Source organism: Streptomyces sp. MspMP-M5 (assembly GCF_000373585.1).
In the GTDB taxonomy this organism is placed as follows: domain Bacteria; phylum Actinomycetota; class Actinomycetes; order Streptomycetales; family Streptomycetaceae; genus Streptomyces.
The window spans coordinates 113,011-168,712 of record NZ_KB891929.1 but is presented as its reverse complement, the minus strand read 5'-3'; the positions used below and the strand labels follow the sequence as shown (position 1 = coordinate 168,712).

Annotated in this window: 57 protein-coding genes, 2 tRNA genes and 1 pseudogene (2 of these 60 running past the window's edge); 40 read left to right on the top strand and 20 right to left on the bottom strand. The window is 71.8% G+C overall.

Annotation, left to right across the window (positions count from 1 at the left end; genetic code table 11):
• The 12 genes and pseudogenes from B073_RS0132810 to B073_RS0132755 all read left to right on the top strand — a co-directional run.
• Positions 1–19 carry the final stretch of a hypothetical protein gene (locus B073_RS0132810; RefSeq protein ID WP_026247944.1) on the top strand. The gene continues 272 nt to the left of window position 1, outside the view, so 19 of the gene's 291 nt are visible here — the last part of the coding sequence; its start codon lies beyond the left edge, outside the window; its stop codon occupies positions 17–19.
• Positions 16–309, top strand: a complete 294-nt coding sequence (locus B073_RS0132805) for a DUF6303 family protein (protein ID WP_037813450.1) — start codon at positions 16–18, stop codon at positions 307–309. Before B073_RS0132810 ends, B073_RS0132805 begins: the two co-directional genes overlap by 4 nt.
• The gene (locus tag B073_RS0132800; RefSeq protein ID WP_018542311.1) at positions 306–1,169 is read left to right on the top strand and encodes a hypothetical protein; all 864 of its coding nucleotides are present in this window, start codon (positions 306–308) and stop codon (positions 1,167–1,169) included. Before B073_RS0132805 ends, B073_RS0132800 begins: the two co-directional genes overlap by 4 nt.
• On the top strand, positions 1,169–1,516 hold the full coding sequence (locus B073_RS0132795; RefSeq protein WP_018542310.1) for an RRQRL motif-containing zinc-binding protein: 348 nt from the start codon (positions 1,169–1,171) through the stop codon (positions 1,514–1,516). The genes B073_RS0132800 and B073_RS0132795 overlap by 1 nt, the downstream gene beginning before the upstream one ends.
• Positions 1,516–1,833, top strand: a complete 318-nt coding sequence (locus B073_RS0132790) for a hypothetical protein (protein ID WP_018542309.1) — start codon at positions 1,516–1,518, stop codon at positions 1,831–1,833. The genes B073_RS0132795 and B073_RS0132790 overlap by 1 nt, the downstream gene beginning before the upstream one ends.
• A 109-nt stretch (positions 1,834–1,942) precedes the next feature.
• Positions 1,943–4,065, top strand: a pseudogene (locus tag B073_RS41930) (FtsK/SpoIIIE domain-containing protein).
• A 206-nt stretch (positions 4,066–4,271) separates the two neighbouring features.
• Positions 4,272–4,736, top strand: coding sequence for a hypothetical protein (locus B073_RS0132780; RefSeq protein WP_018542307.1), 465 nt, complete (start codon positions 4,272–4,274; stop codon positions 4,734–4,736).
• Between the two features lie 19 nt (positions 4,737–4,755).
• Entirely contained in the window at positions 4,756–5,025 is a 270-nt protein-coding gene (locus B073_RS0132775) for a hypothetical protein (RefSeq protein ID WP_018542306.1), read from the top strand.
• Positions 5,026–5,115: 90 nt separating this feature from the next.
• Positions 5,116–6,003, top strand: a complete 888-nt coding sequence (locus B073_RS0132770; protein WP_018542305.1) for a bifunctional DNA primase/polymerase — start codon at positions 5,116–5,118, stop codon at positions 6,001–6,003.
• A gap of 3 nt (positions 6,004–6,006) precedes the next feature.
• Positions 6,007–7,479, top strand: coding sequence for a hypothetical protein (locus B073_RS0132765; protein ID WP_018542304.1), 1,473 nt, complete (start codon positions 6,007–6,009; stop codon positions 7,477–7,479).
• Positions 7,480–7,904: 425 nt separating this feature from the next.
• Entirely contained in the window at positions 7,905–8,123 is a 219-nt protein-coding gene (locus tag B073_RS0132760; protein WP_018542303.1) for a helix-turn-helix domain-containing protein, read from the top strand.
• Positions 8,124–8,207: 84 nt separating this feature from the next.
• On the top strand, positions 8,208–9,485 hold the full coding sequence (locus B073_RS0132755) for a tyrosine-type recombinase/integrase (protein ID WP_018542302.1): 1,278 nt from the start codon (positions 8,208–8,210) through the stop codon (positions 9,483–9,485).
• A gap of 82 nt (positions 9,486–9,567) precedes the next feature.
• On the opposite strand, the gene B073_RS0132750 is transcribed toward B073_RS0132755, so the two are convergent.
• Together B073_RS0132750 and B073_RS0132745 are read right to left on the bottom strand one after the other, a co-directional pair.
• A tRNA-Cys gene (locus tag B073_RS0132750) sits at positions 9,568–9,639 on the bottom strand.
• A gap of 123 nt (positions 9,640–9,762) precedes the next feature.
• Positions 9,763–10,626, bottom strand: a complete 864-nt coding sequence (locus B073_RS0132745; RefSeq protein WP_018542301.1) for an alpha/beta fold hydrolase — start codon at positions 10,624–10,626, stop codon at positions 9,763–9,765.
• Between the two features lie 173 nt (positions 10,627–10,799).
• Here B073_RS0132745 and B073_RS0132740 point away from each other — a divergent pair, with 173 nt between their 5' ends.
• The 4 genes from B073_RS0132740 to B073_RS0132725 all read left to right on the top strand — a co-directional run bounded on the left by B073_RS0132740 (position 10,800) and on the right by B073_RS0132725 (position 16,214).
• On the top strand, positions 10,800–12,383 hold the full coding sequence (locus tag B073_RS0132740; protein WP_037813445.1) for an MFS transporter: 1,584 nt from the start codon (positions 10,800–10,802) through the stop codon (positions 12,381–12,383).
• Positions 12,384–12,510: 127 nt separating this feature from the next.
• Positions 12,511–14,304 carry a DEAD/DEAH box helicase gene (locus B073_RS0132735; protein ID WP_018542299.1) on the top strand — a complete coding sequence of 598 codons (1,794 nt, stop codon included), beginning with the start codon at positions 12,511–12,513 and terminating at the stop codon, positions 14,302–14,304.
• Between the two features lie 361 nt (positions 14,305–14,665).
• Positions 14,666–15,307: an IclR family transcriptional regulator gene (locus tag B073_RS0132730; protein WP_018542298.1), complete on the top strand. Its 642-nt coding sequence runs from the start codon at positions 14,666–14,668 to the stop codon at positions 15,305–15,307.
• 121 nt (positions 15,308–15,428) lie between these two features.
• Positions 15,429–16,214, top strand: a complete 786-nt coding sequence (locus B073_RS0132725; RefSeq protein ID WP_018542297.1) for a PDZ domain-containing protein — start codon at positions 15,429–15,431, stop codon at positions 16,212–16,214.
• A 31-nt stretch (positions 16,215–16,245) separates the two neighbouring features.
• On the opposite strand, the gene B073_RS0132720 is transcribed toward B073_RS0132725, so the two are convergent.
• From B073_RS0132720 to B073_RS0132695, 6 genes are all read right to left on the bottom strand, one after another.
• Positions 16,246–16,668: a hypothetical protein gene (locus tag B073_RS0132720; protein WP_018542296.1), complete on the bottom strand. Its 423-nt coding sequence runs from the start codon at positions 16,666–16,668 to the stop codon at positions 16,246–16,248.
• 140 nt (positions 16,669–16,808) lie between these two features.
• The gene (locus tag B073_RS0132715) at positions 16,809–17,813 is read right to left on the bottom strand and encodes a glycine betaine ABC transporter substrate-binding protein (RefSeq protein ID WP_018542295.1); all 1,005 of its coding nucleotides are present in this window, start codon (positions 17,811–17,813) and stop codon (positions 16,809–16,811) included.
• Complete coding sequence (locus B073_RS0132710) at positions 17,810–18,658, bottom strand: ABC transporter permease (RefSeq protein WP_018542294.1); 849 nt, start codon at positions 18,656–18,658, stop codon at positions 17,810–17,812. Before B073_RS0132710 ends, B073_RS0132715 begins: the two co-directional genes overlap by 4 nt.
• Positions 18,655–19,887, bottom strand: coding sequence for a betaine/proline/choline family ABC transporter ATP-binding protein (locus tag B073_RS0132705; protein WP_026247942.1), 1,233 nt, complete (start codon positions 19,885–19,887; stop codon positions 18,655–18,657). Before B073_RS0132705 ends, B073_RS0132710 begins: the two co-directional genes overlap by 4 nt.
• A 94-nt stretch (positions 19,888–19,981) precedes the next feature.
• On the bottom strand, positions 19,982–20,629 hold the full coding sequence (locus B073_RS0132700; RefSeq protein ID WP_018542292.1) for an ABC transporter permease: 648 nt from the start codon (positions 20,627–20,629) through the stop codon (positions 19,982–19,984).
• A 62-nt stretch (positions 20,630–20,691) separates the two neighbouring features.
• Positions 20,692–21,159 carry an Lrp/AsnC family transcriptional regulator gene (locus B073_RS0132695; RefSeq protein WP_026247941.1) on the bottom strand — a complete coding sequence of 156 codons (468 nt, stop codon included), beginning with the start codon at positions 21,157–21,159 and terminating at the stop codon, positions 20,692–20,694.
• Between the two features lie 129 nt (positions 21,160–21,288).
• Between B073_RS0132695 and hppD the strand changes: the two genes are divergently transcribed.
• The 3 genes from hppD (at position 21,289) to B073_RS0132680 (ending at position 24,520) form a co-directional block, all read left to right on the top strand.
• Positions 21,289–22,446, top strand: a complete 1,158-nt coding sequence (gene hppD, locus B073_RS0132690) for a 4-hydroxyphenylpyruvate dioxygenase (RefSeq protein WP_018542290.1) — start codon at positions 21,289–21,291, stop codon at positions 22,444–22,446.
• 124 nt (positions 22,447–22,570) lie between these two features.
• On the top strand, positions 22,571–23,935 hold the full coding sequence (locus B073_RS0132685) for an FAD-binding oxidoreductase (protein WP_018542289.1): 1,365 nt from the start codon (positions 22,571–22,573) through the stop codon (positions 23,933–23,935).
• Positions 23,936–24,040: 105 nt separating this feature from the next.
• On the top strand, positions 24,041–24,520 hold the full coding sequence (locus B073_RS0132680; RefSeq protein ID WP_026247940.1) for a VOC family protein: 480 nt from the start codon (positions 24,041–24,043) through the stop codon (positions 24,518–24,520).
• Positions 24,521–24,616: 96 nt separating this feature from the next.
• Here the strand turns inward: B073_RS0132680 and B073_RS43080 are convergent, their stop codons facing one another.
• Positions 24,617–26,332, bottom strand: coding sequence for a hypothetical protein (locus tag B073_RS43080; protein WP_018542287.1), 1,716 nt, complete (start codon positions 26,330–26,332; stop codon positions 24,617–24,619).
• A gap of 171 nt (positions 26,333–26,503) precedes the next feature.
• Between B073_RS43080 and B073_RS0132665 the strand changes: the two genes are divergently transcribed.
• Together B073_RS0132665 and B073_RS0132660 are read left to right on the top strand one after the other, a co-directional pair.
• On the top strand, positions 26,504–26,791 hold the full coding sequence (locus tag B073_RS0132665) for a ribosomal protein L7/L12 (RefSeq protein WP_018542286.1): 288 nt from the start codon (positions 26,504–26,506) through the stop codon (positions 26,789–26,791).
• A 77-nt stretch (positions 26,792–26,868) separates the two neighbouring features.
• On the top strand, positions 26,869–28,377 hold the full coding sequence (locus B073_RS0132660; protein ID WP_018542285.1) for a dihydrolipoyl dehydrogenase family protein: 1,509 nt from the start codon (positions 26,869–26,871) through the stop codon (positions 28,375–28,377).
• Positions 28,378–28,457: 80 nt separating this feature from the next.
• On the opposite strand, the gene B073_RS0132655 is transcribed toward B073_RS0132660, so the two are convergent.
• The gene (locus tag B073_RS0132655; protein ID WP_018542284.1) at positions 28,458–28,931 is read right to left on the bottom strand and encodes an SsgA family sporulation/cell division regulator; all 474 of its coding nucleotides are present in this window, start codon (positions 28,929–28,931) and stop codon (positions 28,458–28,460) included.
• A 242-nt stretch (positions 28,932–29,173) separates the two neighbouring features.
• On the opposite strand from B073_RS0132655, the gene B073_RS0132650 reads away from it, so the two are divergent.
• A complete protein-coding gene (locus tag B073_RS0132650) occupies positions 29,174–30,718 on the top strand; it encodes an RDD family protein (protein ID WP_026247939.1) in 1,545 nt (514 codons plus the stop codon).
• A gap of 105 nt (positions 30,719–30,823) precedes the next feature.
• Positions 30,824–31,585 carry an RDD family protein gene (locus tag B073_RS0132645; protein WP_018542282.1) on the top strand — a complete coding sequence of 254 codons (762 nt, stop codon included), beginning with the start codon at positions 30,824–30,826 and terminating at the stop codon, positions 31,583–31,585.
• A 55-nt stretch (positions 31,586–31,640) separates the two neighbouring features.
• On the opposite strand, the gene B073_RS41920 is transcribed toward B073_RS0132645, so the two are convergent.
• Positions 31,641–31,949 (bottom strand): hypothetical protein, encoded by a 309-nt coding sequence (locus tag B073_RS41920; protein ID WP_018542281.1) that lies wholly within the window; start codon positions 31,947–31,949, stop codon positions 31,641–31,643.
• A gap of 412 nt (positions 31,950–32,361) precedes the next feature.
• Here B073_RS41920 and B073_RS0132635 point away from each other — a divergent pair, with 412 nt between their 5' ends.
• Both B073_RS0132635 and B073_RS0132630 read left to right on the top strand, forming a co-directional pair.
• Positions 32,362–34,761 carry an immune inhibitor A domain-containing protein gene (locus tag B073_RS0132635; RefSeq protein ID WP_018542280.1) on the top strand — a complete coding sequence of 800 codons (2,400 nt, stop codon included), beginning with the start codon at positions 32,362–32,364 and terminating at the stop codon, positions 34,759–34,761.
• A gap of 117 nt (positions 34,762–34,878) precedes the next feature.
• A complete protein-coding gene (locus B073_RS0132630; RefSeq protein ID WP_037813440.1) occupies positions 34,879–35,268 on the top strand; it encodes a hypothetical protein in 390 nt (129 codons plus the stop codon).
• Positions 35,269–35,304: 36 nt separating this feature from the next.
• Here the strand turns inward: B073_RS0132630 and B073_RS0132625 are convergent, their stop codons facing one another.
• Positions 35,305–35,901 carry an isochorismatase family protein gene (locus B073_RS0132625; RefSeq protein ID WP_018542278.1) on the bottom strand — a complete coding sequence of 199 codons (597 nt, stop codon included), beginning with the start codon at positions 35,899–35,901 and terminating at the stop codon, positions 35,305–35,307.
• A 162-nt stretch (positions 35,902–36,063) separates the two neighbouring features.
• Complete coding sequence (locus B073_RS0132620) at positions 36,064–37,392, bottom strand: nicotinate phosphoribosyltransferase (protein ID WP_018542277.1); 1,329 nt, start codon at positions 37,390–37,392, stop codon at positions 36,064–36,066.
• Positions 37,393–37,635: 243 nt separating this feature from the next.
• Between B073_RS0132620 and clpS the strand changes: the two genes are divergently transcribed.
• The 8 genes from clpS to B073_RS0132580 all read left to right on the top strand — a co-directional run bounded on the left by clpS (position 37,636) and on the right by B073_RS0132580 (position 43,805).
• A complete protein-coding gene (gene clpS / locus B073_RS0132615) occupies positions 37,636–37,968 on the top strand; it encodes an ATP-dependent Clp protease adapter ClpS (protein WP_018542276.1) in 333 nt (110 codons plus the stop codon).
• A complete protein-coding gene (locus tag B073_RS0132610; RefSeq protein ID WP_018542275.1) occupies positions 37,965–38,552 on the top strand; it encodes a DUF2017 domain-containing protein in 588 nt (195 codons plus the stop codon). The genes clpS and B073_RS0132610 overlap by 4 nt, the downstream gene beginning before the upstream one ends.
• 349 nt (positions 38,553–38,901) lie before the next feature.
• Positions 38,902–40,350: an amino acid permease gene (locus B073_RS0132605; protein ID WP_018542274.1), complete on the top strand. Its 1,449-nt coding sequence runs from the start codon at positions 38,902–38,904 to the stop codon at positions 40,348–40,350.
• A gap of 154 nt (positions 40,351–40,504) precedes the next feature.
• Positions 40,505–40,930: a Mov34/MPN/PAD-1 family protein gene (locus B073_RS0132600; RefSeq protein WP_018542273.1), complete on the top strand. Its 426-nt coding sequence runs from the start codon at positions 40,505–40,507 to the stop codon at positions 40,928–40,930.
• Positions 40,931–41,104: 174 nt separating this feature from the next.
• Positions 41,105–41,287, top strand: coding sequence for a putative leader peptide (locus B073_RS41915; RefSeq protein ID WP_037813437.1), 183 nt, complete (start codon positions 41,105–41,107; stop codon positions 41,285–41,287).
• Positions 41,288–41,440: 153 nt separating this feature from the next.
• A complete protein-coding gene (locus B073_RS0132590) occupies positions 41,441–41,722 on the top strand; it encodes a MoaD/ThiS family protein (protein ID WP_018542271.1) in 282 nt (93 codons plus the stop codon).
• 6 nt (positions 41,723–41,728) lie between these two features.
• The gene (locus B073_RS0132585) at positions 41,729–42,679 is read left to right on the top strand and encodes a PLP-dependent cysteine synthase family protein (protein WP_018542270.1); all 951 of its coding nucleotides are present in this window, start codon (positions 41,729–41,731) and stop codon (positions 42,677–42,679) included.
• A 373-nt stretch (positions 42,680–43,052) separates the two neighbouring features.
• On the top strand, positions 43,053–43,805 hold the full coding sequence (locus B073_RS0132580; RefSeq protein ID WP_018542269.1) for an MBL fold metallo-hydrolase: 753 nt from the start codon (positions 43,053–43,055) through the stop codon (positions 43,803–43,805).
• A gap of 141 nt (positions 43,806–43,946) precedes the next feature.
• On the opposite strand, the gene B073_RS0132575 is transcribed toward B073_RS0132580, so the two are convergent.
• Positions 43,947–45,215, bottom strand: coding sequence for a PTS transporter subunit EIIC (locus tag B073_RS0132575; RefSeq protein WP_018542268.1), 1,269 nt, complete (start codon positions 45,213–45,215; stop codon positions 43,947–43,949).
• A gap of 209 nt (positions 45,216–45,424) precedes the next feature.
• On the bottom strand, positions 45,425–46,759 hold the full coding sequence (locus B073_RS0132570; protein ID WP_018542267.1) for a PTS transporter subunit EIIC: 1,335 nt from the start codon (positions 46,757–46,759) through the stop codon (positions 45,425–45,427).
• 132 nt (positions 46,760–46,891) lie between these two features.
• Here B073_RS0132570 and B073_RS0132565 point away from each other — a divergent pair, with 132 nt between their 5' ends.
• From B073_RS0132565 to rdgB, 3 genes are all read left to right on the top strand, one after another.
• Positions 46,892–47,224 carry a PTS glucose/sucrose transporter subunit IIB gene (locus B073_RS0132565; protein ID WP_272921589.1) on the top strand — a complete coding sequence of 111 codons (333 nt, stop codon included), beginning with the start codon at positions 46,892–46,894 and terminating at the stop codon, positions 47,222–47,224.
• Positions 47,225–47,320: 96 nt separating this feature from the next.
• Positions 47,321–48,052, top strand: a complete 732-nt coding sequence (gene rph, locus B073_RS0132560; protein WP_018542265.1) for a ribonuclease PH — start codon at positions 47,321–47,323, stop codon at positions 48,050–48,052.
• Between the two features lie 94 nt (positions 48,053–48,146).
• Complete coding sequence (rdgB, locus tag B073_RS0132555) at positions 48,147–48,779, top strand: RdgB/HAM1 family non-canonical purine NTP pyrophosphatase (RefSeq protein WP_018542264.1); 633 nt, start codon at positions 48,147–48,149, stop codon at positions 48,777–48,779.
• A gap of 56 nt (positions 48,780–48,835) precedes the next feature.
• Here the strand turns inward: rdgB and B073_RS0132550 are convergent.
• The 4 genes from B073_RS0132550 to B073_RS0132535 form a co-directional block, all read right to left on the bottom strand.
• Positions 48,836–48,910, bottom strand: a tRNA-Leu gene (locus B073_RS0132550).
• 15 nt (positions 48,911–48,925) lie between these two features.
• Positions 48,926–49,591 (bottom strand): HNH endonuclease signature motif containing protein, encoded by a 666-nt coding sequence (locus B073_RS0132545; protein ID WP_018542263.1) that lies wholly within the window; start codon positions 49,589–49,591, stop codon positions 48,926–48,928.
• Between the two features lie 8 nt (positions 49,592–49,599).
• Entirely contained in the window at positions 49,600–50,265 is a 666-nt protein-coding gene (locus B073_RS0132540; RefSeq protein WP_037813488.1) for an HNH endonuclease signature motif containing protein, read from the bottom strand.
• Positions 50,266–50,381: 116 nt separating this feature from the next.
• The gene (locus B073_RS0132535) at positions 50,382–51,917 is read right to left on the bottom strand and encodes an MFS transporter (RefSeq protein ID WP_026247935.1); all 1,536 of its coding nucleotides are present in this window, start codon (positions 51,915–51,917) and stop codon (positions 50,382–50,384) included.
• 453 nt (positions 51,918–52,370) lie between these two features.
• On the opposite strand from B073_RS0132535, the gene B073_RS0132530 reads away from it, so the two are divergent.
• Together B073_RS0132530 and B073_RS0132525 are read left to right on the top strand one after the other, a co-directional pair.
• Entirely contained in the window at positions 52,371–52,895 is a 525-nt protein-coding gene (locus tag B073_RS0132530; protein WP_018542260.1) for a hypothetical protein, read from the top strand.
• Positions 52,895–54,175, top strand: coding sequence for a sensor histidine kinase (locus B073_RS0132525; protein ID WP_026247934.1), 1,281 nt, complete (start codon positions 52,895–52,897; stop codon positions 54,173–54,175). The genes B073_RS0132530 and B073_RS0132525 overlap by 1 nt, the downstream gene beginning before the upstream one ends.
• A 74-nt stretch (positions 54,176–54,249) precedes the next feature.
• On the opposite strand, the gene bcp is transcribed toward B073_RS0132525, so the two are convergent.
• The gene (bcp, locus tag B073_RS0132520) at positions 54,250–54,717 is read right to left on the bottom strand and encodes a thioredoxin-dependent thiol peroxidase (protein ID WP_018542258.1); all 468 of its coding nucleotides are present in this window, start codon (positions 54,715–54,717) and stop codon (positions 54,250–54,252) included.
• 254 nt (positions 54,718–54,971) lie between these two features.
• Here bcp and B073_RS0132515 point away from each other — a divergent pair, with 254 nt between their 5' ends.
• Both B073_RS0132515 and B073_RS0132510 read left to right on the top strand, forming a co-directional pair.
• The gene (locus tag B073_RS0132515) at positions 54,972–55,292 is read left to right on the top strand and encodes a DUF3618 domain-containing protein (protein WP_018542257.1); all 321 of its coding nucleotides are present in this window, start codon (positions 54,972–54,974) and stop codon (positions 55,290–55,292) included.
• 128 nt (positions 55,293–55,420) lie between these two features.
• On the top strand, positions 55,421–55,702 hold the 5' portion of the coding sequence (locus B073_RS0132510) for a GroES family chaperonin (protein WP_044363777.1). 21 nt of this gene lie beyond the right edge of the window; only the first 282 of its 303 coding nucleotides appear in the window; its start codon is at positions 55,421–55,423; its stop codon lies off the right edge, out of view.

Here is a 55,702-nt window from a genome sequence, read left to right as displayed (position 1 = left end):
GGCGGGGGCGGCGGCATGAGCGACACGACCGTACGCGTGCACACGGCGGTGCTGTCGGTGTCGTCGACCACGGGCACGTGGCGTCTGTTCGTGGGGCTGCTGAACACCACCGACCCGTGGCCGGAGCACGTGTTCAGCAGCTCGGAAATTCCGACGCCCGCCGCCCGGACGGCTGCCCTCACATTGCTCGGCTACGAGCCCACCGATGGTGCCGAGTGGGAGTGGAGCGAAGACACGGCAGCAGCCGACGGGCCCGTTCACCTGCTCTCATCCATGAAGGTGCGCGAGCGGACGGGCGGTGCAGCATGAAGGCGAAGACCGTGCTGCCCGCCGTGGCGATGACGGCGGTGTCCATGGTGCTCACTCTGGCCGTGGTCGTGATGTGGCTGGGCACGGCTGTGCCGTGGATGGTCGCGCTGGTCGTCGGCCTGGGGATCGATGGCGGTTGGTTGGCGACCCTCGCTTACGAGCGGCGGCTTGCCGCGCAAGGCGACCACTCCCGTGCGGTGACCGCCGTGGGCTGGTGCTTCGGTCTGCTGGCGGCTGGTGTCCTGGTTGCCCACGCGGTCACCGCTGCCCAATCGGCCGGCGCGTGGTTGGCCGTGGCGTGGCTGCCGATCGCTGCCAAGGCGCTGTGGCTGGTCCATGGGCTGTGGGAGCGCACGGCGCTCACCCCGAGGGCGCTGGAGTCGATCCGCGGTATCCAGCAAGAAGCCCGGGACGAGGCGGCCGTGGCACGTGCCCGGCTGCGGGCTGAAGCGGCCACGGAGGAGACCCGGTTGACGGCCGTGACGGGGGCAGGGGCACGCGTCGCACGCGTCCAGGCCGAGACCGCCAAGACGCTCTCCAAGGCGTGGTCGACGCTGGAGACGGCGCGGGCGGGTGAGGAGACCGGCAAGGCGCTGACCAGCGTGACGACCCCCGTCACGCTGGGCGTCACGCCCCGGTGGGAGCTTCCCGTGTGGGGCCCCTCCGAACCGGTCAGGGCTCCCGCCCTGGACGCGACACCCGCCCTTACCGATGACGCGCTAGATGAGGTGGTGGAGGAGATCCGCACCAGCCGGACACCGCCCTTGTCCTACCGCGAGATGTCCGCCCGCTTCCGCGCGGCCGGGCACTCCGCCTCCGAGGTTCGATTGCGTGCTGCGTGGAAGCGCGTGGCCGCCTGATGGGCGCGCTGCCGGTTTTCCGGTGGCGCCTTGCCCCGGACGGCTACGCCACGCGTCGCCAACTGCGTGCCCGGGGGCTGCGGCCCGGTGGGCAGCCGGTGGTGGCGCAGCTCGAACGGCCGCGCCGTCGCCGGGGGCCGCTGGTCGCCTATCTCTACCGGGTCGACTTGGCCAAGCCGGTCCGCCCGATGACGCCCGCCCGGCGGGCCGCACTGGCCAAGGCCAACGCCGCCCGCCGCACCTGCCCGCAGTGCCGCCGTGATGCCGGCTACGTCATCCCCGCCTCGACCGGCACCTGTGCACTCTGCACCTACCTCGATGCCTCCGACTCGCTGAGGAGTACCTGATGGGTAACCCCGACCTGCGTCGCCTGGACCGGGAGATTCGGTCCACTGAGAAGAAGTTGGAAGCGGTCCGCCGGGGCGAGTTGTGGCCGCTGAACGGCCGCGAGCGCCGCGCGATGGCCCGCGCGGCGGCCAGCGGTTCCTACCGCGTCGCCCGGGGCCGCAGCGCCGGCCGTGCCGAGAACCAGATGGAGGCCACCGCTTCCGCCGCCGAGACGCGACTGAACGCGGAGCTGACCGCCCTGCACAGCGAGCGTCAGCGGCTCCTCACCGAGTCCGCCCGCGCCAAGGCCCAGAAGAAGTCTTCCGGCTGGTGGTGACCAGATCCCTGCCCGGTGCCGGGGTGACCGCCTCTTTCCGCGGACACGGCCACCCCGGCTCCTTGTACCTACTCCCGCCCTCAAAGGGGCAGTCAGGAGCCTTCCCATCATGGGTGACACTGTCGTGCACCTGCACAAGAACACCGAACCTCCCGTCGAGCCTGCAACGGTGACCACCCTCACGGTGGTGCCTGACCCGGCGCCGCCCGCGCCCGTCCGCTGTGGGTGCGCTCCGGGCGTGCTGTCCGCCGCGCCGTCACCGATGAGCGGACCGTGACGGCCGCGCGGGCAGCCGCCCGGCACGGCCTCTACGTCGCCGGCGGGGCGCGGATCGTGGCCCGACGTACATGGGACGGCCGCACCGCCGCCCGCTATGAACGCATGCTCCGCACAGCGGAGGCTGCCGGGAACTACGAGGCGGCCACCGAGTGGGAGGAGCGCGGGCAGCGCTACCGTGAAGCCCGTCACCGTCGCCGCATGGACCTGCTGCACTCCCCGGTCGAGGCTGCCAAGGGCGCCCTGGTCGGCACCGGCATGGGCATCGGCTCCCTGGTCGCCCTCGGCATCGTCCTGGCCATTGCCAACAAGGACGTCACCGACATGGTCACCCCCATCAAGGCAGTCATCGACTTCATCGCCCTGATGATCACCATTGTGCAAGTGGTGTGGCCCTACGCGATCACCCTCGGGCCGCTGTTCGCGCTGCTCGGACTGTGGGCGGTGGGGCGGCATCAGCAGGCCGCACCGCAGTGGGCGCTTCCCACCAACGTCTGCTCCGGCGAGGGGGAGCCGATCACCCCGTCCATCGTGGTCAAGGCGCTGCGGGACCTGGGAGTGCCGGCGCTGCGCAACGCCATCAAGGAGATGGGCGACTCCGGCGCCTCGATGCTCGGCCCGATCACCATCGCCGGATGCGGTGTTGAAGTCGACGTCACCTTGCCCTCGGGGGTGTCGACGAACGAGGTGCAGCAGCGCCGCAGGAAGCTGGCGGAGAACCTGACCCGCCACGAACACGAAGTGTTCATCACCATCCCGACCGCAGCCCGCACGGTCCGGCTGTGGATCGCCGACTCCGGCGCGCTGGACGAGCCGATCGGCCCGTCCCCGCTGGTCACGGACGAGACACTGACCGCGAACTACAAGACGGGGAAGGCTCCGTGGGGCCAGGATCTGCGCGGGGACGCCGCGGAGTTGAGCGTGTATCAGCGCCACCTGCTGATCACCGGCCGTTCCAACCAGGGCAAGACCGCGTCCCTGCGGGCGCTGGCTCTGTGGCTGGCGCTGGACCGGTCGGTACAGTTCTGGCTGGGCGACCTCAAGGGGGTTGGGGACTGGGCGATGTTCGACGGCATCGCCGACGTCCTCATCCAGGGACCGTCCGATGACCACGTCATCCAGGTCACCGAGATGGCGGAGGACGCCGTCGAAGAGATGAACCGCCGGATCGAGGCGCGCCGCGCAGACCCGGGGGCCGTCTTCCCACCGCTCATCGTGATCGTGGACGAAGCGCAGGTGGCGTTCATGTGCCCCGCTGTCGACGACAAGAAGCGGCCGTACGGCGGCTCCAAGGCCACTTCCCGGTTCTTCATGGCCGTCCGTAAGATCAACAACCAGGGTCGTGCGGTCGACGTGCTGATGTGGCTGGGCACCCAGGACCCCACCGACCAGAACCTTCCCAAGCTGGTCCGGGAGGGCGCCCACACCCGCGCCTCGCTGGTGGTGGGAACCGAGTCTCAGTCGCGTATGGCGCTGGGTGACAAGGCCGTCGACGACGGCGCCGCCCCGCACCTGCTGCGACAGGGTCTGGACAAGGGGACCCTGGTCGTCGCCTCCGACGGCATCGACATGCCCAAGGGGCAGTCGTCCATCACGGTGCGCACCCACTTCATCGACGACGACCCGGCCGAGGCGATCGCCGACCGGGCCAAGGCGCTGCGGAGCGGCGTCACCACCCTGCACGCCATCGAGCGGGGCGAGGAGCGTGACCCGCTCGTCGACATCTTTCACGTCATGGGCGACGCGGAGCGCTCGCACACCCAGGACGTCCTCAAGCGGCTCGCGATCCTCAACGAGGACGCCTACGGCACTTGGTCGTTCGTCGACCTCAAGCGTGTGCTGGAGGCAGCCGGAGTGGAGCCGTACAAGTCCCACGGCCGCATGGTTGTCCGCCGCGACGACGTCGCCCGCGCGCTCGCCGAACGCGACGAAGACGGTTCCGCTTCCGCCTCCTGAATGCGGGGAGGCGCACTCGGTCGCGCCGGGGAGGCGGGGAGAACTCCCCAACCGCCTCCCCACCCCGCATCCCCCGCCTTGATCAGCGAAAACACCGTTCCGGGGAGGCGGGGAGGCGCCCCAGGTCAGCCCCTGAAAGCCCCCTCAGAAGCCTCCCGGTAGGGGGTGTCACTGCCTCCCCAGCCCGGCACCGGAAGGGATTCCGCATGTACCCCGAACCCGCCCGCCACGCGCCCCCGGAACGGCCCGTGGAAGTCCACCAGCCCACCCCCATCACCCCCGCCGTGCCCGCCACGGCACCGCTCGTTCGCGTCCAGCCCGGCACCACCCCGACCGTGGCGAGCGTGGTCCTGCCCGACGGGCGGGTCGTCACCGGCTACGCCATCGAACCCGCCAAGCCCGAACCGGTCGCTGCCAAGCCGCCGGTTTCCCGCGCGGCAGTGAACATCGCCCTCGGGGGCATCGGGTTCGGCGCGATGTGCGGCGGGCTGATCCTGCTCACCACGTTCATCGCCGCACTCGCAGCCCTCATCCACCAGCTCATCGTCCTCGCCGCCGTCATCTTCGGCGGCTGGGTCGCCGTACAGGTCTTCACCAGCCGCGGGGCGGGCGGCCAGACGACGGTCAACATCCGCAAGGCCGTCATCAAACGGAACAAGTTCTACGGCTGACAGAAGGAGATCAACGCCCGTGATCCGACTGCGCATTCAGGTTGCCCACTGGCCCCGCCGATCCCTGGTCCTCACCGACACCCCACGCCCCGCCTGCCCGAACTGCGCGGGCGACGGCGGCACCCCGCACGACTACGGCGACTACAACGGCGAGTACGCCGGCACCGATTGGGAGCCCTGCACCTGCTGGGACGAGACCCGCCGGTGGCTCCTGATGCCCCTGCCGCGCTTGCCTCGCGCCCTGCGTCGCACCCCGCCCGGCGGCTACAGCAACGAACCGCCCTTCTAGCTCCGCCCGTGGGCGGCGGCACTCCCGGACAAGGACAGCCCGCCGCCCACGGTCTCCAATCCCGACGTAGCAGAACAGGAGACCTACAGCATGACACCTGACTGCAAGGCCCGACGCCCCGTCGATGCGAATCACCCGGACGGAAGCCACCTGCGCACCGCACTACACCTCGCGGCGGCCGGCGTCCCGGTCCTTCCCCTGCGGGCGGGAAAGGTCCCGTTCGGCAACTGCCGTGCCTGCAAGGGGAACGCGTGCGGCGGCCGGCCGAACATGAAGAACGCCGGTCCCTGCGAGTGCGCCAGCGTCTGCCACGCCTGGGCCGCAGCCACCACCGACCCCCGAGTCCTCACCTCGCCGGCATGGTCGTCCGCCTGGCGTGAGGCGGCGGCCATCGCCTACCACCCCGGCGGTGCGGAGCTGACGGTGGTCGATCTGGACGACGCGGCAGCCGTCGCATGGGCCCACGAGAACCTGCCCGCCACCCGCACGGTACCGACGACGCGGGGCGAGCACTGGATCTACCGGGGCGCAATGCAGTCCGCTAACGCGGTCCGGCCCGGCGTCGACATCAAGTCGCTCATGTCCTACGCCCGTTGGCTCGGTCCGGGAACAGGCACCGCGGCCGATTTGCCCGACGTCGTGCGCGCGCTGACCGTGAAGAAGCCTTCCACAGTCCGGCCTGCACGGCCCGTCGTCACCGTGCCCGCCCTCACCGGGGGCGGGGAGTGCCGTCATCGCACGCCCGCCTACCTGGAGCGCGGCATCTGCATGGCCGAGCAGCGCATCATCGAGGCGCACAGTGCGGTCCACACCACCGTCTACCGGACCTTCCTCGCCGTGCTGGCCGCCCACGGCCGGTGTGGCTGCCTCACCGACGCGCACATCGCGCGACTGTTCACCGCCGCTCAGGCCAAGGGTGAATCCCCCCGGCACTGCACCGACGCGTGGGCCAACGCCCGCAGCGCACTGGGGGTATAGGCCGTGTCCGACGACGAGAAGAATCCCGCTCGCGAGGTCATCACCGACTACGCACGGGCGCACTTCCGGTACTTCCGCACCGCCGACGGGACCGTGTACGCGCAGAAGAATGGCCACCCCGTGGCCCGCCCGATCCGTTCCCAGGGCACGACGGGCAGCCACCGCCAGGAACTCATGGTCGGTCTCTTCCGCGACGGGCACGGCGTGTTCAACGGGACCGCCCTTAAGGAGGCGTTGGACTTGATCGAAGCACTTGCGCTGACCGAGGACGTACAGCCCGTCCATATCCGCGTTGCGCCCGGATTCGACGGGGCGACGTGGCTGGACCTGGGGCGCAGCGACGGCCAGTCCGTCCGCATCCACCCCACCGGGTGGGACATCGCCATCCCCGATCCGCGCGAGGTGTGCTGGCGGCGCACCCAGCTCACCGGGGAACTGCCCCTGCCGGCCAAGGACACCGACGGCAAGGGCATCGACCTCCTGCTGCGGCTCTGCAACTTCGCCAACGCGGAGACCGAGTGCCTGGCTATCGCCTGGCTGATCGGCTGCCTTGGGCCGTCCGTGCCCGTCCCCGCCCCCTTCCTCACCGGGCCGCAGGGGGCGGGCAAGTCCACCGGGGGCCGCATGCTCGTGCGGATCATCGAGGGCATGAGCGGCGACCTGCGCCGCGCTCCCAAGGACGAAGAGAACCTGATCGCGGCGGTGGCTGCCGGTTGGGTCACCGCCCTGGACAACCTCTCCCACATGACCCCGGACCTGTCCGACGCCATGTGCTGCATCGTCACCGGCGCCGAGAACGTCAAGCGCGCCCTCTTTACCGACGGAGACGTGTTCCGTGCCCGTTACCGTCGCCCCCTGCTGCTGACCGGCATCGATGTGGGTGTCATCCGGCCCGACCTCGCGGAACGGCTCCTGCCGCTGCGGCTGGAGAGGCCCCGTGTCCGGCGCACCGAGGCGGAGCTGTGGGCGGAGTACGCGGAGGTTCTGCCCGTGGTTCTCGGGTCTCTCCTGGACCTCACGGTGAAGGTCCGTGCGGTCGATGCGGAGACCCCTACCGACCTGCGGATGGCGGACTTCGCGCACCTGTGCGCGCAGCTCGACGCGGCGACCGGTTTCGGGGCGCTCACCGCTTACCGGGCCAGCCTGGACGACCTCAACGACGACGTGATCGAGGGTGACCTTCTGGCACAGACCGTCCTCAGGCACGCCGCAGACATCGAACCGGGCGCAGAGCAGCGGATGACCTCCACGGAGTGGCTGCACTGCCTCACCCGCCTCTACACCGGCGAGGACTTCCGTCCCCTGCCCAAGGGGTGGCCGACCACCGGCAAAGTTCTCTCCGACCGTCTCAAGCGTCTACAGCCGACCCTGGCCGCCCGGGGCGTCCTCATCGACTCGGGCCGCACCAGGGAGGGCCGCTACATCGAGATGACCCGCTCACCGGCCACGTCCCCGCACGAGCAGCAGGCGTTCTGACTGACACCCGACCGCACGAGCAAGAGGAGCACCACCGGCCGGGGGTGCTCCTCTTGCTGTTCGGCGGCGCCGCCCTGCGATGGACGTGCCGCGAAGCGGCTCCTTCTTCACGCCCTGAGCCGCGCAGCACCACCACAGACACCCCCTTTCTTTTTCCTAAGTGGGGAACCCTGCGTCACCTGCGTCACGGGTACCCGAAAAATGCGGGGTGACCTGGGCATACGACCGTGACGCAGACGGCCACCTTCTGCGTCACGCCGCGTCACCTGCGTCACCGTGACGGACGGCCTGTGTCACCGGTGACGCGCGCCCCATGCTCTGCGTCACCCAAAACGCGCAGGTCAGACGCGTGCATGACGCAGGTGACGCGGTGACGCAGAAATCCGCACCTCGGACAGCTCGCCCTGATCGAAGGGGATCTCTACATGGACACGGCCGACATCGCCGCATTTGATTCCACCCTCGTCCTCCTCACCGTCGAAGAGGCCGCCCGCCGACTCCGCATCGGCCGGACCACGTGCTACGGGCTCATCCGCTCCGGAGAGTTGGAGTCCATCGACGTCGGCCGTCTCCGCCGCGTCCCCGCCGACGCGCCGGCCGCGTACCTCGCCCGCCGCCGCGCGGCCAAACGAGCAACTGCTTGACGACGCCCGGGGCGGCGGCACTCCCGGACAAGGACAGCCCGCCGCCCCGGTCCCCATCCCGACACCCTGAACAGGAGTCTGCCGGTGGCAGAAGAGAAGAAGCGCACCCGACAGCCGAACGGCCGCAGTTCCATCTACCTCGGCAAGGATGGCAAGTGGCACGGTCGCGTCACTGTCGGCGTACGCGACGACGGTAAGCCCGATCGTCGCCACGTAGAGCGCAAGACGCGAGCGGAAGTCACCTCCGCCGTACGCGATTTGGAGCGGCAGCGCGACGCCAAGACCGTGCGCAAGCCGGGCAAGCCCTGGACGGTCAAGGCGTGGCTGACGCACTGGATTGAGAACGTCGCGCCCCTCGCGGTCAACGACAACACGATGGTGGGGTACAGCGTGGCCGTTCGGAAGCACCTCATCCCCGGCTTGGGCGCTCACCGTCTCGACAGGCTCAAGCCTGAGCACATCGAGGCGTTCTACGCGAAGATGCAGGCCAACGGCAGCAAGGCTGCGACCGCTCACCAGGCGCACCGTACGTTCCGGGCCGCGCTGAACGAGGCCGTTCGGCGCGGCCACCTCGGGAAGAACCCCGTCCAGTTGGCCAAGGCCCCAAAGGTGGGTGAGTACGAGGTGGAGCCCTACAGCGTGCAAGAGGTCCAGCGTCTGCTGAAGGCCGCCGACCGGCACCGCAACTCGGCACGTTGGGCGGTTGCCCTCGCCCTCGGACTGCGTCAGGGGGAAGTACTGGGCCTGAAGTGGGAGGACATCGACCTTGACGGGGGTTTCCTCGTGGTTCGCCGCAGCCGCCACCGCGCGCAGTACGCGCACGGGTGCGCGGAGCCCTGCGGGCGCAAGGCCGGATACTGCCCGCAGAGGCGACGCAGCAACCCGGAGACGTCCACCACCAAGTCGCGTGCCGGCCGCCGCGCGGTCGGCCTTCCGGAACAGCTCGTTGACCTGCTCCGGGCTCATCGCAAGGCGCAGGACGCAGAGCGCGAGACAGCCGGGAAGCGATGGGTGGAAGGCGGCTGGGTGTTCGCCGACGAACACGGGCGTAGTCCGTCCCACCGCAGGGACTGGTTCGAGTGGAAGGCACTTCTGGGAGAGGCGAACGTCCGTGACGGGCGTCTGCACGACGCGCGCCATACGGCCGCCACGGTCCTGCTGATCCTCGGGGTACCCGAGAGGGCCGTCATGGGCCTCATGGGATGGTCGACAACCGCCATGGCCGCGCGGTATCAGCACATGGTCGATGCGGTGCGGGCCGACGTGGCGAGGCAGGTCGACGGCCTGATCTGGAAGACCGAGACGGACCGGCCGGACGATGACGACGGCGGCGCGGCCGGTGTCCTCGTACCGGCGAACTGAGACGGGAACTGAGACGGACGGCCAAAAGGGCGGCACCCCTCATGGGGTGCCGCCCTTTTCTTTTGCCTGGTGAAGGCAGTAGAGGCCGTGGCGGGATTCGAACCCACGTAACTCGCTTTGCAGGCGAGCCCCTGAACCACTCGGGCACACGGCCGGGATGCGGTGCGTCTCCGACTGTAGGCGGCCGGGTGGGGGGCCGGGCAAGGGCGGCGGGCGGGCTGCCATGAGGCTGCAACACGCGGTTCACGTAAGGGCGGTGGACGGCGGGCCGGCGGGCTCAGGGGGTGTGGAGGAACGCCTCGACGAGCGGGCGGAAGAGGTCCGGTTCGTCGACCCAGGGGTAGTGGCCCACGAGGTGCAGCGGGCGCAGCCGGGCGTCGGGGAAGGAGGCGGCGACCAGCTCGCCCGCCCGCATCCCGGCGATCGCGTCCCGGTCGCCGGTGACCACCAGGACCGGACAGCCGGTGTGCCGCAGTCCCGCCAGCAGCGCCCGCCGGGTGGCTTCGTCCACGCCCTGCCAGAAGCCGGCGCGCGGTACGGGCCCCAACTGCGCGCCCTCGGCGGCCGCGTGGGCCCGCTGCGGTGCGTCCCAGCGCCCGTAGGCCAGCGGTGCCGCGTCGTGCAGCAGCGCGCGGACCTGCGCCAGGTCGGCCGCCTCGGCCAGTTCCCGGACCGCCACCGCGGCCCGCGGCCACCACTCCTCGTGCCTGCGGGCCTCGAAGATCTCCCGTGCGTCGTCGGGGAGTTCGCCCTGGAGTCGGGAGCCGGGGCAGACCAGCACCAGGCGGGTCAGCCGCTCCGGATGGGCCGCGGCGTACGCCTGCGCCACCGTGGCCCCCGCGTCGTGGCCGAGGAGGGCGAAGCGTGCCAGGCCCAGGTGGGCGCGGAGGGCCTCGACGTCCTCGGCGAGGTGCGGGAAGGCGTACCGCCCGGGGTCCGCGGCGGCGGGGGAGGCGCCGGTGCCGCGGCTGTCCGGGACGATCAGCTGCCGGTGCTCCGCCAGGCCGCCGAGGTCGCCCAGGTAGGCGGCGTCCCGGCCCGGCCCGCCGGCCAGGCACACCAGGGGCGGCAGCGATGAGCCGGCGGGCCCGAGCACGCGGTAGTGCAGCTCGGTGGCGTCGTAGGTGCGGAAGTGCGGCATACGGACAGCTTGCCGGACGGTGCGCCGCCGCCCGGCGACCGGAAGGCCGTGGCGGGGCCGGGTGTGGGGCCGGATGCGGGGGCGGTCACGGGCCGCGGCGTAGGACCGATGGCCGAGGGAATCCCCGCCTCCGGACAGGGGCGCAGCGCCTTTACGGCCCTTACGCTGGCCCGATGACCGCTGACCCTTCGAGCCCGGTAGACGCGGCCCCCGCGGCCGCGACGGGCAGCACCGCCGCATCTGCCACCGCCACCACTGCCACCACCGCCCCGGAAGCGGGCCAGGTGCCCGGGGCCGGGGAACGGACCCCGCCCGCGGCTCCGCCGACGGAGGGCTCCGGCGGCGTCCTCGGCCGGGAGCACCGCGCCCTGACCCTCGGCATCATCTCCGTCGTCTCCCTCATCGCCTTCGAGGCGAGCGCGGTGAACACCGCCATGCCGGTGGCGGCCCGGGCCCTCGACGGCATCGGGCTCTACGCCTTCGCCTTCTCGGCGTTCTTCACGGCCAGCCTGTTCGCGATGGCGCTCTCGGGGGTGTGGAGCGACCGGCGCGGGCCGCTGGCGCCGCTGTTCAGCGGGATAGCGGCGTTCGGCGCCGGGCTGGTGATCGCCGGCGGGGCGCAGAGCATGGGGATGTTCGTCGCCGGACGCGGTGTGCAGGGACTGGGCGGCGGCCTGGCGGTGGTGGCGCTGTACGTCGTCGTCGGCCGCGGCTATCCCGAGCGGCTGCGGCCGGCGGTCATGGCGTCGTTCTCGGCGGCCTGGGTGGTGCCGGTGATCGTCGGCCCGCTGGTCGCCGGGACGGTCACCGAACAGCTCGGCTGGCGCTGGGTGTTCCTCTCCATACCCGTGCTGATACTCCTGCCGCTCGGGGTGATGCTGCCGGCGCTGCGCAAGCTGCCGCGCACGGCCCCGGCGCCGGACGGCGGCCTCCGGCAGATCCTGGGCAGCCGCCGCTGCCGGCTGGCGCTGGCCGTCGCGGTGGGCGCGTCGCTGCTGCAGTACGCGGGCCAGCACCCGAGCTGGATCGCGCTGCTGCCGGCCGCCGTCGGGCTGGCGCTGCTGGCCCCGGCGATCGTGCGGCTGCTGCCGCGCGGCACGTTCCGGGCCGGCCGCGGACTGCCGACGGTGGTGCTGATGCGCGGCCTGGCCGCCGGGGCGCTGGTCGCCGCCGAGAGCTTCATCCCGCTGCTGCTGGTCACCCAGCGCGGGCTGTCCGCCACCCTCGCCGGCCTCTCCCTCACCGGAGGCGGTCTGACCTGGGCGCTCGGCTCGTACGTGCAGAGCCGCCCGGGTCTGGACGCCCACCGCGAGCGGCTGATGGGCCTGGGGATGGCCCTGTTGGCCACGGCGATCGTGCTGGTGCCGCTGGTGCTGATCGACGGGGTGCCGGTCTGGACGGTGGCCGCGGCGTGGACGATAGGCGGGTTCGGCATGGGGCTGAACATCTCCAGCGGTGGCGTGCTGCTGCTCAAGCTCTCCCGGCCGGAGGAGGCCGGCAGCAACTCCGCCTCGCTGCAGATGTCCGACGCGCTGGGCAACGTGACCTTCGTCGGTGTCAGCGGGGTGCTGTTCGTGGCCTTCGGCGGGGGCTCGATCGCCGCGGCCGGCGCCGCGCCGGGCGGTCCCGCGGGCGCCGCGGTGAGCCATCCCGCCGCCTTCCTGGCCGTCTTCGCGGCGATGGCGGCGGTGGCGGCGGCCGGTGCGCTCCTCTCCGCCCGGCTGCGCCCGAAGACCGGCCGGGCCGGGGGCCGGTGACTGCCCGGCGGGCCGGTGTGAGCTGGCTCCCACCCCGTCGCGGGAGCCGCCGTTCCGCGCCGGGCGGGCCGGGGGGCACCGGTAGGCTGACGCGGTTGCCGATCGCCGACCTCAGCCGACGGAGACCGTGACTACCACCAGCGCCACCAACAGTCATCACCTGTCCCCGGCCTTCCCGGGGCGGGCCCCGTGGGGTACCGCGAACAAGCTGCGTGCCTGGCAGCAGGCGGCCATGGACCGGTACCTCCAGACCCAGCCCAGGGACTTCCTCGCCGTGGCCACGCCCGGCGCCGGCAAGACCACCTTCGCGCTCACCCTCGCCTCGTGGCTGCTGCACCACCACGTCGTGCAGCAGGTCACGGTGGTCGCGCCGACCGAGCACCTGAAGAAGCAGTGGGCGGAGGCCGCGGCCCGGATCGGCATCAAGCTCGACCCGGAGTACAGTGCCGGCCCGCTGGGCCGCGAGTACCACGGAATCGCGATCACCTACGCCGGTGTCGGGGTCCGCCCGATGCTGCACCGCAACCGCATCGAGCAGCGCAAAACCCTGGTGATCCTGGACGAGATCCACCACGCCGGCGACTCCAAGTCGTGGGGCGAGGCGTGCCTGGAGGCGTTCGAGCCGGCGACCCGGCGGCTGGCGCTGACCGGCACCCCGTTCCGCTCCGACACCAACCCGATCCCGTTCGTCTCGTACGAGGAGGGCAACGACGGGATCCGCCGGTCGTCCGCGGACTACACCTACGGCTACGGCAACGCCCTCGCCGACGGCGTCGTCCGCCCGGTGATCTTCCTCTCCTACAGCGGCAACATGCGCTGGCGCACCAAGGCCGGCGACGAGATCGCGGCCCGGCTCGGCGAGCCGATGACCAAGGACGCCGTCTCGCAGGCGTGGCGCACCGCGCTGGACCCGCGCGGCGAGTGGATGCCGAACGTGCTGCGGGCCGCCGACCGGCGGCTGACCGAGGTCCGCAAGGGCATCCCGGACGCCGGTGCGCTGGTCATCGCCTCCGACCAGGAGCAGGCCCGGGCGTACGCCAAGCTGATCCGGGAGATCACCGGCGAGGGCGCGACCCTGGTGCTGTCCGACGACGCGGGCGCCTCGCAGCGGATCGACGACTTCGCGCACTCCGACGACCGCTGGATGGTCGCGGTCCGGATGGTGTCCGAGGGCGTGGACGTGCCCCGGCTGGCGGTCGGGGTGTACGCCACCACGATCTCCACCCCGCTGTTCTTCGCGCAGGCCGTCGGCCGCTTCGTGCGGTCCCGCAGGCGAGGCGAGACCGCGTCGGTCTTCCTGCCCACCGTCCCGATGCTGCTCGGCTTCGCCAACGAGATGGAGGTCGAGCGCGACCACGTCCTCGACAAGCCGAAGAAGGACGGTGAGGAGGACCCGTACGCCGAGTCCGAGAAGGAGCTGGACGAGGCGAACAAGCAGCAGGACGAGGACACCGGAGAGCAGGAGCAGTTCTCCTTCGAGGCGCTGGAGTCGGAGGCGGTCTTCGACCGGGTCCTCTACGACGGCGCCGAGTTCGGCATGCAGGCGCACGCGGGCAGCGAGGAGGAGCAGGACTACCTCGGCATCCCCGGGCTGCTGGAGCCCGACCAGGTGCAGCTGCTGCTGCAGAAGCGGCAGGCCCGGCAGATAGCGCACAGCCGGAAGAAGCCGGACAGCGAGGCGGACCTGCTGGAGATCCCGGCCGAGCGGCGGCCGGTGGTCACGCACAAGGAGCTGCTGGAGCTCCGCAAGCAGCTCAACACGCTGGTCGGCGCCTACGTCCACCAGAGCGGCAAACCGCACGGGGTGATCCACACCGAGCTGCGCCGGGTGTGCGGCGGCCCGCCGAGCGCGGAGGCCACGGCCGGGCAGCTCAACGAGCGCATCCGGAAGGTGCGGGAGTGGGCGACGCGGATGCGCTGAGCGCAGCCGGGGAGGCCCGGTGCGGGTTCGGTGGGGGAACGGTGCGGGTGCGTGGCGCGGGCCCGGTCGGCCGGCTCGCGGGGCACACTGCCACCCCGCAGCGGGGTGGCGCATCCTGGTGCCTCCGGGGGCGGCCCACGGTGCGGACGAGCCCGGATATTCCGGGCGACCGCGCCCGGATTCTGGACGGACTCTTCCGCTGACCGGAGTGGCTCGCTACTGTCCCGGTCACGCACACGCCCCGTGGCAGCGCCGCCGCGGAGCGCAGCCGGTGCACAGCGGCCGGCGGCTCCAGGGCGCTGTTTCCGGGACGAACAGCGCTCCGCGTACGGACGCCGCCACTCACTCCAGGAGGGGCGTCGTGACCGCAGAGACCTCCCAGACGCTCGACCGAGGACTGCGCGTCCTCAAACTGCTCGCCGACACCGACCACGGGCTGACCGTCACCGAGCTGTCGCAGAAGCTCGGCGTCAACCGCACCGTGGTCTACCGCCTGCTGGCCACGCTGGAGCAGCACGCCCTGGTGCGCCGGGACGCCGGCGGCCGGGCCCGGGTCGGGCTGGGCGTGCTGCGCCTGGGCCGCCAGGTCCACCCGCTGGTCAGAGAGGCCGCACTGCCGGCGCTGCGGTCGCTCGCCGAGGACGTCGGCGCCACCGCGCACCTCACCCTCGTCGACGGCACCGAGGCGCTGGCGGTCGCGGTCGTCGAGCCGACCTGGACCGACTACCACGTCGCCTACCGCGCCGGGTTCCGCCACCCGCTGGACCGCGGGGCCGCCGGCCGGGCCATCCTCAAGGCCCGCCAGGGCCGCCTCCACGACGGTGGACTCGCCCTGACGCACGGGGAGTTGGAGGCCGGCGCCAGCGGTGCCGCGGCGCCGCTGCTCGGGGTCAGCGGCATAGAGGGCAGCGTGGGCGTGGTGCTGCTGGCGGACGACGTCGGGGCGCGGATCGGGCCGCGGGTGGTGGACGCGGCCCGGGAGGTCTCCGAGGCGCTGCGCTGAACCGGCGGCGCCACGCCGGACCGGCGCAGCGCAGGCGGCCCGTGTGGGGACCCTGTGGCGCTGCCGTGTGCCCAGGGCGCCGCACGGGGCGGACGGGGCGGGGGTCATTTAGGGTGGCGGGGTGTCTTCACGCGCCCGTGCCCTGCTGGTCTGCACCGCCCTCGTCCTCGCCGTCCTCGTGACCGCGGCCCTGGCGCCGCTGCCGTACTCGGTCGCCTATCCGGGCGTCACCGCCAACGTCCTCGGCGACGACAAGGGCAAGCCGGTGATCACCATCTCCGGCGCCCCCACCCGCGACACCAGCGGGCAGCTGCGGATGACCTCCATCACCGCCACCGGACCGGACGCCTCCGTCCACCTGCCGGACATCGTCCGGGCGTGGTTCCGCACCGACGAGGCGGTGATGCCGCGCGACTCGGTCTACCCGGTGGGCAACAACACCGAGGAGATCGCCGAGCACAACGCCGAGCAGATGAAGCAGTCGCAGGACAGCGCCACCCGGGCCGCGCTGAGCCGGCTGGGCAAGTCCCCCAAGGACGTCAAGGTCACCCTGAGCCTGGCGGACATCGGCGGGCCCAGCGCGGGCCTGCTGTTCGCGCTGGGCATCGTCGACAAGCTCGACGGCGACGGCGCCGGGCACGACCTCACCGGCGGCCGGACCGTCTCGGGGACCGGCACCATCGACGCCGACGGCACGGTCGGCGCGGTCGGCGGGGTGGCCCTGAAGACCCAGGCCGCGCGCCGCGACGGGGCGACGGTCTTCCTCGTGCCGCGCGCGGAGTGCACGGACGCCCGCGCCGAACTCCCCGCCGGGATGCGGCTGATCCCCGTCACCACCCTGGACGGCGCGGTGGACGCCCTCAAGGCCCTCAACTCCGGTGCGAAGGTGCCCAGTTGCACCGGCTGAGCCGAGGGCCCGAGGGCGGCCGGCGCCGCGCTCAGACGGTGGCGATGGTCTCCTGGTCGGCGTAGCGGAAGCCGTCCTCGTCGAAGTAGAAGACGGTGATCTTCACCTCGTCGCCCTTGGCGAAGCTGCCGAAGCCCGGCTTGAGCTTCACCTGCGCGACGTGGTCGGCGTAGTCGCAGACGAGCTTGTCGCCCTTGATCGTGCCGGCGCCGGTCTTCGCCAGCTTCGAGGAGGTGAGCTGCTCGGCGTTGGCGACCAGCTCGTGGTGCATGCCGGGGTCGCAGGAGTACGTGACGTTCACCTTCAGACCCGGTGCGGCCAGCGCGACCTTGTCGATGTGGATCAGGTTGGCCTTGGCCGAGGCCATCGGCGCGGTGGCCAGGACGCCGGCCCCGGCCAGGGCGACGACGGTGGCGGCACCGGCGACACCGCGCCGGACACGGGAAGCCTTCATGGAGTTTTCTGCCCTTTCCCCCTGCCGCGGCCACCCTTACGACGACTGCGACACTTGTTCGTTTTCGAGTGGCGCAACCATACGTGATCTTGCGGGGATCCGGGCCCTTTTCCCCACACTCGCCCCACCGGGCGCGGGCCTCAGCCGCCGCCCTCCTTGATGAACCCCTCCCTCAGCAGCCACTCCTTGGCGACCTGGTGCGGGTCCTGGCCCTTGACGTCCACCTCGGCGTTGAGCTTCTGGGCGACGGCGTTGTCCAGGGCGGCGGTGACCGGGGCCAGGACCTCGGCGATCTGCGGATGGCGCGCGATGCTGCGGGCGTTGATCTCCGGTGCGGCGTTGTAGTTGGGGAAGAAGTGCCGGTCGTCCGCCAGCACCGTCAGCCCCATCGCCTTGATCCGGCCGTCGGTGGTGAACACCTCGCCGAAGGTGCAGGACGCCCCCTTCGCCGTCTCGGTGTAGACCACGCCGCCGGTCATCCGCCGGACGTTGCCCGACGGGACGCTCATCCCGTACGCCCTGGCCATGCCGGGCAGGCCGTCGTTGCGGGTGGCGAACTCGTTCTCCACGCACAGGGTGACCGCGCCGGGGTCCTTCTTCAGCAGCGCGGCGACGTCGGAGAGGGTGCGCACCCGGTACTTCCTCTCGTTGGCGGCGTTCAGCGCCAGCGCGTAGGTGTTGTTCAGCCGGGACTGCGGCAGCCAGACGATGCCGTTGCGGCGGTCGGCGTCCCGCACCGCCGCCCACTGCCGCCGCGGGTCCGGGATCGGCTCGACGTGCCCGAGGTGGGTGATCCAGCCGGTGCCGGTGTACTCGTACATCCCGTCGGCGGTGCCGGTGCGGACCGCCTCCCGGGCGCCGATGGTGCCCTGGATGTTGGTCTTGTCGATGACGGTGGCGCCGGCCGCCTTGAACACCAGCCCCATGATCTGGCCGAGGACGATGTTCTCGGTGAACTCCTTGGACGTGACGGTGAGATCGGCCCCCTTCAGCGGCAGTCCGCGGCCCACCGTCCCGGGCCGGACGTCGTCGGACATCGGGCTGCCGCTGACCAGCCCGCAGCCGCCGAGCAGCGCCGCGGCCAGCAGCACCGCGCCGGCCGCCGCGGGCCCGCCCCGGCGGCGCCCCCGCGCCCGCCCCCTCACGTCGCCACCTCCAACCCGCGCGGCCGCAGCAGCAGTTCGGCCAGCGAGGCCAGCCACTCCACCAGCAGCGCCAGCGCCACCGTCAGCACCGAGCCCAGGATCAGCACCGGCATCCGCTGGGTGATGATGCCCGCCGAGATCAGGTCGCCCAGCCCGCCGCCCCCGCCGAACGTCGCCAGCGTCGCGGTGCCCACGTTCAGCACCAGCGCGGTCCGCACCCCGGCCAGGATCAGCGGGACGGCCAGCGGGAGTTCGACCTTGGCCAGCACGCCCAGCGACGACATCCCGATCCCGCGGGCCGCCTCGGTCAGCGTCGGGTCGATGCCCCGCAGCCCGGCGAGGGTGTTGGCCAGCACCGGCAGCACGGCGTAGACGACCATGCCGACGATCGCCGAACGGGCCCCGATGCCCAGCCAGATGACCAGCAGCACCAGCAGGCCGAGCGCCGGGACCGCCTGCCCGAGGTTGGCGAGCGCCATCGCCGGCGGGGTGGCCCGGCGCAGCCGCGGCCGGGTCAGCGCGATGCCCAGCGGAATCGCGATCACCAGCACGAACACCGTGGACACACCGGTCAGTTCCAGGTGCTGGCGCAGCGCCAGCCACACCTTGCCGTGGTCCACCGCCTGGTGCGCGATGGAGTCCAGGCGGGCACCGCGGAACCACAGCCAGGTCGCCAGCAGCGCGGCGGTCAGGAACGCCGGCATGAACGTCCACTTCCGCCAGCTGATCCGGCGCTCGCCGGGCCCGACGGGCGCCGTCCTCGACGCCTCCTCCCGCTCCACCGTCCGTGCCGTCTCCGCGTCCCGTGGCGGCTCCGCCCCGCCCGCGGACGCGCCCGGCGTCACGCCCGGCCTCCCGCGCCGCCCTGGGGCCCGCCGGCGCCGTCCAGGCCCTCCTGGGCGAGCTGGGTCCGGTGGGCGCGCTGCGCCCGCAGCTGGTGCTGGTGCTCCAGGGCCTCCAGCCGGTCCTCCTCCAGCAGTTCGTGGACGTTGTTCATCAGCGTCTCCATGTCGACCACACCGGTGTACTCGCCGCGCCGGCCGGTGACCGCGACCCGGCCCGCGCTGTCGGTCAGCACCGCCTCCAGGGCGTCGCGCAGCGTCGCGTCCCTGGTCACTGTGTCGGTGACGAGCGTGCCGGCCCGGGCCAGCGACTGCTTGGCCCGCGAGAGGTCACCGCGGCGCAGCCACTTGTACGGGCGGTGGTGCCGGTCCAGCAGCAGCACCTCGTTGGTGCCGCCGTCCCGCACCAGGTCGAAGATCGACTGCAGCGGGTCGTCGAGCTGCGCGGTGGGGAAGTCGACCACCCCCACGTCCCGCACCCGGGTCAGGTTCAGCCGCTTCAGCGCCGCCCCGGCGCCCACGAAGCCGGAGACGAAGTCGTCCGCCGGGTTGGTGAGGATGGCCTCCGGGGTGTCGAACTGGGCGATGTGCGAGCGCTCGCGGAGCACCGCGATCCGGTCGCCCAGCTTGATCGCCTCGTCGAAGTCGTGGGTGACGAAGACGATGGTCTTGTGCAGCTCGTGCTGGAGCCGGATCAGCTCGTCCTGGAGGTGGTCGCGGGTGATCGGGTCGACGGCGCCGAACGGCTCGTCCATCAGCAGCACCGGCGGGTCGGCGGCGAGCGCCCGGGCCACCCCGACCCGCTGCTGCTGGCCGCCGGAGAGCTGCCGCGGATAGCGGTGGTGGAACTCGCCCGGGTCCAGCCCGACCAGGTCGAGCATCTCTTCCACGCGCTCCTTGGTCCGCGCCTTGGACCAGCCGGTCATCCGCGGCACCAGCGCGATGTTCTGCGCCACCGTCATGTGCGGGAAGAGCCCGGACGCCTGGATGGCGTAGCCGACCTTGCGGCGCAGCCGGACCGGGTCGATCGCGGTGACGTCCTCGTCGCCGATCCGGATCCGCCCCGAGGTCGGCTCGATCAGCCGGTTGATCATCTTGAGCGTGGTGGACTTGCCGCAGCCGGACGGCCCGACGAACACCACCGTCTCGCCGGCCCCGATCTCCATGCTGACGTCGTCCACGGCCGGGGCGGGGCTGCCGGGGTAGACCTTCGTCAGGTGTTCCAGCCGGATGGCGGCGCCCGTCGAGCCGGGCGGGCGCGCGGCCCGCTCCGTGGCGGCTGGGTTGCTCCCGTTGTTCCCGTTGTTCCCGTTGCTCCCGTTCGGCTCAGGCACGGATCCCCCTGGGAATGGTCAGGCGTCCGATCAGGACGTAGGCGGCGTCGAAGAGGAGGGCCAGGACGGCGATCCCGAGCGTGCCGGCGAGCACCTGGTTGAGCGAGTTGGCGCTGCCCAGGGAGGCGATCCCGCGGAAGATCTCGTTGCCCAGGCCGGGGCCCGAGGCGAAGGCGGCGACGGCCGCGATGCCCATCAGCATCTGCGTGGCGACCCGGATACCGGTGAGGATCGGCGGCCAGGCCAGCGGGAGTTCGACCCGCAGCAGCCGGGCGGCCCGCGACATCCCGATGCCCTTGGCCGCGTCCACCAGCGCCGGGTCCACCCCGCGCAGCCCCACGATGGCGTTGCGCACCACCGGCAGCAGCCCGTACAGGGTCAGCGCCACGACGGTCGGTGCGACGCCCAGGCCGACGATCGGGATCAGCAGGCCGATCAGGGCCAGCGACGGGATGGTCAGGATCGTCGCGGTGGCCGTCGTCGCCAGCGCCCCGGCCCACTCGCTGCGGTAGGTGGCGACGCCGAGGACGACGCCCAGCACCGTCGCGATCACCATGCACTGGAAGACCGCGCTGGCGTGCTGGAACGTGTCCGTCAGCAGCTGGGTGTGCCGACTGCCGACGTACTCCCAGAAGTTCACCCGTCGCCTCCTCGGTCCGGCACCGCTCCCGGCCGCCCGGAGCGGACCGCGGCCCGCCGCCGTCAGCCTCCCGCGGCCTGCTTCACCAGCGGGATGATCCGGAGCGGAACCGGATTTTCCATGACGATCGCCGTCGATGCCCGCACAATGCCATCAAAGCCCACGACCAGGTCGATAACCCGCTGGAGATCGGCGTTCGACCGCGCGACGAGCCTGCAGAGCATGTCCCCGTGTCCGGTCGTTGTATGCAGCTCCAGCACTTCCGGTACGGACGCCAAGTGGGCCCGTACGTCGCTGCCTTGGCCCTGTTTGATCTCCAGGGTCGCGAACGCGGTCACCGGATAGCCCAGCGCCGCCGGGTCCACGTCCGGCCCGAACCCCCTGATCACGCCATTCGACTGAAGCCGGTCGAGCCGCGCCTGGACCGTCCCGCGGGCCACCCCCAGCCGGCGGGACGCCTCCAGCACGCCGATCCGCGGTTCCCGGGCGAGCAGTTCCAGCAGCGCCCCGTCCAAATGATCGATCGCCACGGCCGCCACCTCCGATTCCGATGGTCATCATGTACAGATCGCCCGACCGGTCCGGCGGACTGCTGTACACAATGCCCAGCGATTGCACAAACTATTGCGCACCTTGTGGATCGGCGGGACTCTGCGGACATGGCAGAGACCACGATGCACACCCAGCCCACCACCCCCGCCACGGCCCGGCAGGCGGACCCCTTCCCGGTCAAGGGGATGGACGCGGTCGTCTTCGCCGTCGGCAACGCCAAGCAGGCCGCGCACTACTACGCCACCGCCTTCGGCATGCGGCGCGTGGCCTACCAGGGCCCGGAGACCGGCAGCCGCGAGACGGCCAGTTACGTCCTGGAGTCCGGCGGTGCCCGTTTCGTCTTCACCTCGGTGGTCAAGCCGACCACCGAGTGGGGCCGCTTCCTCGCCGACCACGTGGCCGCGCACGGCGACGGCGTCGTCGACCTGGCCATCGAGGTGCCGGACGCCCGCGCGGCGTACGCCTACGCCGTCGAGCACGGTGCCACCGGCCTCACGGAGCCCTACGAGACCAAGGACGAGCACGGCACGGTCGTGCGCGCCGCCATCGCCACCTACGGCCAGACCCGGCACACCCTGGTGGAGCGCGCCGGCTACGACGGCCCCTACCTGCCGGGCTTCGTCGCCGCCCAGCCGCTGGTCGCCCCTCCGGCGAAACGTTTCTTCCAGGCGATCGACCACTGCGTCGGCAACGTCGAGCTCGGCAAGATGGACGAGTGGGTGGCCTTCTACAACAAGGTCATGGGCTTCACCAACATGAAGGAGTTCGTCGGCGACGACATCGCCACCGAGTACTCGGCGCTGATGTCCAAGGTCGTCGCGGACGGCACCAAGAAGGTGAAGTTCCCGCTCAACGAGCCGGCCGTGGCCAAGAAGAAGTCCCAGATCGACGAGTACCTGGAGTTCTACGGCGGCCCCGGCGTCCAGCACATCGCGCTGGCCACCAACGACATCGTCGCGTCCGTGCGCCAGATGCGCGCCGCCGGCGTCGAGTTCCTCGACGTCCCCGACACCTACTACGACACCCTCGGCGAGTGGGTCGGCGAGACCCGTGTCCCCCTCGACGAGCTGCGCGAGCTGAAGATCCTCGCCGACCGCGACGAGGACGGCTACCTGCTCCAGATCTTCACCAAGCCGGTCCAGGACCGCCCGACCGTCTTCTTCGAGATGATCGAGCGGCACGGCTCCCTCGGCTTCGGCAAGGGCAACTTCAAGGCCCTCTTCGAGGCCATCGAGCGCGAACAGGACCGCCGCGGCAACCTCTGAGCGCCCGCCCGTCACCCGACCTCCGCCCCCAGATGACAGGCGCTGCGCGCCGGCTGCTCGTCGGGCCACTCCGTGGGCCGTACACGATCTTCCGTGTACGGCCCACGGGTGCGAGTCTGAGGGCATGGACCTCATCGAACGCCTGAGCGCCGGGCTCCCGGCGGAAGCGCTGCTCACCGACCCCGACGTCACCGGCTCCTACGCCCGGGACATGGCCAACTTCTGCGCCGCCGGCGCCCCCGCGGTGGTCGTCCTGCCGCGCACCGTCGAGCAGGTCCAGCACGTGTTGCGGACGGCCACCGAGCTGCGCGTCCCGGTCGTCCCGCAGGGCGCCCGCACCGGCGTCTCGGGCGCCGCCAACGCCACCGACGGCTGCATCGTCCTGTCGCTCGTCAAAATGGACCGCATCCTGGAGATCAACCCCGTCGACCGGATCGCGGTGGTCGAACCGGGCGTCGTCAACGCCGTCCTCTCCCGCGCCGTCAACGAGCACGGCCTCTACTACCCGCCGGACCCGTCCAGTTGGGAGACGTGCACCATCGGCGGCAACATCGGCACCGCCGCCGGCGGCCTGTGCTGCGTGAAGTACGGCGTCACCGCCGAGTACGTGCTCGGCCTGGAGGTCGTCCTCGCCGACGGCCGGCTGATCACCACCGGCCGCCGCACCGCCAAGGGCGTCGCCGGCTACGACCTCACCCGCCTCTTCGTCGGCTCCGAGGGCAGCCTCGGCGTCGTCGTCCGCGCCACCCTGGCCCTGAAGCCCGCGCCGCCCCGACAGCTCGCCATGGTGGCCGAGTTCGACTCGGTGACGGCGGCCGGCGACGCGGTCTGCCGGATCATGGCCGACGGTCACACCCCCTCCCTCCTCGAACTCATGGACCGCACCAGCATCCGCGCGGTCAACGCCATGGCCCAGATGGGCCTGCCGGAGACCACCGAGGTGCTGCTGCTGGCCGCCTTCGACACCCCCGACGCGGTGGCCGACCTGGCCGCGGTCGGCGCGCTGTGCGAGGCGGCCGGCGCCACCCAGGTCGTCCCCGCCGACGACGCCGCCGAGTCCGAACTCCTCCTCCAGGCGCGGCGGTTGGCCTTCACCGCCCTGGAGCGGATCAAGCCCGCGATGCTCATCGACGACGTCTGCGTGCCCCGTTCGCAGCTCGCCACGATGCTGGCGGGCACCGCCGCCATCGCCGAGAAGCACGACCTCACCATCGGCGTCTGCGCACACGCCGGCGACGGCAACACCCATCCGCTGGTCTGCTTCGACCCGGCCGACCCGGACGAGGAGCGGCGCGCCCGCGAGTCCTTCGACGAGATCATGGCCCTCGGCCTCCGCCTCGGCGGCACCATCACCGGCGAACACGGCGTCGGCGTCCTGAAGAAGGACTGGCTGGCCCGCGAACTCGGCCCCGACGGCGTGGCCCTGCACCGCGGCATCAAGCAGGTCTTCGACCCGCTGGGAATCCTCAACCCGGGGAAGCTGTTCTGAGACCCGGAAACGGACCGGGGCCCCGGGAAGCCGCCCCCGCCCGGGCAGGCCGACCGCCCTCGCGCGACCGGCCGTTGTCAGTGCCGGGGGCTATAAGTGGTGACCATGACCACAACTCCCATGCCCCCGGCACCGCTGCACTGGAAACTCGTCGTCGACGCCCACGACCCGCATGCCCAGGCCGACTTCTGGGCGGGCGCGCTCCGTTACGAGGTCGAGGACCACAGTGCCCTCATCGGCAAGCTTCTCGGCCTCGGTGCCGTGGCGCCGGAGATCCTCGTCGGCCACCACGACCGGCGCGCCTGGCGGGACGCGGCGGCGGTCCGGCACCCCGACGACCCGTACGACCCGGAGAGCGGCACGGGACTCGGGCGGCGGCTGCTCTTCAACCGCATACCGCGAGCGGAGGCCAAGGCGGGAAAGAACCGGCTGCACATCGATCTGCACGGCCCCGCGGGGCGGCGGGACGAGGAGGTGGCACGGCTCTGCGCCCTCGGCGCCCGAGTCCGGCGGGAGGTCAGGGAACCGGCCGGCGCGTGGGTGGTCATGACGGACCCGGAGGGGAATGAGTTCTGCCTCCATTAGGTGGGGTGGGTGGGGTAGGTGGGGTAGATGGGGTGAGTTCCGTCTGCATCAGGGCGTGTCCAGGGTGTCGGGGGCACGATGGCGGTCCCGTGCCCCTCAGCCGTATGCCTCCAGTGCGTCCCGGAGGTGTGACTCGGGGCCGTTCAGGAGCAGGGCGCGCAGGCTCCCGGGCGGGTCGCAGAGGTGGATGTACTCCTCGTCGTCATGGTCCTCCTCATGGTCCTCCCCGTCCCCGTCCCCGTACGTGTCCTCGTCCGGGGTGGGGCGGGGGGCCTGGACCATGGGGACGTCGTAGGGGTTGTCGGGGTCCTCGGGGGGCTGTGGGCGGCAGCGCCAGACGGCGCCGCACGTTCTGACCTGGACCTCGCCGAAGTACCAGGCGGCGCCGGTCAGGAACGGCTCGTCCTTCGCGGCGACCATCTCCTCGTAGGTGGTGAAGCGGGCGCGCACCAGGGCTTCGAGGCGGTCGAGGGAGGCGGGGGAGAAGTCCCAGGCCGCGGCGGTGCCGCCGGCGGCCTCGGCCCAGGCGGGGAAGGCGTCCCGCCGTTCGGCGAGCCAGGTGCTGAGCCGGTGGTTGTCGAACCAGTCCGGGCCCTGGAGGTCGTCGGCCTCGGTCAGTTCCGCCGACTCCGCGGCCGTGAGCGGCGGGAGGGCCGGCGGAGTCAGGTGTTCCGGACGGGCCTGCGGCCACAGTTGCTCGGGCCAGGTCACGCGCTCGGCGACGGCTGCGCGGTGGGGGAGGGGGGCCGGGAAGCGGTCCACGATCTCGCGCAGGTCCTTGCCGGCGACCGCCTCGCGCAGCATCGCCCAGGGGTGTGCGGCGTGGCCGTCGTAGCGCAGCCGCTGGCTGACGAAGACGCTGCCCGTCCAGTAGTTGTCCGCCGCGTACCACGTGCCCGGCGGGGCGTCCGGGTTGACCTCGCGGTACTGCCACAGGGCGCCCTTGTTGTGGACGACGTACTGGCCCACGTACCAGGCGGCCATGACCCAGAAGGGCTCGTCGGCGACGCGGTCGTAGTCCTCGACCGTGCGGAAGTGCTTGCGCAGCAGCGCCTCCATGGCGTCCAGGGAGGCCGGGGTGAAGAGCCAGCGGTCGCGGCCGCCGGCCTGCTCCGCCCACCAGCGGAGGTAGTCGATCATGCGGTCGTTCCGCCAGCGCTCCGGGGCGCGGCAGTCCGTGTGGACCGCCCCGGCGTGCACCCACGGTGTGCGGACCTGCTGCGGCCACCACTCCGGATGCTCCCGCTGACGGTCCCGGACCGCCTTGCGCAGCAGGCGCGCCGCCGTGGCGAGGACCCGGCCGGACGCCTCGCGCAGCGCCTGCCCCACGACGAGCAGTGGCACGACCGGTGCGCAGCCGAGGGCCGGATCGGGGCGGACGACGGGCAGGCCGTCGGTGCCCGCGGCCGCGTCCCAGTCCCAGCGGCCGCCCGCCTCCTGGAGCAGGGTCTCGCCCAGATAGGCGGCCGCGGCCTCGATGTGGAGCGGGGTGGCGTCGTCGCCGTCGTCGACGGCGCCGAAGGCGAGCAGTGCCTCCTCCACCTCCGGCAGTGAACGGGCGCTGTATTCGTGCTCCCAGTCCTCGTGGACGAACTGCTCGTGGAAGAGGGTCATGAGGTCGTGCAGGCGCTCGATCCAGAGGTAGAGCCGGTGGGCGGGCGAGCCCTCCGGGGCGTGCCGGCCGGCCAGGTAGGCGTCGCCCGTCACCGTGCCGACGTCACCCGCCCCCGTCCCCGTGCCGGCGTCGTCCGGTGCGGTGCCGGCCCCGTCCGGTATGAGGTCGTCCATGTGGTCGTCCATACGGTCGTCCATTGCGTTCCCCCGTGCAGTCGGTGATCGGAACCGACCCTAGACGAGTGAGTCCGACCCTTGCGGGCCGGGCAAGTTCCTTGGCTTTCAAGGGAGTCGGGGCGGCGGAGCGACCGGGCGGCGGGGCGTGGCCCTTGCCCGGGTCACCGGGCTCACTCCTCTAGGATTTCTGGCATGGACACCTACTCCGCGATCGCCGTCTTCGTGCTGGCCGTAGCCGTGCTCGCCTCCGCCACCGACCGCCGTACGAAGCCGCTGGAGCGGCGGCTGGCGCGGCTGGAGCGGAAGGTGGACGTGGTCATGGCCCACCTCGGGGTGGAGGAGGAGGTGGACCCGCGGATGGCGGAGGTCGACGCGCTGCTGGCGCAGGACAAGAAGATCGCGGCGATCAAGCTCTACCGCGAGGTGACCGGCGCCGGGCTCGCGGAGGCCAAGGAGGCGGTCGAACGCCGGATGCGCTGAGCCCGCGCCGGGAAGAGGATGTCGGTGAGGGTCCCGGGGACCCGGCCCACCCCATGCCCAGCAGGGAGCGAGCGCCGATGTCAGCGAACCGAGCGAGCGAAGCGACGGCAGCGGCCGGCGGCCCGCAGGCGGCCGGCGGCGGGACGGGCGACGGCGACCGGGCCGCCGCCGACACCTACGACGTCATCGTGCTGGGCGGCGGGCCGACCGGCGAGAACCTCGCCGACCGGGTGCACGCCGCCGGTCTGAGCGCGGTACTGGTGGAGCACGAACTCGTCGGCGGCGAGTGCTCCTACTGGGCCTGCATGCCCAGCAAGGCGCTGCTGCGTCCGGTCACCGCCCGCTCCGAGGCGCGCCGGGTGCCGGGGCTGAAGGACGCGGCGGCCGGACCGCTGGACGCGCCCGCCGTCCTCGCCCACCGCGACGCCTTCGCCTCCTACTGGAAGGACGACGGGCAGGTCCGCTGGCTGGACTCGGCCGGCATCGACCTCGTCCGCGGCCGGGGGCGGCTGGTCGGGCCGCGGCGGGTGGCCGTCGACGGCGGGCGGACGCTCCTCGCCCGGCACGCGGTCGCGGTCTGCACCGGCAGCCGGCCGGTGCTGCCGGACGTCCCCGGGCTGGCCGAGGCCGGGCCGTGGACCAGCCGGGACGCCACCAGCGCCAAGTCCGTGCCGGGCCGGCTGGTGATCGTCGGCGGCGGGGTGGTGGGCGTCGAGATGGCGACCGCCTGGCGGGCGCTGGGCGCCGCGGTGACGCTCCTGGTGCGCGGCGACGGGCTGCTGCCCCGTATGGAGCCGTTCGCCGGGCAGTTGGTCGCCGAGTCGCTGGCCGAGGCGGGGGTGACCCTGCGGACCGGCGTGGAGGTGCGCGAGGTACGCCGGGAGGCACCTGGCCGGCCGCTCACCGTCCATCTCGACACCGGGGACGCGCTCATCGCCGACGAGCTGCTGATCGCGACCGGCCGGGCCCCGCGCACCGAGGATCTGGGGCTGGAGACCGTCGGCCTGACGCCGGGCGGCTGGCTGGACGTGGACGAGACCCTGCGGGTCACCGGCGTGCCCGGCGGCTGGCTCTACGGCGCCGGCGACGTCAACCACCGGGCCCTTCTGACCCACCAGGGCAAGTACCAGGCCCGGATCGCCGGCGCCGCGATCGCCGCCCGGGCCCGCGGAGTGCCGATCCTGGAGACCGACCGCTGGGGCGCGCACAGCGCCAGCGCGGACCGGCACGCCGTCCCCCAGGTCGTCTTCAGCGACCCCGAGGCCGCCGCGGTGGGCCTGAGCGCCGCCGAGGCCGAGCGCGCCGGGTACCGGATCCGCGTCGTCGACCACGACCTGGGCGCGGTGGCCGGTGCGTCGCTGTACGCCGACGGCTACCGCGGCCGCGCCCGGATGGTCGTCGACCTGGACCGCGAGGTGCTGCTGGGTGCCACCTTCGTCGGGCCGGGCGTCGGCGAGCTGCTGCACTCGGCCACCGTCGCGGTGGCCGGCGAGGTCCCGATCGAGCGCCTCTGGCACGCGGTCCCTGCCTACCCGACGATCAGCGAGATCTGGCTGCGGCTGCTGGAGACGTACCGCGGCGACTGAACGGGGACCGGGCCCTGTCCCGCCGCCGCGGCGGTCCCCCTCCGGCCGGCCGGCGCGCCGGGGGCGGCGCGGCGCCACCGTCACGCCCCTGGCTCGACCTCGTCCGCCGGCCAGGGGCCGTCCGCCCCGGCGTCGTCCCGGGAGGCCAGCGCGAGCAGCGCGCTCAGCCCTTTGTCGAGGCCGAGGTGCGGGCCCTCCGAGCCCGGCGGCACGATCCGCAGGGTGCGCTCCAGCCAGGCCGACACCGCGGCGGCCGGCGCCTCCAGCAGCGCGTCGCCGTCCGGCGAGGACAGCGCGATGCAGACCAGGCTGCGGCCGTCCGGCTTCGTCGGCCAGACCCGCACATCGCCCTCGCCGCACGGCCGGAACACGCCCTCGACGAGCAGTTCGCGGGCGAACGTCCAGTGGACGGGGGAGTCCGACCCGACGTGGAAGGTGACGTGGACGGCATACGGGTCGTCCGTCCGGTAGATCAGCCGGGCCGGCACCGGAATGCTTCGCTCCGGCGACAGGACCATGTTCAGTTCCAGTTCGCGTTCCACCACGGTGTGCATCTCTGTCCGCCTCTCTCCGGCTCCCTGCGCGGGCCCCGTGCGCGGACCCGCACCGGGAGAGAGCGGCCTGCGGCCGGACTCTTACACGACTTCGGCGAAGTTTTTTCCCGGGAGTCTCCTGTGGTTCCCGGGGCAGGGGAAGAACACGGTTGCGACCCGGGGTCCGATGGATGTGGACGCCGCGTTGCGGCAGACTGCACCCCGACACCCACCAGGCCGAGAACAGATACGGGACTTCGGACATGAGCGCCCCTACCTCAGGATCCGCCGGCGGCAGCCCCACGCCAGGCTTCTACCCGGACCCGTCCATCCCCGGCTACATCCGGTACTGGAACGGTGCCGCATGGGTGCCGGGCACCAGCCGCCCGGCCCCCGCCGCGGGCGAGCCGATGCCGGCGCCGCCGCCCGGCACGGGCCCGGCGCCCGCCGCCGTCGACGAGACCGGCCCGGTCTTCCTGGACGAGGCCGACCCGTCCGGCGCCGCGAACGCGGTCGTGCGCCCGCACGACGACGCCGAGGCCCCCGGCACGGGCGGGGGCGCCCAGGCGGGCCCGGAGGAGGCGTCCGGCTGGCACGCCGACGCCGCCCGGCAGTCCGGCTTCGGCGAGGACGGCCGGGTCTCCTGGGGCGCGCCCGGCCAGCCCCCCGCCGGCACGCCGTCCGGCGGTGCCTCCTGGGGCACGCTCCCGCCGCAGCGCACCGCGGAGAGCGCCCCGGCCGCCTCCGGCGAGGCGCCCGGCGCCGCCCCGTCCGCGCCGGACGCCCCGGCCGACGGGACGGTCACGATCCGCGCCGTCAACCCCGGGGCCCGCCGCGGTTCCGGCGATCAGGGGACCACCGCGATCCGCGCGGTCCGGCCCGGCAACGCCCCCGCCGGCAACGCCCCTTCCGGGAATCCCGCCGGTAACGCGCCCGCCGCGGACCACGGCACCACCGCCTTCCGCGCGGTCCGGCCGGACGCGGCCGAGGACGGCCGCCCGCCCGCCCGGAACGAGACGATGGCCTTCCGGCTGCCGGCGGGCGAGCGGCCCGCGGCCGGCCCGGCCGGCGGCGCGCCGCAGTCCCTGCCCGCCACCGGGACGCCGGCCCAGCAGCCGCCCGCGCAGCAGCCGCCGGCCCCGCAGGCGGCCCGCCCGGCCCCGCCGCAGGCCGCGCAGCAGCCCTCGGCCGCCGCCCCGGCGCCCTCGCCCGCCTTCCCGGCGCAGGGCGGCGCCGCCGGCGACGACGACGGCGTCATCCCGTGGAAGCCGCCGACCGCCGACGTCTTCTTCGCCGCCGCGCAGGCCGCGCAGGGCCACCCGGCGCCGCTCGGCCGCCGGCTGGCCGCCCGGCTGATCGACACCGCGGCGCTGGCCCTGGTCACCCTCGCGGCGGCGCTGCCCCTGTGGCCCACGGTCACCGACCACCTCGACGCCAAGGTCGAGGCGGCCAAGCAGTCCGGCCGCCAGGTGACGGTGTATCTGGTCGACGGCACCACCGCCCCCGTCTTCCTGACGCTCCTGGCCGTCGTCCTGATCGGCGGCGGCCTCTACGAGGTGCTGCCGACCCTCAAATGGGGCCGCACGCTGGGCAAGAAGCTCTGCGGCCTGAGGGTGCTGGACATCGAGAGCCATGACACACCGGAGACCGCGCAGGCGGTCAAGCGCTGGCTGGTCTACGGCGTGCTCGGGCTCGCCGTGGTCGGGGTGGTCAACGCCCTGTGGTGCGTGTTCGACAAGCCGTGGCGGCAGTGCTGGCACGACAAGGCGGCCCGCACCTTCGTCGCCTCCGACGCGGCGTCCGACTGACCGTCACCCGGTCGTTCCCCGGGCCGTCACCCGCCCTGGCGGCCCGGGTACCCCGATCGGCCTCCGCCGGATGCGGCGCCCGTCCGCAAGCGGTCGACTCGGGCCATGAGTACCGACCAGCCCCCGCCCGGCCCCGGTGAACCGCCCGAGAACGACCCGTTCCAGAAGAGGCCGCCGCAGCCCCCGGCGGGCGGCACTCCGGACCCCGGCGCCCCACGCAACGGCTCCCCGCACGGCGCCGGCCCGAACGAGGGCACCGGCGCCCCGCCGCCCGGTGGCGCTCCGCCCCCTCCGCCCCCGGGCGCCGGCCCTCCGCCGTCCTACGGGGGCGGCCCCCACGGCGGCGGCCCGTACGGCGGGCCCCCGGCGGGCGGGCCCTACGGCTCCGGGGAGTACGGGGCCGACCCCCTGGCCGGGATGCCGCCGTTGGCCAACCGCGGCAAGCGGCTGCTGGCCCGGATCATCGACGCGATCATCATCGGCGTCCCGGTCACCCTGATCATGAACGCGATCGTCGGCTGGGTGGACTACTTCAGCACCAGCAGCGTGGAGACCAGCAAGCAGGCGACGGTGTCCGGCGTGGCGATGCTGGTGTACCTGATCTACGAGGGGGTGATGCTGACCACCCGCGGTCAGACGGTCGGCAAGATGGCGATGCGGATCCGGGTCGCGATGCTCGCCGACGGCTCGATCCCGACCCCACAGGCCGGCTGGACCCGGGCCGCGGTCTACACCCTGCCGGAGATCGTCCCGTGCTGCGGCTTCATCTTCTGGCTGGTCAACGTCCTGTGGTGCACCTGGGACAAGCCGTACCAGCAGTGCCTGCACGACAAGGCGGCCCGCACGGTGGTGGTCGCGACGGACTGACTCCGCTACGGGGGACGGCGGTTGCGATATATGACGTAGCGTCAGGAGTCGGGGCTCAGCGGGTGTGTTCGCCGACCCGGGCCCCGGCGTGCGGCCGCGGCAGGTGCCCGGCCGGGGGCGGCACGGCCCGCAGCGGGGCGGCGCCCTCGGGGGCCGCGGCACCCGCGCCGCCGCAGCGCACCACCCGTGACATCCCGGGCATGGGCACCGTCATGGCGACCAGCAGCCCGAGTCCGAGGCCGGCCAGGGCGATGACCGCGACCCCGATCCCGGTCTGCGTCTGCGAGAGCAGCAGCATCGCGAGGGTGGAGAGAAAGACCGTGGCCGAACCGTAGACGAGCTGGGTGGCGGTCGGACGAGGCATGGCGGAATCCGTCCTCGGGGGGTCGGCGGGGATGCGGGACGTTCGGCGGCGCGTCGCCGAACGAGCCTACGATTCCTTGTGCCCGGACGGAACGGAAGGTAAGCGTGACCTAACCCACCGTCCCGGAGCACGGGGGCGCACGGCACGGTTGCGGAGCGGTCCTGCGTGGTCGCCCCGGGCGGCATCCGGCCTGCTGGGTGCGGGGGCGCATGCCCGTCGGGCATATCTCACCGGGCGGCCGGTCGGGCCGCCGTACGATCCGGAAGCTGTGCGTCCGCTGTCCGATAGCTGTGAAAAGCAAGCCGGATAACGTACTTGGGCGTGCACACACACGTCAAGATCTGTCTTTTCTTCCCCACATCCGGTCGAATGCCCTCCAGCATCGGCCAGTTGAAGGGGAGGACTTCGCCAAGTGAGATACCACCGAAGACTGTTCGGAGCGGCCGCCCTGGCCACGGCAATCGCCGCCACCGGGGCGGCCGTTCTCTCGACCGGGGTGGCCGCGGCCGACGCCCCGTCGTCGGTCCCGCCCGTCGCGTCCGCCGTCCGCCACGACCCGGCCCCCGAGCGGGCCGACGCCCACGACCTCAAGGGCCCGTTCAGCGACCGCCAGCGGGCCCAGCGCACCGAGGCGCTCCAGCAGGTCATATCCGGCGACGCCGAGGCGACCGAGCGCGGTGGCTCCAAGGTCGTCAAGCTCGGCAAGGGCAAGTACGTCGAACTGGCCCGGGAGAAGACCGACAAGATCTTCACCATCCTCGTGGACTTCGGCGACAAGGTCGACGACACCACGATGTACGACCCGGACGGCGACGGTCCGCTGCCGCCGGTGAAGAAGTACGGCGGCACCCCCGGCCCGGCGCACAACCGGATAGCCAAGCCGGACCGCGCGAACGACAACAGCACGGCCTGGCAGGCGGATTACAACCGGCAGCACTACCAGGACCTCTACTTCTCGCACGACAAGAAGAAGGAGTCGCTGGCCAAGTACTACGAGAAGCAGTCCTCGGGCCGCTACTCCGTCAACGGCCAGGTCTCCGACTGGGTCCGGGTCCCGTGGAACGAGGCCCGCTACGGCTCCAACTACTGCGGCTCCACCAACTGCCCCAGCGCCTGGGACCTGATCCGCGACGCGGTCAACCAGTGGGTCACCGACCAGAAGGCCAAGGGCCGCACCGACGCCCAGATCAAGGCCGACCTGGCCCAGTACGACCAGTGGGACCGCAACGACTACAACCACAACGGCAACTTCAACGAGCCCGACGGCTATATCGACCACTTCCAGATCGTGCACGCCGGTGAGGACGAGTCGGCCGGCGGCGGCGCCCAGAAGACCGACGCCATCTGGGCGCACCGCTGGTACGCGTACGGCACCGACGCCGGCAAGACGGGCCCCGCGGGCAACAAGGCCGGCGGCACCCAGATCGGCGACACCGGCTTCTGGGTCGGCGACTACACCATGCAGCCCGAGAACGGCGGACTCGGCGTCTTCGCCCACGAGTACGGCCACGACCTGGGCCTGCCGGACGAGTACGACACCACCGGCAAGGGCGAATCCTCGGTCGACTTCTGGTCGTTGATGTCCGCCGGCTCCTGGCTCGGCCGCGGCAAGGGCGCCATCGGCGACCTGCCCGGCGACATGAGCGCCTGGGACAAGCTCCAGCTCGGCTGGCTCAACTACGCCACCGCCAAGGCCGCCACACCGTCCCGGCACACCCTCGGCGTCGCCGAGTACAACACCAGGAACAAGCAGGCACTCGTCGTCGACCTGCCCGCCAAGAAGGTCACCACCGAGATCGTCAAGCCCGCCGAGGGCGCCACGCAGTGGTGGAGCGGGATGGGCGACGACCTCTCCAACACCCTGACCCGGACCGTGGACCTCACCGGCAAGTCCCACGCCGCGCTCACCCTCAAGGGCTGGTGGGACACCGAGAAGGACTACGACTCCGTCTACACCGAGGTCTCCACCGACGGCGGTGCCAACTGGACGCCCCTGGACGGCACCGCGAACGGCGCGCCGCTGCCCCGCGACGCCTCCGGCAAGCCCGCGCTGACCGGTACCGTCACCGCCCCGCAGGACCTCGTCTTCCCGCTGGACGCCTACGCCGGCAAGAAGATCGGCTTGCGCTTCCGCTACCAGACCGACGGCGGCGTCGCCCAGAAGGGCTTCACCGCCGACGCCCTGACCCTCACCGCCGACGGCGCCCCGCTGTTCACCGACGACGCCGAGCACGGCGACAACGGCTGGACCAGCAAGGGCTTCACGCGGATCGGCTCGTCCTTCACCAAGGACTACCCGCAGTACTACCTCGCCGAGAACCGCCAGTACGTCTCCTACGACAAGACCCTCAAGTCCGGCCCGTACAACTTCGGTTGGAAGACCTCCCGGCCGGGCTGGGTGGAGCACTTCCCGTTCCAGAAGGGCGTGCTGATCTGGCTCTGGGACACCTCGCAGCGGGACAACAACGTCGGTGTGCACCCCGGCGTCGGGCGCATCCTCCCGGTCGACGCCCACCCGGCGGCCGAGCGCTGGGCCGACGGCACCCTGATGCGCAACCGCTTCCAGACCTACGACGCGACCTTCACCGGCGCCCGGACGGACGCCCTCACGCTCCACAAGGACGGCGCCGAGGTGAAGATCAAGTCGAAGCCCGGGGTCCGGGTCTTCGACGACCGGCACGGCGTCTACTACGACAAGGCGAACCCGACCGGCGGGGTGATCGTTCCTGACACCAACACCAAGATCGCGCTCACCAAGGAGGCCCGGGACGGCTCCACGGTGGTCCTCACGGTCGGCCCTGCGAGTAAGTAGAAAGTAAAAGTCGCAGGTCACAGCGTTGTCGGCCGCCGCCCCCTAGCGGGCGGCGGCCGATAGGCGTTTAGATGCGTCCTACAGTTCCTTGTTGACGCCGAGTCTCACGGGGGAGATATGACGAGGACCAGAGGCGGGTTCAGCAGGCTTCCCGGCGGAAGCGTGGTGGTCGCCCTCTCACTGCCCAGACCGGACCACGGACCGCTCTGCGGGCCCTACGACGGCGGCTGCCGCGTCCGGGTCCTGGTCCACGCGGTGAACCGCCAGCGCGCCCTGACCAGGCTGCGCAACCTCGGCCTGCGCGCCGTCTACCTGCGCGGCAACACCGAGCCGCCGACCCCGGACGAGATCACCGCGGTCCTCCACCACCCCGACGGCCTCGTCTGGCGCGAGGCCCCCGACGACGACACCGAATCCTGGCACCCGATACGCGCGCTCATGCGCCAGAAGGCCGGGCCGTCCGCACACTCCAGCCCGTCCGCGCACTCCAGCCCGTCCGGCGTGTGAGGACGAGCGGCCGCCAGGCCGCGATACGGGGCCCGCTCAGCCGCCGGCCACCACCGGCTTGCCGCTGAGCTCCGCCCCCGCCGCACGGAGCTCGGCAAGGGCCGCCTCGGTGGTCTCGGCCGCCACCCCGGCCGTGAGGTCCAGCAGGACCCGGACGCGCAGGCCCTCGGCCAGCGCGTCCAGCGCCGTGGCCCGCACGCAGTGATCCGTGGCGATCCCCACCACGTCGACCTCGGTGACCTCCCGCTCCCGCAGCCACCGCGCGAGCGGCGTGCCGTGCTCGTCGGTGCCCTCGAAGCCGCTGTACGCGGCCTCGTGGGCGCCCTTGGAGAAGACCGCGTCGATCGCTCCGGAGGCGATCGCCGGCGCGAAGTTCGGGTGGAAGCCGCTGCCCTCGGTGCCGGCCACGCAGTGCACGGGCCAGGAGGTGCGGTAGTCGGGGTGGTCGGAGAAGTGGTCGCCCGGGTCGACGTGGTGGTCGCGGGTGGCCACGACATGGCGGTAGCCGCTGCCGGCCGCGGCGCCCACCAGGTCGGTGACGGCCGCCGCGACGTCCGCGCCGCCCGCGACCGCGAGGCTGCCGCCCTCGCAGAAGTCGTTCTGTACGTCGACGACGATCAGTGCCCGGTGCATGGTGCGTGCCTTCCGGCTGGGTTCGAAGGGGGCGCGGGATCTGGGGTTTCGAAGGGGGCGCGAGGTCTGGTGTGACCGAGGGTAGCCACTGCGGGCGCGCCGCGGGAGGGGTGGGCACGGTTCCGCCGTACCCACCCACCCGCCGGCCGCCGGCCGCGCGGCTCAGACGAACTCGGTGGGCAGCACCGGCTCCCCACGGGACAGCTGGGTGGCCGACAGCGGCAGTCCGGCGCGGGCCGCGATGTGGCGGCTCCGGGCGGCGTCCAGCGGCTCCCGGGCCACCACCTTGCCGCCGCTGATCAGCGGCACCTGGAGGAGCCGGTCGGTCAGCCCGGCCGGCACCGGGCCGGTGCCCACCACCTCGGCCTCGGCCACCCCCTCCTCGTCCGGCCGGCGCGCCGCCCACTTGCGGCCGCCGGCCGAGGACTTGGCGCCCATCGACTTCTTCGCCACCGGCCGCAGCGGCGCGCCCGGCTCGTCGCTGTCCGCCCGCGCCACCAGCTTGTAGACCATCGAGCAGGTCGGGTGCCCGCTGCCGGTCACCAGCTGGGTGCCGACGCCGTACGCGTCCACCGGCGCGGCGGCCAGCGAGGCGATGGCGTACTCGTCCAGGTCGCTGGTGACCACGATCCTGGTCTTGGTGGCGCCCAGCTCGTCCAGCTGCTGGCGCACCCGGTGGGCGATCAGCAGCAGGTCGCCGGAGTCGATCCGGACCGCGCCGAGGCCCGGTCCGGCCACCTCCACGGCGGTCCGCACCGCCTCGGTGACGTCGAAGGTGTCCACCAGCAGCGTGGTCCCGCTGCCCAGCGTCTCGACCTGCGCGGTGAACGCGTCCCGCTCGCTGTCGTGGAGCAGGGTGAAGGCGTGCGCGCTGGTGCCGACGGTGGGGATGTTGTAGCGGAAGCCGGCGGCCAGGTCGGAGGTGACGTGGAAGCCGCCGACGTACGCGGCGCGGGCCGCGGCCACCGCCGAGAGCTCGTGGGTGCGCCGGGCGCCCATCTCCATCAGCGGCCGGTCGCCGGCCGCCACCGCCATCCGGGAGGCGGCCGCGGCCACCGCCGAGTCGTGGTTGAGGATCGACAGGATCACCGTCTCCAGCACCACCGCCTCCGCGAAGGTGCCCTCCACCCGCATGATCGGCGAGCCGGGGAAGTAGACCTCGCCCTCCGGGTAGCCCCAGATGTCGCCGCGGAAGCGGTAGTCGGCCAGCCAGTCCAGGGTCGGCCCGTCGAGGATGCCGCGCTCTCGCAGGAAGCCCAGGATGGTGTCGTCGAAGCGGAAGTTCTCCACCGCGTCCAGCACCCGCCCGGTGCCCGCCACCACGCCGTAGCGGCGCCCCTCCGGCAGCCGCCGGGTGAAGACCTCGAAGACCGACCGCCGGTCCGCGGTCCCGGACCGCAACGCGGCCTGCAGCATGGTGAGTTCGTACTGGTCGGTGAAGAGCGCAGTCGACGGCACGGCCACCGGCAGCCCCAGGTCTGCAACGTTCACTTCGGCATCCCTCGCAATTCGGTACGCCGCATCCGGTACCGGCTGGGGGTCCGGGGGTCAGCCCCCGGGAGATGCGGCATGAGGGTGATGCTACTCCTCATACTCGTCACTTTGACGATAGTGGTCGGCGCTCCACCGGGCGCCCGTGGCCGCCACGCCCGCCGCGGCCCGTGCGCGGGGGCGTTTGTGCGTCCCCCGCCCCCGGGTGGCAGCATGGGCCCTGTGAGCGCCCACCCGTCACCCATGAGCACCCGCCGACCGCATCACGGCACCCTCAGCGTCCCGGTCGAGATCGAGCGCCCGGAGGCCGAGGAGGCCGCTTTCGCGGTTCCGGAGCCGGACGTTCCGTGGGTCACGGTCGTTCACAACGACCCCGTCAATCTCATGAGCTATGTCTCCTACGTCTTCCAGACGTACTTCGGCTACTCCAAGGACAAGGCGCACCGGCTGATGCTCGACGTCCACCACAAGGGCCGCGCGGTCGTCTCCAGCGGCACCCGTGAGGAAATGGAACGCGACGTGCAGGCCATGCACGGCTACGGCCTGTGGGCCACGCTGCAGCAGGACCGCGGATGACCGGCCAGTTCGAACCGCTGCCCGGGGGCGGTGCCGCCGCCCCGCTCGACGAGGTCGAGATCTCCATCCTGCGCAGCCTCGCCGTCCAGTTGCTGGAGCTGATCGGGCCGGGCGACGAGCCCGCCGGCGGGGACGACCCGCTCGCCGCGCTGTTCGCCGAGGGCCCCAGCGAGCCGCCGTCCGACCCGGTGCTCGCCCGCCTCTTCCCCGACGCCTACGGCGGCCCCGACCTCGTCCCGGACGACGATGTGCGCGCCGCCGCCGCGGAGTTCCGCCGCTACACCGAGAACGACCTGCGGGCCCGCAAGCGCGAGGACGCCCTGGCGCTGGTGCGTGCGCTGGACGCGCTGACGGCCGAGAGCGGCGGCGCGGTGCTGCGGCTCAAGCCGGACGAGTGCCGGCAGTGGCTCGGCGCGCTCAACGACCTCCGGCTGGCCATCGGCACCCGGCTGGAGGTCAGCGACGAGGAGGACGGCGGGGAGCTGCTGCGGCTGCCGGACAGTGATCCGCGCAAGCCGATGGTGCTGGCCTACTTCTGGCTGGGCGGTCTCCAGGAGACGCTCGTCGAGGCGCTGACCGGCTGATCACGGGGCCGGCGGGGCGGCTCCGGCGCACACCGGGGCGCTCTCGCCCGCCCCCCTTCCGTGTTCGCTCAGCGGAGGCTCAAATCCGGATAACGATCGCGTCACCACACCCGTGCACTCTGTTGTGTTTTTCGCCCTTTGCCCCGTTTTCCCTGTGTGGCGATTCGCATCCTCCCTGGTCGGTTTCCAGCGTGCCGTGATACAAGTTCTCGACCTGCCGTCTGCGACGCCACCCCTGTCGCTGCGGGAGCGCTGAGCCGGCCGACCGTCGGCGTGCAGGACTCCATCCGGGGGGATCGGGACCCGATCCGGAATGAACCGGATCGGTATGGAGAAAGGCGCACCACTCATGACCTCTGTGCAGGTCGACAAGAATCGCGACGGCAACGAGGCCGCTGGCGAAGCCCCCGAAGAGGGCTACCAGCGGGGTCTGGGCAATCGCCAGATCCAGATGATCGCCATTGGTGGCGCCATCGGTACCGGCCTGTTCCTCGGAGCGGGCAAGGCCATTTCCAAGGCCGGACCGAGCATCATCCTGGCGTACGCCATCGTCGGTCTGGTCATCTTCCTCATCATGCGGGCCCTGGGCGAACTGCTCATGTACCGGCCCGTCTCCGGCTCGTTCTCCGAGTACGGCCGGGAATTCCTCGGCCCGTTCATCGGGTTCGTCACGGGCTGGACGTACTGGCTCTTCTGGGTCGTTACCGGCATCACCGAAGTGACCGCCGCGGCCACCTATGTCCAGTACTGGAACGAGGGCATACCGCAATGGGTCTCGGCGCTGGTCTTCACCGTCGCGCTCTTCGGGATCAACCTGATCTCGGTGAAGATCTTCGGTGAACTGGAATTCTGGTTCTCGATGGTCAAGGTCACCGCGATCATGGGCATGATCCTGATCGGCCTCGGCGTCATCACGCTCGGCTTCTCCAAGGCCGGCGACACCGCCTCGTTCAGCCTGCTCTGGTCCCACGGCGGCTTCTTCCCCAAGGGCATCGGCGGCACGCTGATGACGCTGCAGATCGTGATGTTCGCCTTCCTCGCCGTCGAGCTCGTCGGCGTCACCGCGGGCGAGGCGAGCAACCCGAAGAAGGTCCTGCCCAAGGCGATCAACACCGTGCCGTGGCGGATCGGCCTCTTCTACGTCGGTGCGCTCATCATCATCCTGTCCGTCGTCAGCTGGACGGTCTTCAAGCCGGGCGTCAGCCCCTTCGTCGCCGCCTTCCAGCAGATCGGCCTGCCGGCCGGCGCCGGCATCGTCAACTTCGTCGTGCTGACCGCCGCGCTGTCCTCGGCCAACTCCGGGATGTACTCCACCGGCCGGATGCTGCGCGACCTCGCGCTCAACGGCCAGGGCCCGAAGTTCTTCACCAAGCTCAGCAAGAACGGCCTGCCCACCCGCGGCACCGGCATCTCGGTCGCGCTGATGCTGGTCGGCGTCTACATCAACTACCAGTGGCCGGGCGACGCGTTCAACTACGTCGTCTCCTTCGCCACCATCTCCGGCATGTGGGCCTGGATCGTCATCCTCCTGTCCCACCTGCGCTACCGGGCCAAGGCCAACCGCGGCGAGCTGCCGCAGTCCGACTTCAAGGCCCCCGGCGCCCCGTTCGCCTCGATCTTCGCGCTGGCCTTCATCGCCATGGTGATCGTGATGATGGGCATCGACCCCGACACCCGGATCTCGCTCTACGCGGCCCCGCTCTGGGCCGTCATCATGGGCGTCGGCTACCTGGCCATCAAGCGCCGGGACGCCGCCCAGCTGAACGGGGCACCCACGAAGCCGGCCGAGAAGGGCTGACACCCCACGGAAAACCGGCCGGAAACCTCCGGCTGTCCAGCATGCGGGCCCGCGCGTACCACTCTTCGGTACCCGCGGGCCCCCTGTTTGCCCGCCCGTCGCCCGCCACCACCCTCAACCGAGCGCTTCGCGCGCCCCTCTTATCCTTGGCCGCATGCTGACCCTCACCAAGGCCCTCCACGACCAGATCGTCGCGCACGCCCGGCAGGACCACCCCGACGAGGCGTGCGGCGTGGTCGCGGGCCCGGCCGGCAGCGGCCGCCCCGAGCGGTTCGTCCCGATGCTCAACGCCGCCCGCTCGCCCACCTTCTACGAGTTCGACTCCGCCGACCTGCTCAAGCTCTACCGCGAGATGGACGACCGGGACGAGGAACCGGTCATCATCTACCACTCGCACACCGCCACCGAGGCGTACCCCTCGCGCACCGACATCTCCTACGCCAACGAGCCCGGCGCGCACTACGTCCTGGTCTCCACCGCCGACACCGACGACGCCGGCCCCTTCCAGTTCCGCTCGTTCCGCATCGTGGACGGCGAGGTCACCGAGGAAGAGGTCCGGATAGTCGAGAGCTACGCCTGACGCGTGGCCGACCTCATGCCGGACCCGGACGATGGCCGTGACCTGGGCGTTCACCCCCGGTCGCGGCGCGTACGGAGAACGCCGCCGGACCCGCGTCCCACCTGTCGTACAGCGGCCGACCGCATCCTGAGACGGGCTTCCAGAAGCCGGACCGGGAATCGATACGATGACCCCATGGTTGAGCGTGTCGTGGGCGGAACGAGCGAGTGGAGGCCGGGCGTGCAGCCGCACGCCCCGCTCGCCGTGCGCCGCTCCGCATCCGCCCTCCTCGGCGCCTTCGGCTGCGGAGCCGCCCGGCTGCACGTCGACCTCTGCCGCCTCTCCAGCGCCATCTGTCCGCGCTGCGCCGCGAGCTGACCGCCGCCTGCCGCGGCGCCGCGCCGCGCCCACGCGGGCCCGCGCCCTCCGCGCACCGCACCGACCGCACACCACCGCGGTGCACCGCGCCCGCCCGCACCGCACGTACCCGGCACCCGCCACCGCACCCCGAACTCCGACAGGAGCACTCCCATGGCCATCGAGGTCCGCATCCCGACCATCCTGCGCAGCTACACCGACGGCCGGAAGGCCGTCGAGGGCAGCGGGGCCACGCTCGACGAACTCTTCAAGGACCTGGACGGCCGGCACACCGGCATCCGCGAGCGCCTGGTCGACGACGGCGGGGAGCTGCGCCGCTTCGTCAACGTCTACCTCAACGACGAGGACGTGCGCTTCCTCGCCGGCATCGGCACCGAACTCGGCGACGGCGACAGCGTGACGATCCTGCCCGCTGTGGCGGGCGGAAGGGTCTGAAGGACCGTGCGGTACGACTCCCCGCTGGCGGCGGTCGGGAACACCCCGCTCGTCCGCCTCCCGCGCCTCTCGCCCTCCGAGGACGTCCGCATCTGGGCGAAGCTGGAGGACCGCAACCCCACGGGCTCCGTCAAGGACCGGCCCGCGCTCCACATGATCGAGCAGGCCGAGAAGAACGGCCGGCTCACCCCCGGCTGCACGATTCTGGAGCCCACCAGCGGCAACACCGGCATCTCGCTGGCCATGGCGGCCCGGCTCAAGGGCTACCGCATCGTCTGCGTGATGCCCGAGAACACCTCCTCGGAACGGCGCGAACTGCTCGCCATGTGGGGCGCCGAGATCATCTCCTCGCCCGCCGCGGGCGGCTCCAACACCGCCGTGAAGGTGGCCAAGGAGCTGGCCGCCGAACACCCCGACTGGGTGATGCTCTACCAGTACGGGAACCCCGACAACGCCGGCGCGCACTACGCCACCACCGGCCCCGAGATCCTCGCCGACCTGCCCTCGGTCACCCATTTCGTGGCGGGCCTGGGCACCACCGGCACCCTGATGGGCGTCGGCCGCTATCTGCGCGAGCACGTCCCCGGCGTGCAGATCGTCGCCGCCGAACCCCGCTACGACGACGTCGTCTACGGCCTCCGCAACCTCGACGAGGGCTTCATCCCCGAGCTCTACGACGAGTCCGTCCTCACCACCCGCTTCTCCGTCGGCTCCGAGGACGCGGTCCGCCGCACCCGTGAACTCCTCGCGACCGAGGGCATCTTCGCCGGCATCTCCACCGGCGCGGCGCTGCACGCCGCCCTCGGCGTCGCCCGCAAGGCGGTCCGCGCCGGCGCGTCCGCCGACATCGTCTTCGTGGTCGCCGACGGCGGCTGGAAGTACCTCTCCACCGGCGTCTACACCGCCGAGTCGACCGAGGCGGCGATCGCCACGCTGCACGGCCAGCTCTGGGCCTGAGGGCCCCGCGACCCCAGGGGGTGGCCGCCGGCGTCCGCCGCGGCCACCCCTTCGCGCACCGCCCGCCGCCGGCCCCGCCCGGCCCCCGGACTTCCGTCCACCGGAAGCCGGCGCGCGGCGGCCCGCCGAACCCCCACCCGGACTGGTGATTCCGCCCACAGCTCGCCCCACCAAAGGCGCCTCACGCCCTTTTGCGCCTTACGCTCGTGGGCACCGCACCGACCGCCAAGGACCCGGCAGCAGCCCGCACGGCACCGTCGGGACCACCCGTTCCGGCACCGCCGGCCGCCGCCCTCCCCCAGCCACCGCCGGGTGGGGGCGCCCCCAGCGTCAGTTGGGGGAGTGCCCCCAGCCCATGGAGGTTCACGCCCGCATGAAGCTCACCGTCGTCGGATGCTCGGGGTCGTTCCCCTCCGTGGAATCGGCCTGTTCGAGCTACCTCCTGGAGGCCGACGGCTTCAGGCTGCTCCTCGACATGGGCAACGGCGCCCTCGGCGAGCTGCAGCGCCACTGCGGTCTCTACGACCTGGACGCCGTGCTGCTGTCGCATCTGCACGCCGACCACTGCATCGACCTGTGCGGCTACTTCGTCGTCCGCTACTACCGCCCGGACGGCGGCCGCTGCGCGCCGATGCCGGTCCACGGGCCGGCCGGCACCGAGCGCCGGCTGACCGCCGCACACGCCGACCTGCCGCACGAGGCGGCGATGAGCGAGGTCTTCGACTTCCGCACGCTGACCCCCGGCACCACCACCATCGGCCCGTTCACCGTCCGCTCCGAACAGGTCAGCCACCCCGTCGAGGCGTACGGCTTCCGCATCGAGCACGGCGGCCGCACCCTGACGTACTCCGGCGACACCGGGCCCTGCGCGGCGCTGGACCGGCTCGCCGAGGGCGCCGACCTCTTCCTGTGCGAGGCGTCGTTCACCCACGGCAAGGAGGACATCCCGGACCTCCACCTCAACGGCCGGGAGGCCGGTGAGCACGCCCGGCGGGCCGGCGCCGGCCGGCTGGTGCTGACCCACATCCCGCCGTGGACCGACCCGGACATCAGCCTCCGCGACGCCCAGAAGGTCTACGACGGGCCGGTCGAGGTCGCCAAGGCCGGCGCGGTCTACGAGGTCTGAGCGGCCTGCGCCGTCCCGGCCGGGTCGCCGGCGGTCCCGAAGTTGCCGCCGGAGAACCGGGAAACCGCCGGAGAACCGGAAAACCCCGGGCTCCCTTCCGGTGAGGAAGGGGACCCGGGGTCAACCGACGGGAATCGCCGGCTACTTGGACTCGGCCTTCTGCAGCTCCGCCAGCTCCTCGTCGGACTCGCGGCCCGGCGTCGGGAGGTTGAACCTGGTGATGGCGAAGCGGAACACCACGTAGTAGATCGCGGCGAAGCACAGACCCACCAGGGCCAGCCCCCACGGGTTCGAGGCGATGCCCAGGTTGAGCAGGAAGTCGATCGCGCCGGCCGAGAAGCCGAAGCCGTCCTTCATGCCCAGCGCCCACGTCAGCGCCATCGAGACACCGGTGAGCACCGCGTGGATCGCGTACAGCACCGGCGCGATGAACATGAACGTGAACTCGATCGGCTCGGTCACCCCGGTGATGAACGCGGTCAGCGCGAGCGAGAGCATCATGCCGCCGACGATCTTGCGGCGCTCGGGACGGGCGCAGTGCACGATCGCCAGGCAGGCGGCCGGCAGCGCGAACATCATGATCGGGAAGAAGCCGGTCATGAACTGGCCGGCGCTCGGGTCGCCGGCCAGGAAGCGCGCGATGTCGCCGTTCTTGCCGTGGAAGTCGCCCGCCTGGAGCCACGGGAAGGAGTTCAGCAGGTGGTGCATGCCGACCGGGATCAGCGCGCGGTTGGCGACACCGAAGATGCCCGCACCGACCGCGCCCGAGCCGACCAGCCACTCGCCGAAGCTGTGCAGACCCGTGCCGAGCACCGGCCAGATGAGACCGAAGACGATGCCTATGACCAGGCCCGAGAAGGCCGACAGGATCGGCACCAGCCGGCGGCCGCCGAAGAAGCCCAGCCACTCCGGCAGCTTGGTCCGGTAGAAGCGCTGGTACAGCAGGGCCACCACCAGGCCCATCACCACACCGCCGAGCACGCCGGCGTTGACCGGCGCCGCACTCATGACGATCTTGCCGTCCACGACCGACGCGACCTTCGGCAGGTTCTTGTCGGTGAAGGTCGCCAGCACCTTCTGGAAGACCAGGTAGCCCGTCACCGCGGCCAGCGCGGTCGAACCGTCCGACTTCTTGGCGTAGCCGATCGCGATGCCGACCGCGAACAGCAGCGGCATGTTGTCGAGGATCGCACCGCCGCCGGCCGCCATATAGCCGGCGATCTTGGTGATGACGGTCGGGAACGAATCCCGGCCGAGCATGTCGGCGTTGCCGAGGCGGACGAGCAGGGCGGCTGCGGGCAGCACGGCGACCGGCAGCATCAGGCTGCGGCCGATGCGCTGCATGACAGCCATCGCGCCGGCACCCTTCTTCTTCTTGTCGGCCGCGGGGGCGGCACTGGCCGTGGACACAACTTCCTCCAGTGGGCAAGGCGCCGCCCGGGCAAATGGGGTGGGGGATGACGGCGTCTCGGGGACGCGGCCGGACCGGCCGCATGATCCACACCAACCAAGTGGTGTAGACCTGTTGTAGCACGGCGGAGGCGCCGCAAGGAACCTGCGGAATACCCGGCCCCCGCCACGCCCCGCCAAAAGCCCCCGGACCCGCTCCCGGACCGGCGCTATTTCACGTTCTCGCGCTCCATCGCATCCCCCACCTCGTCCGGCTCCCGCCCCGGCGTCTGGAGATCGAATTTCGTGATCGCAAAACGGAAGACCACGTAGTACAGCCCGGCGAAACACAGACCGATCGGAATGATCAGCCACGGCCGGGTCGCCAACCCCCAGTTGATGACGTAATCGATCAAGCCGGCCGAGAAACTGAAGCTGTCGTGCACCCCCAGCGCCCAGCTCACCGCCATCGACACCCCCGTCAGCACCGCATGCAGCACATACAGCGCCGGCGCCACGAACATGAACCCGTACTCGATCGGCTCGGTGACACCCGTGACACACGACGTCAGGCCCACCGACAGCATCATGCCCGCGATCTCCTTGCGGCGGTGCGGCCGCGCACAATGCGTGATCGCCAGCGCCGCCGCCGGCAAAGCGAACATCATGATCGGAAAGAAACCGGTGGTGAACTGGCCCGCCGCCGGATCACCCGCCAGGAAACGATTGATGTCACCGTGCACCACCGTCCCGTCCGGCTTGGTGAAACTCCCGAACTGGAACCACAGCGGAATGTTCAGGAACTGATGCAGCCCCACCACCAGCAGCGCACGGTTCGCCACCCCGAAAATCCCCGCACCCCACGCACTCAACGCCGTCAGCCACTCACTGAAACGCATCAGCCCCGCACCGATCGGCGGCCACACGAACAGAGCGCACACCGCGAAGACCAGCCCCACGAACGCCATGACGATCGGCACCAGCCGACGGCCGTTGAAGAAACCCAGCCAGTCCACCAACCGCACCCGATGGAACCGCTGCCACAACCAGGCCGAGAAGAACCCCATCACAATGCCGCCGAACACCCCCGGATTCTGGAACGCCGCCTGCGTCACCTTCGCCGAGGCGTCCACACACACCCCGTTCCACAAACCGGCCTGGGTGTACCTCTGCCCCGCCGCACAACCCGACGGGAACGCGTGCAACACCGAGGAGTAGACGAGGAAGCCGACCACCGCGGCCAGCGCCGTCGACCCGTCCGCCTTCTTCGCCATCCCGATGGCCACCCCGATGCTGAACAGCAACGGCAACCCCAGCCCGGAGTCCAGCAGCGCCCCACCCGCCCCCGCGAACACCCTGGCCACCGCGTTCCAGCCGAGCCCCTTGTCACCGAAGACATCCGGCTGACCGAGCCGGTTCAGGATGCCCGCCGCCGGCAGCACCGCGATCGGCAACTGAAGACTCCGGCCCATCTTCTGCAGACCCTGGAAGAGCCCCGACGCCCGGCTCCTGAGCGGCCTCCCCGGCCCCTTCCCCGGCACCGCGCCCGCTGCGTCCGCACTCATCCGCGCCCTCCGGGTGCTCCCGGCGCCGCCCCGCCCCCGTCCGGCCCGCCGCTTGCCGCATACTGGTGGTGTAGACCACTTGTCGGAGGGGGCACTTCCGGAAACCCCCTCCGACGTTCGCCATCTTTCGCCATGGAACGGACGAGCGCCCCTGGAAGGGGGCTGAACGTGCGTTACCGTGTGAAATCCGCGCGGCGGAAGCGCCGACGGCCGAGACAAGCAGGAGTGGACATGGCCAGCAAGGCTGAGAAGATCGTCGCCGGGCTCGGCGGGCTCGACAACATCGAAGAGGTCGAGGGCTGCATCACCCGCCTCCGCACCGAGGTCAACGACGCCTCCCTCGTCGACGAGGCCGCTCTCAAGGCCGCCGGCGCCCACGGCGTCGTCAAGATGGGCACCGCGATCCAGGTCGTCATCGGCACCGACGCCGACCCCATCGCCGCCGAGATCGAAGACATGATGTGAGCTGATCCCCCCACGGATCACCCCCGAGGGCCCCGCATCCGGTGCACACCCACGCACCGGAACGGGGCCCTCGGCACAGCCGATAGGGTCGTGACCATGTCTCGCATCGACGGCCGCACCCCCGAACAGCTCCGCCCCGTCACCATCGAACGCGGCTGGAGCAAGCACGCCGAAGGCTCCGTCCTCGTCTCCTTCGGCGACACCAAGGTCTTCTGCACCGCCAGCGTCACCGAAGGCGTCCCCCGCTGGCGCAAGGGCACCGGCGAAGGCTGGGTCACCGCCGAATACGCGATGCTGCCGCGCTCCACCAACACCCGCGGCGACCGCGAGTCCGTCCGCGGCAAGATCGGCGGCCGCACCCACGAGATCTCCCGCCTCATCGGCCGCTCACTGCGCGCCGTCGTCGACTTCAAGGCCCTCGGCGAGAACACCGTCGTCCTCGACTGCGACGTCCTCCAGGCCGACGGCGGCACCCGCACCGCCGCCATCACCGGCGCCTACGTCGCCCTCGCCGACGCCGTCGCCTGGGCCCAGCACAAGAAGCTCGTCAAGCACGGCCGCCGCCCCCTCACCGGCACCGTCAGCGCCGTCAGCGTCGGCATCGTCGACGGTGTCCCGCTCCTCGACCTCTGCTACGAGGAGGACGTCCGCGCCGAGACCGACATGAACGTCGTCTGCACCGGCGACGGCCGCTTCGTCGAGGTCCAGGGCACCGCCGAGGCCGCCCCCTTCGCCCGCACCGAACTCGACGCCCTCCTCGACCTCGCCGTCACCGGCTGCGCCACCCTCGACACCGCCCAGCAGGAAGCCCTGGCCCGCACCCTCTGACGGCGCCGGCCACCGGGGCGGGCGGCCGCACACCACCCCCGCCCGCCCCCGCCCCCTCCGCCGGTCCCCGGGCGACAAGGAATAATCGCCCCCCATGGAGTCACAGACCGGCCGCCCGGCAGCCCCCCGCCGCCTCGTCCTCGCCACCCGCAACACCGGCAAGATCACCGAACTCCGCGCCATCCTCGACGCGGCCGACCTCGACGTCGAACTCGTCGGCGCCGACGCCTACCCCGGCGTCCCCGACGTCAAGGAGACCGGCGTCACCTTCGCCGAGAACGCCCTCCTCAAGGCACACGCCCTGGCCCGGGCCACCGGCCTGCCCGCCGTCGCCGACGACTCCGGACTCTGCGTCGACGTCCTCGGCGGCGCCCCCGGCATCTTCTCCGCCCGCTGGGCCGGCCGGCACGGCGACGACCAGGCCAACCTCGACCTGCTGCTCGCCCAGCTCGCCGACATCGACGACGCACTCCGCACCGCCCGCTTCGCCTGCGCCGCGGCCCTCGCCCTCCCCGACGGCACCGAACGCGTCGTCGAGGGCACCCTGGAGGGCACCCTCCGCCGCACCCCCGCCGGTACCGGCGGCTTCGGCTACGACCCCGTCCTCCAGCCCCTCGGCGAGACCCGCACCTGCGCCGAACTGACCCCCGCCGAAAAGAACGCCATCAGCCACCGAGGCAAGGCGTTCCGGGCACTGGCACCGGTGGTGCGGGAGTTGGTGGGCTGAGCCAATGGGTCAGGCCCCGTACCTTCGATCTGAAGGTACGGGGCCTGATCTTCCTGTGGGCCCGGTGGGATTCGAACCCACGACATACCGGATCTAAACCGGCATCCTCTTGCCAGCTGGGATACGGGCCCGCAGCGCTGCCTACTCTACTGGGCGCTACGGTCCGCTCGTCGCCCTCCCCTGCACCAGGTACTGGTAATCGCGTGGCAGTTGGGGCACAGCAACCGGAGGTTCTCCCTGCGGTCGTCGCCCCAGTCCCCGCTGATGTGATCGATCTCCAACGTCATGGGCTTCCCCAGCCATTCGGGGCCGACACCGCACCTGGCGCACTTCTCGGGCACGCCGACCTCCCGGAGTGCCCGCCGCAGCTGGCGGGTTGGAGTGCGCTGCCTGCGGTCGTGCTGAACCAGGACGTCTTCGGGGCGCTTGGCAGGCACGGGACCGGGCTTTCCACGCAGATGCGCCTGCCCCAGGAAGTGGGAGATGTCGAGGCTGTCCTGGGTCACCCACGTGTGGAACAGAGCGCGGAGCCGGCTGTTGTACGGGTTCTTGCCGAGTAGGCGGAGCGCACCGGCGATGGATGTCGCCCCCTCGACCGCCTGGCGTAGCTCGTCGGCGGCTGGTTTGGCGGGCGGCCCCATGTCTCGTCGCTGACGCGGAAGGTGGGAAACGTCGATCCCGAAGTGGCCGAACCGCCGGAAGAGATAGCGGCGGAGATTGCCGTACGGTCGAGCGCCCAAGAACGCGATGACCTCGTCGATGTCGGAACATTGCGTGGCCGCTTCGGTCAGTCGCTCGCGGGTGTACTGCACCCCACTGCTCATTCGACGTCACCCCTGGTGCGACCCGCGCCCCGCCCCCGGTAACTATCCGTCGTCGAGTGGCAGTTGGGGCAGAGGAGTCGAAGGTTTCCGATTCGGTTGTCGCGCCAGTTGCCGTCGATGTGGTCGACCTCCAGGGGAAGCGGCTCCCCCTGCCAGACCGCTTCGATTCCGCACAGGGCGCAGTGCTCCGCTACGCCCCGCTCGCGCAGCGCCCTCTTGAGGCGGTTGTTCGGAATGCGTGTGGCGTGCGCCGATGTGGCCTCGACGAGGATCTCTTCGGCCGTTCGGCGGCGTCGGTTGCCCCTCATGTTCTCCGTGCGGGCCGCAGGCGTGAAGTGCGAAGTATCGATCCCGTACGCCCTGATGCGGCGGTTGATGTGCGTATGGTGGCCGCCGACGACCTCCAGGCCGAGGTAGCGCAGTACTTCGCACATGTTCGTCGAGGCGGACACCGCGGCCTGGAGGGTTTCCCTGGTCCACCGCACGCCCTCGCGCTCGAAGTGCGAGGTGTCCACGCCCAGCTTCTTCATGCGTTCCCTGAGGTAGTTCCGCTTCGCACCGCTCCGCGGATCCACCCCCAACTTCCCCACCGCCTCGGACAGCGTCCGCGACGTCGCCGCCGCGGTCTCCAGTCGTTCCCGGGTGTACGGACTCACCGGCATGGTGCCCCCTCGGTAGCGGCGCACCAGGCCCACCCCGTGCGCTCTCTCAGCTTTCGAACTGAACAACGATCGAACGCAGGGGTGGTTACGGCAGGTGAGGAGTCGGGTGCTCGGCGTCAGAAGCGCGGTTCGTGGGTGCGCTCCGCGATCAGGGCGAGAGCCTCTTCCTTGGTGGCGACGGAGGGTGGGGAGCCTTCGAGGGGCTGTTGGGCGGTCTCCTTCATGCAGGCGACGGCGATCACGCCGATGAGGGCGGCGCCCATCGTGTAGTAGGCGGGCACCATGACGTTCTTGTGGAAGGCGTCCATCAGGGCGGTGATGACCAGGGGTGTGGTGCCGCCGAAGAGGGAGACCGCGAGGTTGTAGCCGATGGACAGGGAGCCGTAGCGGACGCTGGTGGGGAAGAGGGCGGGCAGCGCGGCGGACATGGTGCCCAGGAGGCACAGGAGGGAGAGGCCCAGCAGGGCCATTCCACATCCGACGGCGAGCAGTGAGCCCCGCTTGACCAGGAGGAACGCCGGGACGGCGAGGACGAGGAAGCCGACCATGCCGCTCATGAGGAGCGGTTTGCGGCCGTAGCGGTCGTTGAGTCTGCCGACGGTGGGGAGCAGGCAGATCAGGACGACCATGGTGACGAGCAGGATCAGCAGGCCGTGGGCCTCGTCGTACTTGAGGGTGTCGGTGAGGTACGTCGGCATGTACGACAGCAGCATGTAGTGGGTGATGTTGTAGGCGCCGACGAGGGCGATGCACAGGATGAGCGCGGGCCAGTGGTGGGTGAGGATCTCGCTCAGCTTCTTGCCCGCGGAGTTGGCGTGGGTGAACTCCTCCTCGGCCCGGCCGGGTGCGTCGACGGGGGCGTGGCTCTGTGCGGACTCGAACCTCTGGAAGGCCGGGGTCTCGTCGAGCCGCAGCCGGAGGTAGAGGCCGACGAGGCCGAGCGGGCCGGCGACGAGGAACGGGATGCGCCAGCCCCAGCTGAGCATGGCGTCGGGGCTCAGCGCGGTGTTGAGGACGAGGGCGATGCCGGCGGCGCCGGTGTAGCCGATGAGGGTGCCCATCTCCAGGAAGCTGCCGAAGTAGCCGCGTTTCTTGTCGGGTGCGTACTCGGCGATGAAGGTGGAGGCGCCGCCGTATTCGCCGCCGGTGGAGAAGCCTTGGATGAGGCGGAAGAGGATGAGCAGGGCCGGGGACCACAGGCCGATGGTCTCGTAGGAGGGGATGAGGCCGATGCAGAGGGTGCCCAGCGCCATCATGATCATGGTGAGGGCGAGGACCTTCTTGCGGCCGATGCGGTCGCCGAGGGGGCCGAAGTAGGCGCCGCCCAGGGGGCGTACGAGGAAGGCCACGGCGAAGGTGGCGAAGGAGGAGAGCAGGCTGGTGGTGGAGCTGCCGGTGGGGAAGAAGACCTTGCCGATGGTCAGCGCCAGGTAGCTGTAGATCCCGAAGTCGAACCACTCCATGGCGTTGCCGAGTGCGGCGGCCTTGACGGCGCGCCGGACGGTCGGTTCGTCGGTGACCGTGATGTCGGTGCGGCGGAGTCGGGGGTTGCGGCGCCGGTCGATGGCGCGGAAGAGCACCCAGTGGCGTCTGCGCGCCTCGTGGTCCGACCTCGGTGTGGTGTGGCTGTCTTCGGGACTGAGGTGGGGCACGCGGTGGTCCTCCCGGTCGGTCTGCGCGCGGTTCGGCTGTGCGCGCGTGGGAACTACGACGTGTGCGCCTGCACGCTGGGGGGCGGGTCGAAACACTGTGGGCGGTGTTCGCGAGGTATGTCACGTGGAGTCCGCCCGTCCGGTGCACGTCGGAGGGGTGGAGGGTTGCCGTACGGGGGTGGCTTGTTACAGGACTGGTACACAGCCGCGTGGTCTTCGCAGCATTCGGGCAATCAGCCTGTGTCGGGGGGAGAGGAGAGTGGCGGTGGCGAAATAGCCCTTTTTCCGGCGCAGGTCCGTCGAAGGGGGTCCTTTTGTCGTCGGGAAGTGCGGGAAGTGGCAGCTGCCGGGCGGTGTCGCGCGCGGGCTCCGGGGCCGGTGTGGGGCTGCCGCGGCGGTCGTTGTTTGCTTGGTGGGGTTGACGGGGCGAAGGTGCCCCGGGAGGAGTGTGTGATGACCGACCGCGAAGGGTCCCGCTTCAGGCGCGGGCGTACCGCCCTGGTGGCCTTTGTCGTGGTGACCGCGCTGGCGGCCGGCGGGGTGTGGTTCAGCCAGGCGTCGCAGCGTGCGTCGGCGGTGGATGCCGCGCCGAAGACCTCGGCCGTCCAGGACGTGAAGTCCGACGGTGAGGTGAAGGCGGGGGCCCGGCCGACCGGCGGTCTTCCGGGCGTCCGGGACTGCGGGATCGGGGAGCCGGAGATCCGTCCTCAGGTGATCACGCTGACCTGTGCGGATGCCGGGATGGTGGCGACCGGCATCACCTGGGAGCGTTATGACGCCGACGAGGCCGAGGGGCACGGTGTGGTGCAGGTCGAGAAGACGGCGGCCGGGGTGGGGACGGACGCCGGGTACCGGGCGACGTTCCGGCTGTACGGGGCGAAGGTGGTCGACGGCGCGCGGGCCTTCACGGGCCTGGAGGTGACGTACGAGGGCTCCACTCCGCTCGGTGACACGACGGAGATGTACAACCTCGCGTGATGGGCATTCGAGGCCGGATCGCCCTGGCCATTTCGGGTATGACGGCGCTTGCGGTGGTGGTGCTCGGGTTCGCCGTGCACCACATCGCGGACGCCGAGCGGGAGCGGTCGGCCCGGGCGTATCAGGACGAGCGGCTGAGTTCGGCGCTGCAGATCTACGAGCGGGACGGGACGCTGGCGCTGGGTGCGCAGCTGGACGACGCGACGCTGCCGTCGCCGCTGCGGGAGGCGGTCTTCCACGATCGTTCGGGGACGTATGTCAGTGGTGGCGACGATCCGCGGGTGTGGGCGGCGACGGGGGTCGGCGGGGAGGGGGAGCGGCCGACGCGTTCGCTGTCGGTCTCGGCGGCGTACCCGGACGACGATCCGGCGCAGGTGGCGCTGGACCGGGCGCTGCTGATCGCGGGGTGCGGCACTGTCGTGCTGATGGCGGTGGTGTCGTGGTTCGTGGCGCAGCGGCTGTCGCGGCGGCTGCGGCTGAGTGCGGCGGCGGCCCGGCGGATCGCGGCGGGTGAGCCGCCGGACGCGGACGCGCTGGCCGGTGACGGCCGGGACGAGGTGGCCGAGCTGGGCCGCAGTGTGCATCACATGGCGACGTCGTTGGCGGCGCGGGTGGAGGCGGAGCGGGAGTTCACCGCGGATGTGGCGCACGAGCTGCGGACGCCGGTGGCGGGTCTGGTGGCGGCGGCGGAGCTGTTGCCGGAGCCGCGGGCCGTGGAGCTGGTGCAGGACCGGGCGCAGGCGATGCGGCGTCTGGTGGAGGATCTGCTGGAGGTGTCGCGGCTGGACGCGGGGGTGGAGCGGGCCGATCTGGACGCCTGTGAACTGCCGTCGCTGGTGCGGGGGATCGTGCAGCGGGCGGCGCGGCAGCGCGGGGTGGACGACCTGGCGGTGTCGGTGTCGGTCGAGGGGGAGCCGCGGATCGTGGAGACGGACCGGCGGCGGGTGGAGCGGGTGCTGGTGAACCTGCTGGCGAACGCGGCCAAGCACGGTGAGCCGCCGATCGAGGTGGTGGTGGCCGGGGCGCGGATCGTGGTGCGGGACCACGGGCCGGGTTATCCGGCGGAGTTGCGCGCGGAGGGGCCGCGGCGGTTCCGTACGGCGGCGCCGGAGCGCGGTACGGGGCACGGGCTGGGGCTGACGATCGCCGCGGGGCAGGCGGAGGTGCTCGGGGCGCGGCTGGAGTTCGGTGCGGCCGCGGGTGGCGGTGCCGAGGCGGTGCTGGAGTTGCCGGACCGGGCGACGGTGACGGTTCCGGAGGCGGCGGCGACGGCGCCGTAGGGGTGCGGCCGCCGCCCGCCGCGGCCGGGCGGGCGCGGCGGGCGGGCTCGGCGGGCGGGCTCGGCCGGTCGTGTCTACAGCCCCAGATCCTTGATGATCTTGGCGACGTGGCCGGTGGCCTTGACGTTGTAGAGGGCCCGCTCGACCTTGCCGTCCTCGTCGACGACGACGGTGGAGCGGATCACGCCGGTGACGGTCTTGCCGTAGAGCTTCTTCTCGCCGAAGGCGCCGTAGGCGGTGAGCACGTCCTTGTCCGGGTCGCCGAGCAGGGTGACCTTCAGGTCTTCCTTCTCGCGGAACTTGGCGAGCTTCTCCGGCTTATCGGGGGAGATGCCGATGACGTCGTAGCCGTGGCCGGCGAGGAGGTCGAGGTTGTCGGTGAAGTCGCACGCCTGCTTGGTGCAGCCGGGGGTCAGCGCCGCCGGGTAGAAGTAGACGATGACCTTGCGCCCCTTGTGGTCGGCGAGCGAGACCTGCTTGCCGTCGGCGTCGGGGAGCGTGAAGGCGGGCGCGGTGTCGCCGGGCTGGAGTCGCTCGCTCATGGTGGGTCTCCGTCTCCTTGCGGTGGTGCTGCGGATGGTCGGACGCCCCCGAGACTAGCCAGCGGGGCGCCCGGGGCGCGGCGGGGGCGTCGGGGCGGCGCGAAACGGGGGTGCTGTGGGGCGTACGCGGGTGCGAGCTGACAGACTGTCCTTCACGAATCGGCACATGATCGAAGTGGCCGGTTCCGTACGAGGCGGCCCCGGAACGCGTCCGGCCCCCGTACGCATCGGTACGAGACGACGGAGGCGGCGCGGTGTCGGAAGCCAGGACCCCTGCCCAGATCGAGGCGGACATCGTCCGCAGGCGGCAGGATCTCGCCGTGACGCTCGACGAGATCGGCGTCCGGCTGCACCCGAAGACGATCATGGACGAGGCGAAGTCGAAGGCGTCGGCGGCCGTGGACCGCACGGCGGGGCGGGCCTATGTGGCCGTCAACCGCCTGGTCTCGGACGTGCGCGGCCAGCTGGTGTCCGAGGACGGGGCGCCGCGTCTGGAGCGGATCGTTCCGGTGGCCATGGTCGGTGTGGCGGTGATCGGTCTGCTGGTGCTGGGCTCGAAGAAGCGGCACAAGTAGCGCGCCGCCGGGGCCCGTCCGGCCCGCCGGATCCGGCCCGCGGTGCATGAGTGCCGCCGTGGGGCAGGTACGGTCATGCCGTGAGCCCGAATAACGCCAAGGACACCCACGACAAGCTGCCGATCCGGATGCTGCACGACCGTGTGCTGGTCCGGACGGACATTCCCGAGGGCGAGCGCCGTTCGTCCGGCGGCATCGTCATTCCCGCGACCGCGGCGGTCGGCCGTCGCCTGGCCTGGGCCGAGGTGGTCGCGGTGGGGCAGAACGTACGGACCGTCGAGGTGGGCGACCGGGTGCTGTACGACCCCGAGGACCGGGCCGAGGTCGAGGTGCGCGGGGTGGCGTACGTGCTGATGCGCGAGCGCGATCTGCACGCGGTGGCCGCGGAGCGCCTGGAGGGCGCCGACGAC

What these genes read in the sequence shown, in the direction of transcription:
- rdgB (WP_018542264.1), top strand. Translation starts at nt 48,147, where the DNA reads ATGGAGTCACAGACCGGCCGCCCGGCAGCCCCCCGCCGCCTCGTCCTC.
- B073_RS0132565 (WP_272921589.1), top strand. Translation starts at nt 46,892, where the DNA reads ATGGAACGGACGAGCGCCCCTGGAAGGGGGCTGAACGTGCGTTACCGT.
- B073_RS0132685 (WP_018542289.1), top strand. Translation starts at nt 22,571, where the DNA reads ATGGACCTCATCGAACGCCTGAGCGCCGGGCTCCCGGCGGAAGCGCTG.
- clpS (WP_018542276.1), top strand. Translation starts at nt 37,636, where the DNA reads ATGAGCACCCGCCGACCGCATCACGGCACCCTCAGCGTCCCGGTCGAG.
- B073_RS43080 (WP_018542287.1), bottom strand. Translation starts at nt 26,332, where the DNA reads ATGGACGACCGTATGGACGACCACATGGACGACCTCATACCGGACGGG.
- B073_RS0132570 (WP_018542267.1), bottom strand. Translation starts at nt 46,759, where the DNA reads ATGAGTGCGGACGCAGCGGGCGCGGTGCCGGGGAAGGGGCCGGGGAGG.
- B073_RS0132530 (WP_018542260.1), top strand. Translation starts at nt 52,371, where the DNA reads ATGACCGACCGCGAAGGGTCCCGCTTCAGGCGCGGGCGTACCGCCCTG.
- B073_RS0132540 (WP_037813488.1), bottom strand. Translation starts at nt 50,265, where the DNA reads ATGCCGGTGAGTCCGTACACCCGGGAACGACTGGAGACCGCGGCGGCG.
- B073_RS0132625 (WP_018542278.1), bottom strand. Translation starts at nt 35,901, where the DNA reads ATGCACCGGGCACTGATCGTCGTCGACGTACAGAACGACTTCTGCGAG.
- B073_RS0132665 (WP_018542286.1), top strand. Translation starts at nt 26,504, where the DNA reads ATGGACACCTACTCCGCGATCGCCGTCTTCGTGCTGGCCGTAGCCGTG.
- B073_RS0132770 (WP_018542305.1), top strand. Translation starts at nt 5,116, where the DNA reads ATGACACCTGACTGCAAGGCCCGACGCCCCGTCGATGCGAATCACCCG.
- B073_RS0132580 (WP_018542269.1), top strand. Translation starts at nt 43,053, where the DNA reads ATGAAGCTCACCGTCGTCGGATGCTCGGGGTCGTTCCCCTCCGTGGAA.
- B073_RS0132795 (WP_018542310.1), top strand. Translation starts at nt 1,169, where the DNA reads ATGGGCGCGCTGCCGGTTTTCCGGTGGCGCCTTGCCCCGGACGGCTAC.
- B073_RS0132630 (WP_037813440.1), top strand. Translation starts at nt 34,879, where the DNA reads ATGACGAGGACCAGAGGCGGGTTCAGCAGGCTTCCCGGCGGAAGCGTG.
- B073_RS0132780 (WP_018542307.1), top strand. Translation starts at nt 4,272, where the DNA reads ATGTACCCCGAACCCGCCCGCCACGCGCCCCCGGAACGGCCCGTGGAA.
- B073_RS0132680 (WP_026247940.1), top strand. Translation starts at nt 24,041, where the DNA reads ATGACCACAACTCCCATGCCCCCGGCACCGCTGCACTGGAAACTCGTC.
- B073_RS0132660 (WP_018542285.1), top strand. Translation starts at nt 26,869, where the DNA reads ATGTCAGCGAACCGAGCGAGCGAAGCGACGGCAGCGGCCGGCGGCCCG.
- B073_RS0132600 (WP_018542273.1), top strand. Translation starts at nt 40,505, where the DNA reads ATGCTGACCCTCACCAAGGCCCTCCACGACCAGATCGTCGCGCACGCC.
- bcp (WP_018542258.1), bottom strand. Translation starts at nt 54,717, where the DNA reads ATGAGCGAGCGACTCCAGCCCGGCGACACCGCGCCCGCCTTCACGCTC.
- B073_RS0132650 (WP_026247939.1), top strand. Translation starts at nt 29,174, where the DNA reads ATGAGCGCCCCTACCTCAGGATCCGCCGGCGGCAGCCCCACGCCAGGC.
- B073_RS0132610 (WP_018542275.1), top strand. Translation starts at nt 37,965, where the DNA reads ATGACCGGCCAGTTCGAACCGCTGCCCGGGGGCGGTGCCGCCGCCCCG.
- B073_RS0132800 (WP_018542311.1), top strand. Translation starts at nt 306, where the DNA reads ATGAAGGCGAAGACCGTGCTGCCCGCCGTGGCGATGACGGCGGTGTCC.
- B073_RS0132525 (WP_026247934.1), top strand. Translation starts at nt 52,895, where the DNA reads ATGGGCATTCGAGGCCGGATCGCCCTGGCCATTTCGGGTATGACGGCG.
- B073_RS0132605 (WP_018542274.1), top strand. Translation starts at nt 38,902, where the DNA reads ATGACCTCTGTGCAGGTCGACAAGAATCGCGACGGCAACGAGGCCGCT.
- B073_RS41920 (WP_018542281.1), bottom strand. Translation starts at nt 31,949, where the DNA reads ATGCCTCGTCCGACCGCCACCCAGCTCGTCTACGGTTCGGCCACGGTC.
- B073_RS0132655 (WP_018542284.1), bottom strand. Translation starts at nt 28,931, where the DNA reads ATGCACACCGTGGTGGAACGCGAACTGGAACTGAACATGGTCCTGTCG.
- B073_RS41915 (WP_037813437.1), top strand. Translation starts at nt 41,105, where the DNA reads ATGGTTGAGCGTGTCGTGGGCGGAACGAGCGAGTGGAGGCCGGGCGTG.
- B073_RS0132590 (WP_018542271.1), top strand. Translation starts at nt 41,441, where the DNA reads ATGGCCATCGAGGTCCGCATCCCGACCATCCTGCGCAGCTACACCGAC.
- B073_RS0132740 (WP_037813445.1), top strand. Translation starts at nt 10,800, where the DNA reads ATGACCGCTGACCCTTCGAGCCCGGTAGACGCGGCCCCCGCGGCCGCG.
- B073_RS0132760 (WP_018542303.1), top strand. Translation starts at nt 7,905, where the DNA reads ATGGACACGGCCGACATCGCCGCATTTGATTCCACCCTCGTCCTCCTC.
- B073_RS0132805 (WP_037813450.1), top strand. Translation starts at nt 16, where the DNA reads ATGAGCGACACGACCGTACGCGTGCACACGGCGGTGCTGTCGGTGTCG.
- B073_RS0132720 (WP_018542296.1), bottom strand. Translation starts at nt 16,668, where the DNA reads ATGAAGGCTTCCCGTGTCCGGCGCGGTGTCGCCGGTGCCGCCACCGTC.
- B073_RS0132745 (WP_018542301.1), bottom strand. Translation starts at nt 10,626, where the DNA reads ATGCCGCACTTCCGCACCTACGACGCCACCGAGCTGCACTACCGCGTG.
- hppD (WP_018542290.1), top strand. Translation starts at nt 21,289, where the DNA reads ATGGCAGAGACCACGATGCACACCCAGCCCACCACCCCCGCCACGGCC.
- rph (WP_018542265.1), top strand. Translation starts at nt 47,321, where the DNA reads ATGTCTCGCATCGACGGCCGCACCCCCGAACAGCTCCGCCCCGTCACC.
- B073_RS0132645 (WP_018542282.1), top strand. Translation starts at nt 30,824, where the DNA reads ATGAGTACCGACCAGCCCCCGCCCGGCCCCGGTGAACCGCCCGAGAAC.
- B073_RS0132790 (WP_018542309.1), top strand. Translation starts at nt 1,516, where the DNA reads ATGGGTAACCCCGACCTGCGTCGCCTGGACCGGGAGATTCGGTCCACT.